Raw genomic sequence first — 43,956 nt, forward strand, 5'->3', positions numbered from 1 at the left:
GACGCCAACGTGCATCCGGCCAAGACCGAGGTGCGGTTTCGCAACGCCGGGCTCGTTCGTGCGCTGATCGTGCATGCGCTCAAGGACGGCCTCGCCCGCGAGGGCCGGCGCACCGCTGCCAATACCGACGGTGCGGCGCTGTCAGCGTTTCGTCCGTCCTTTGCGCCGCGCCCGACCAACTGGGACTGGCGGAGTTCGCCGGCCTACCCGGTCAGGCCTTCGTTCGAAGGCGCGGCGGCAACGGCGCTCGCCGAAGCCGGGCAAGCCGCGTTCGATGTCGGCGCGCCAACCGCTGACGTACGCTTCGAGGCGCAGCCCTCTGCCGACCTGCTCGACCGTCCGCTCGGCGCGGCGCGGACGCAAATCCACGAGACCTATATCGTCTCGCAAACCCGCGACGGCCTCATCGTCGTGGATCAGCATGCCGCCCATGAGCGCATTGTCTACGAGAAGCTGAAGGCGTCGCTGGCGAAGAACGGCGTGCAGCGGCAGATTCTTCTGATCCCCGAGATCGTCGAACTCGATGAGGCCACCGTCGAGAAGCTGCTGGCGCGCGCCGAGGAACTCGCCTCCTTTGGACTTGCGATCGAATCTTTCGGCCCCGGCGCGGTGGCGGTGCGCGAGACGCCGTCGTTGCTCGGCAAGGCGAATGCCGCAGGGTTGCTGCGCGATCTCGCCGAACACATGGCCGAATGGGACGAGGCGCTGCCGCTGGAGCGCCGCCTGATGCATGTCGCGGCCACCATGGCCTGCCATGGCTCAGTCCGCGCCGGGAGACGCCTCAAGCCGGAAGAGATGAACGCACTTCTGCGCGAGATGGAAGACACGCCGAATTCCGGCCAGTGCAACCACGGCCGCCCGACCTATGTGGAATTGAAGTTGAGCGATATCGAGAAGCTGTTCGGAAGACGTTAAGACGATGTGCCGCCATTTTTTCCGCTGTCGTCGCCCGGCTTGACCGGGCGACCCCGTACGCCGCGGCGTTCGAGTAAATCGCTGCCGTCCCGGAGTACTGGATGCCCCGCCTTCGCGGGGCATGACAGGTCAGGATTGGGAAGCAGGGCGCAAAAACACGAACTCCGTATCGTCATACGCGCGTCGCTCTAACTCCTCGAAGCCCTCGGGCACCGCGAACGCTGCAGCCTTCGCCTCCTCCACAACGAGCAGCGCACCGGGAGTCAGCCAGCCGCCATCGCGTAGCGAGGCCAGTGCCTTCTCCGCGAGGCCTTTGCCATAGGGCGGATCGAGGAACACCAGCGAGAACGGCTCGACCGGATGCGCCGGGCCGAGATTGGTGGCGTCGCGGCGATAGACTTTTGTCACGCCGCCGAGCCCCAGCGCCTCGACATTGTTGCGCAACAACGCGCGGGCTTCCGCGCCGTTGTCCACGAACAGCGTGAACGCCGCGCCGCGGGACACCGCCTCGATGCCGAGCGCGCCGGTACCGGCAAACAGGTCGAGCACCCGCGCGCCTTCGATCGGGTTGTCGTAAGCGTGGATCAGGATGTTGAACACGGACTCGCGCAAGCGATCCGCCGTCGGGCGAATGTCCCGCGACGAAGGCGATGCCAGGTTACGGCCCTTCAATCGTCCGCCGACGACACGCATAGCCCAACTACTCGTCCCGCGGCTTGAGGTCGCGCTTGCCGTGATAGCCGCGTCGCGGGCGGCGAGGCGGGCCGTAGCCACTCGCTTCGTCCTCGTTGCGCGCGCGGGCTTCCTCGCTGCCGGTGCGCTGCACCAGCACGCGGCGGCCCTTGCGGTCGGCGATCAGCGCGCTCTTGCCCGCCGGCTTGAACGGCTTCTTGCCACGCGCTGCGTCGTCCTCACTATCGGATTTCTCGCCCGGCATCGGCCGATTGAAATCCGCGCCCGCGAGTACAGCGATCTTCTCGCCGAGCTGCTCGCGCAGCACACGGGTCTTGACCTCCTCGACCTGGCCCTCGGCCAGTTCGCCGAGCTGGAACGGTCCGTAGGAGACGCGGATCAGGCGATTCACCTCGAGGCCGAGATGCGCCATGACGTTGCGGACCTCGCGGTTCTTGCCTTCGCGGATCGCGAACACCAGCCAGACGTTGGCGCCCTGGTCGCGCTCCAGCGTTGCATCGATCGAACCATATTTGACGCCGTCGACCTCGACGCCCTTTTTGAGTTCATCGAGCTGCGCCTGCGTGACCTCGCCGTGGGCGCGCACGCGATAACGCCTGAGCCAGCCGGTGTCGGGCAGTTCGAGCGCACGCGCCAACCCACCGTCGTTGGTCAGCAGCAGCAGCCCCTCGGTATTGAAGTCGAGCCGACCGACCGAGATCAGCCGCGGCAGGCCTTCCGGCAGGTTGTCGAACACGGTCGGCCGCCCCTCGGGATCGGCATGCGTGGTCATCAGCCCGCGCGGCTTGTGATACATGAACAGTCGCGTGCGCTCGCGCGGCGGCAACACCTTGCCGTCGACGGCGATCACGTCATTGGCGGTGACGTCGAGCGCCGGCGAATTGATGACGCGGCCGTTGACGGTGACGCGGCCCTGCGTGATCCATTCCTCGGCATCGCGGCGCGAGGCCAGGCCTGCGCGGGCGACCACCTTGGCGATGCGCTCTCCGGCCTTCTTCGGCTTCGGCTCTGCGCGCGGCGCGCGCTTGTCGAAATCGGTCGGGCGCTCGCGATACGCGCCACGGCCCCCGAAGGCAGGACGCTTTGCAAATATCCTGCTGTCGTCTTCATTGTCGCGACGCGGACGGTCGCGAAAGCGTCCCTCGCTGCGTGGATGCTCCTGCCAATCGGTGCGGCCTGCCGGCCGTCCCCTGTCATGGTCTCGATCTCCGCGCTCGCGCGGACGGTCGAACTTCGGCCGGTCCTCGCGCGAACGCGAAAACCGCTGACGTTCGCCGCCACCACGATCATCACGCCTTTGCCAAGGCTTGTCCTCACCCCGCTCGGGACGATCGCTAGAATCCTTGCGTGGACCGCGCGAAAATCGCTTCTCGCCATCGCGCGGCGGACGATCACCATAGGGCCGATCGCCACGCGGACGGTCGCCGTCCTTCCGGAAACCTTCTCCGCGCGGCGTGTAAGGCCGCTTGTCGCCAAATTTCCTGTCGGAGGAACGCCCAGCGGGACGCGTTTCGTCACGCTCCCTAGGGTCGCCCTTGCGATCCCCAGGGTCGCCCTTGCGATCCCTGCGCGGCGGGCGATCATTGCGATCATAGCTCGGCCGGTCGCCGCGCGGCTTGAACCCGCTCTTCTCGCCATCGCGATCCTCGCGCGGGCGAAAGTCTTTCCGCGGGCCGCGGTCTGGACGGTCGCCACGGGGGCGGTCGTCCCGGCTGAAGCGCTGCGGCCGATCGCCAAAGTCCCGGCGCGGCGGACGATCATCGCCGTCGCGCTTGCCGGCGTAGGGCTTTCCGCCGCCGGCATAAGGCTTTTTGCTAAACGATTTTGCCCCCTCGGACTTCCCGGCATAGGGACGCCGCTCACCGCCGCGCTCGTCGCCATCCCTGGCGCCAAAGCCGCGCTTGGCAAACTTCTTCTCAGGCCCCCGCGCCGCTCCCGAGCGGCCCTTGCCACCGCCGGCGCGGCCCTGGCCGCCCCCGGGACGGTCCCGCCGGCCGCGGGAATCGTTGTTTTTGTTATTATCGCGGGGCATGAATGTTCTCTTGGGTCCGAATAAAATGGCCATCAGGCGGATCAGGATGGGCTGTCATAGCGATAACGCGCGCGCACTTCGCTCAAGGCGCATTCTCACGCAAAACCGGCATCCACGTTTGCTGAAGGCGGCCCTCATAGCAGGTTTATTCCAATGATACGAGGCATGACTGCCCCTTCTTTCATGGATTTGGCACTGAAAACGGCCGAAAACGCCGGAAAGGCCGGCGAAGTTCCGATCGGCTGCGTGATCGTGCGGGATTACGAAGTCATCGCCACCGCCGGCAACCGGACGCTGACCGACCGCGATCCGACCGCGCACGCCGAAATATTGGCGATCCGGCAGGCGGCCGAGGCCATCGGCACCGAGCGGCTGGTCGATTGCGACCTCTACGTCACGCTGGAGCCCTGCACGATGTGCGCCGGCGCGATCTCGTTTGCGCGGATCCGGCGGCTCTATTACGGCGCCGCCGATCCCAAGGGCGGCGCGGTGGATTCCGGCGTGCGCTTCTTCGCACAGCCGACCTGCCATCACGTGCCGGAGGTTTACTCGGCAGTGGGAGAGAGCCAGGCAGCGGCGCTGCTGCGGGATTTTTTCAGGGAACGGCGGTAGGCTCGCGCCCCACACTCCGCTGTCATCATCCGCCACCGGGTCGCGCGAATGCGCGCCCGATGACAGGCTCCGGCGGATGATCCAGTATTCCAGAGACGGTAGTGATTGACCGCGAGGGCTCGGCGTACTGGATACCCGCCTTCGCGGGGATGACGAGCTTGATGTGCGGCGAGAATTTCACCCTGCCGTAAAGAACTCCCGCAACAACTTCGCCGTCGCTTCCGGATTCTCCTCGGTGAGAAAATGCCCCGAATCCACCGGCGCCCCCTTCACGTTCATCGCCCATTTCTTCCACGCATCGAGCGGCGTCGTTGCGGCGGGCGCGACGCCGGCATCGCCCCACAGCGCCAGCATTGGAATCGTGATCTTCTTTCCGGCGTCGAAATCGGCCTTGTCGATTTCATAGTCGGCATAGGCACCGGCGCGGTAGTCCTCGCACATCGCATGCACGCGGGCGGGATCGCGAAACGGCGCGAGATAATGTTCCAGCGCGCGCGGATCGATGGCGTCGAGCGTCTTCGATTTGGTCTGGCTCGCCATCTTGCACTTAAGGAAAAATTCTCCGTTGTTGGCGATCAGCGTTTCCGGCAGCGGATAGGGCTGCGCCAGAAACGCCCAGTGGTAGATCTTCAGCGCCGACAGCCGGTTCAACTTCTCCCAATAGTCATAGGTCGGCGCGATATCGAGCACCGCGAGCTTCGATAGCCGGCCGGGATGATCGAGCGCCAGCCGGTACGACACGCGGCCGCCGCGGTCGTGTCCGGCGAGCGCGAAATGCACATGGCCGAGCTGCTCCATCGCCTCCACCATCGCCTGCGCCATCGCGCGCTTGGTGTAGGGCGTATGGTTCTCATCGCTGCGAGGCATGTCCGACCAGCCATAGCCCGGCAGGTCGGCGATGATCAGCGTGAACTGGTCCGCCAGTTGCGGCGCGACCTGGTGCCACATCACATGCGTCGACGAAAAACCATGCAGCAGCAATAGCGGTGGGCCGTTGCCGCCGACACGGGCGAAGATGCGGCCCGACGAGGTGTTGATCCATTTGGACGCGTATCCGGGAAACAGATCGGCAAGATCGGGCATGGGCACTCCCTCGTAGGCTGCAGCACTTGCTTCAAACTTTGTTTGCCGTTGCCGCTGGCAGACCGCAGGTTTAAGCCATCCCTCAAGTCCGACCAACAGGAACTAGAGGAAACCAGCGATGTCGATCGATTTCGAAATTCCGGCCGAGGCCAAGGCGATCCGCGAAAAAGTCCGCAAATGGGTGCACGAGGAGTGCATCCCCGCGGAGAAGGAACTCGATACCAAGCCGCTTGCTGAAGTACTCGGCCCGCTACGGGCCAAGGCCCGGGCGCGCGGCCTGTGGTGCCCGTGGGTGCCGAAGGAATATGGCGGCATGGGCCTCGGCCCGCTCGCCAACGCGCTTGTGCAGATGGAGCTCGGCGAGAGCATGCTGGGTGCGCTGTCGATGAACACGCAAGGTCCCGACGACGCCTCGATGATGACGATCCTGGCCCACGGCACGGAATATCAGAAGGAGAAGTTCCTTAAACCCCTGCTCAACGGCGACAAGCGCATCTGCTTCTCGATGACCGAGAAGGCTGCCGGCGCCGACGCCACCGGCATGCAGACCACGGCGGTGAAGGACGGCAACGAGAACTACGTCCTGAACGGCGAGAAGTGGTTTTCCTCCTCCGCCAGCGTGGCCGACATGGCGCTGGTGATGGCCAAGACCGATCCGAACGCACCACGGCACAAGCAGTATTCCACCTTCATCGTGGAGTTGCCGAACCCCGGCTACAAGATCAAGCGCAATGTCGCCAACATGGCGATCGAGGGCCCGCATGACGACATCCTGCACGGCGGCCACTCCGAGATCGAGATCAGGGATCTGAAGGTGCCGGCCGACAATCTGCTCGGCGGCGAAGGCAACGGCTTTGCAATGGGCCAGCACCGCCTCGCCTACGGGCGGCTACGGCACGGCATGCACAACGTCGCCAAGGCGCAACGCGCGCTCGACATGGCAGTCGCCCACGTCACCAAGCGCTCGACCTTCGGCAAATTGCTCGCCGACCGGCAGGCGGTGCAGTTCATGCTCGCCGATTGCGCCAGCGAACTCTATATCGGCCGCCTGATGCTGCTGCACATCGCCTACAAGGCGGAAAAAGGCCTCGACATCCAGCAGGAGAACTCGATCGCAAAGATCTTCCACGCGCACATGGTGCACAAGGTGATCGACACCGCGATCCAGCTCCACGGCGCGCTCGGCTTCAGCCAGGATACGCCGCTGGCGAAATGGTACACCCAGGTGCGCTCGCAGCGGCTGGTCGACGGTCCGGATGAAGTTCACAAGTGGAAGATCGGCAAGACCGTCATCAAGGCGTTCCGCGAGCACGGCACCACCGCAAGCGCCGCGGGCGGGGATTTGCTCTAACCCACACCCGTCATTCCGGGGCGGCGCGAAGCGCCGAACTATGGTGCGCAATTGCGCACCTGAGAATCTCGAGGCAAGTGAAGAAGCGCTCACCACATCGAGATTCCGGATCGACGCGCGATGCGCGTCGTCCGGAATGACGTGCTAGCTTCGTTCTTGCTCCACCGCCTGCCACGCGATGTCACGACGGCAAAAACCATCCGGCCATTGGATACGATCGACGGCCTGATAGGCACGCTCTCTCGCCTCGGTGACGGTCTTGCCCATCGCGCAGACGTTCAGCACGCGCCCGCCATTGGCGACGATGCCACCCTCCTTCGCCACCGTCCCGGCATGGAAGATTTCGACGCCCTCGACGCTGGCCGCGTCATCGAGCCCGTCGATGCGCGTGCCCTTGTTGTAGTCGCCGGGATAACCCTTCGCCGCCATCACCACCGTCAGAGCAGGCTCGGGATACCAGCGGAGGTCAAAATTCTTCAACTGCCCGTCGCAGGAGGCCAGAAATGCCGGCACGATGTCCGACATCATTCGGAGCATCAGCACCTGGCATTCGGGGTCGCCGAAGCGAACGTTGTATTCGAACAGCTTTGGCCCCTGCTCCGTCAGCATCACGCCGGCGTAGAGCACGCCGCGAAACGGCATGCCGCGCTTCTTCATGCCGGCTACTGTCGGCAAAATGATCCGCGCCATGATTTGATCGTGCACCTCAGGTGTCACAAACGGCGTCGGCGAATAGGCTCCCATGCCGCCGGTGTTCGGTCCTTCGTCGTGATCGAACACCCGCTTGTGGTCCTGCGCCGAAGCGAGCGGGATCGCGGTGTCGCCGTCGCATAGCGCGAAGAAGCTGATCTCGCGGCCGGCGAGGAATTCCTCGATCACGACTTCCGTTCCCGCCGCGCCGAACGCGCCGTCGAACATCATGGCGATGGCAGCTTCCGCTTCGGCCAACGTTTTGGCCACCACAACGCCCTTGCCGGCGGCCAGCCCATCGGCCTTGACCACGATCGGCGCGCCCTGCGCGCGCACATAGGCCAGTGCATCATCGGCCGTCGTGAAGCGGTTATAGGCGCCAGTCGGAATATCGAATTCGCGGCACAGGTCCTTCGTAAATCCCTTGGAGCCCTCGAGTTGCGCCGCCTGCTTGCTCGGACCGAACGCCTTGATGCCGGCTTTCGCGAGATCGTCGACGATCCCGGCGGCAAGCGGCGTCTCCGGGCCGACCACGACGAGATCCACGGCGTTGGTTTTGCAGAAATCGATCACCGCGCCATGATTCGCAACGTCGAGCGCGACGCATTCAGCTTCGCGCGCGATGCCGGCATTGCCCGGCGCGCACCACAATTTGGTCAGCAGCGGGGAAGCGGCAATCTTCCACGCCAGAGCGTGTTCGCGGCCGCCGGAACCGAGCAGGAGAATGTTCATTCAGAGTGCAGCCAAGTGGAGGGGTTGCCGGCCATTGCGCGACGGTTTAGCACGGCCGGAGCCCGCCGCAACAACGTGTCCATTCCCGTGTGGATATGTGCTCTGGCTCCCCCAACATGGCCTCGGCACCTTGCGGAAGCGCCGGAAAAGGCCGATTCTACGCCCTGATATGCCAGCAGATAACCTGATCAACGCGCCCGAATTCACCGTCTCGGAACTGTCCTCCGCCCTGAAGCGGACGGTCGAGGACCGCTTTGGCCATGTCCGCGTGCGCGGCGAAATCTCCGGTTTCCGCGGGCCGCACTCCTCGGGCCACTGCTATTTCGCGCTGAAGGACGAGAACGCCAAGATCGAGGCGGTGATCTGGAAGTTCGCCCACGCCCGGATGCGGTTCAAGCCGCAGGAAGGGCTCGAGGTCATCGCCACCGGCAAGCTCACGACCTATCCAAACTCCTCGAAATACCAGATCGTCATCGACTCGCTGGAGCCTGCCGGCATCGGCGCCCTGATGGCGCTGATGGAGGAGCGCAAGCGGAAGCTGGCCGCCGAGGGCCTGTTCGACGAGGCGCGCAAGCAATTGCTGCCGTGGCTGCCGGAAGTGATCGGGGTCGTCACCTCGCCGACGGGCGCGGTTATCAGAGACATCCTGCATCGGCTGCAGGACCGTTTTCCCCGCCGCGTGCTGGTGTGGCCGGTGAAGGTGCAGGGCGAAGGGTCCGCCGAGCAGGTTGCGGCGGCCATCCGCGGCTTCAACGCGCTACCCGAGACTGGACGAATCCCGCGGCCCGATCTCCTGATCGTCGCGCGCGGCGGCGGCTCCCTAGAGGATTTGTGGTCGTTCAACGAGGAGATCGTGGTTCGCGCTGCCGCCGACAGCATGATCCCGCTGATCTCGGCCGTCGGCCACGAGACCGATATCACGCTGATCGATTTCGCCGCCGACAAGCGCGCGCCGACACCGACGGCGGCGGCCGAAATGGCCGTTCCCGTGCGCAGCGAATTGTTCGCCGAGGTGGAAAGCCTGGCGCGCCGCACCATGGTGTGCTGGCAGCGCGGCCAGGAGAGCCGCCGCAACGAATTGCGCGCCGCCGCCCGCGCGCTGCCGAGTTTGAGCGAACTGCTCGCGATCCCCAGGCAGCGGCTGGATCACCTCGGTGCCGCCCTGCCCCGCGCATTGAAGGCCAATACGCACGCCCATCACCGCCGCTTTTCGCATCTCAGCGCCGGCCTGACGCTGAAGGTGCTGCGCGGACAGGTCGCGCAGGCCAGCCATCGCCTCACGGTGTCAGGTGAGCGGATCAGGCTGTCCGCTCGCGCCCTGCTGCGCAACCGGCGCGAACGCTTTGCCGGCTTGGAGATCAGGCTCAAGGCCTCAAAATTCTCCAACGCGCAGGCGCAACGCAACGCCATTTTGCGCGACCGTGAACGCGCGCAGCGACTGGCCGAGCGCGCCCGCCGTGCGCTTCTGACCGCCATGCAGCGTCTCGACGCCCGTGTCGCCCATAGCGGGCAATTATTGTCGGCGCTGTCCTATCGCGGTGTGCTCGCACGCGGCTTTGCGCTGGTGCGCGACGAACACGGCCACGCCGTCCATGCCGCCGCCGCGGTCGGGCCGAGCGCACGTCTCTCAGTCGAATTCGCCGACGGCCGCGTGGGCGTCACCGCGGATGCGGACCGGCCGCAGGCGACGGCTCCGGCCTCAAGCGCGCCGAAGGCGGCGCCGCGCGAGCCCAAGCCGGCAGCGCCGAAGCGCGTGCCAAAGCCGGTCGATCAGGGAAGTTTATTTTAGCGCGCCAGCCACTCCGTGACACGCTGTTGCGCATCCTTTCGCGCATCCGCGTCGGTGCCGATATGGCCGTGTTCGGGCAATGCCGCGTCGGCCCCCGCGATCGCCCGCAGCGGAAGGTTGGCGCGGTCGAAATCGTGAGCCGCCCCGGGATAGACCACGATTCGCGCCAGCGCGCTGCGGCCGCGGGCACCCTCCACCATCTGACGGCAGGCCGACGGCGAACTGATGTCGTCCTTCGCGCCAATCAACAGCAGCGTCGGCACCCGCGTGCTCCAGCCGAGGCCGGAGGAGATCCGGCAGTCCGGATAGAACGCGATGGCCGAGCGGAAATCCGGTTTAGTCCCGCGCGAAGATGATTGCGGGCGTACCGCCCACAGCACCGCGCTGGCGCCGTTGGCCCATCCGATCAGGCTCATGCGGTCATGCGCGACCCAGGGCTGCTGTAACAGCCATTGCCGCGACGCGTTGATATCGGCCACCCGCTCGCGGCGGGCAAGCACGGGGCGCTCCTTGACGCGGCATTGCGAATCGAGCTCGCGCGAACCGTAACTGTCCGGCAACAGCACGGCATGGCCGGACTTCAGGAGCTGTTCCGCCCAGTCACGGTAGCGCGGTAGCACCGGCTCGGATTGCCCGCGCAATCCGCCGCAGCCATGCAGCGCGATTACCGTTGGAAACGGGCCGTCACCATCAGGCTTGTAGAGCTGCGCGTGCAGGGTCAGTCCGGTCGCCGGGATATCGACCTGGCGCGGGGCCGGCAACGGCGCGGCACCGGCCGTGGAGGCAGCAGCAAGGAGCGTCAGGAATAGCGTTGCTGACAACAGGCGCATCGGTCTCTGTCGGATCGGTATGACGCTGCGGGCACCATGAAATTCACGCTATCATGCAGGTGGGCACAAAACCATCACAAGTAGGTCAGTTTGCGGGGCGGACAGTACGACCTATTTATGATAGATCGAATTTGGAAAATACACTTGACGCCGGCCCGCGCGGGCCGGCCCTCTCGGAGAGTTTGACGGTGCTCAATAAATTCGGCCCCTCGGGCCATGGCGAAGCGCAGGTGCAATATCTGGACGGCGATTTCCGCGTGATCTCGCCGGGGACCTATGTGCGCTGCGCCGTCACCGACGTGCGGATTCCGCTCGACGAATTGAAGTATTGGAGCGTCGATCTGCAGGAGGCCTATTCGGTTCCGGGCGCGGTGCTGCAGCGGCACTTTCCCGGCGCGCTGAAGACGCAGGGTTAATTGTAGGGTGGGAAGGCGCAACGCGCCGTGCCCACCATCTATCGTCGTGTCTTGAATGGTGGGCACGCGGAGCCTGTCATCGGGCGCGCGTTCGCGCGACCCGTTGGCTTTGCCCACCCTACGGGCTAGCCTTCCTCTCACGCGCCTTGAATAGCCGGTCGGCGACGAATTTTCGCAGGCGCGCAGGATCGTCGAACTCTAGCGTTACCGCGAACGGCACGATGTGCTGCCGATCGCGCAGCCGCGCCAGGTCCTTTTCCGTTGTCACCAATGCCAGCCCGTCGCGCTCGGCCTCGGTAATCAAGCCTTCGATCTCAGTCTGTGAATACGGATGATGATCGGCGAAGGCCTGCTGCCTGACGACATTGATGTCGCTTGAGCGCAGCGTGTTGAAGAATCGCACGGGATCGCCGATGCCGGCAAATGCCAGCACGCGCTTGCCCCGAAGCGCGGCGACCGGCGCGTCATCCGGCTTCAGATGCGCGCGCAGTACCGGCTTGCCCTGTGCGGCAATCTCGGCGGCCACCGGCTCGGCAGCGCTGCCGTTGCCGACAATGATCAGCGCGTCGGTGCGCGCCAGTTGCGGCCGCAGCGGCGCGCGCAGCGGACCGGCGGGAAACACCTTCCCGTTGCCAAGTCCGCGTTCGCTGTCGATCACGATCAGGGATGCGTCCTTGACGATCGACGGATTCTGGAAGCCGTCGTCCATCAGGATCACGGTCGCGCCTTGCGAGCGCGCCAGCGGCACGCCCTCAGCGCGTTTGCGCGACACCACGACCGGCAGATGGCCTGCCAGCATCAGCGGTTCGTCGCCGACATCGGCCGCCGCATGCCGCTCAGGATCGACCCGGACCGGCCCGCGCAATTCGCCGCCATAGCCGCGGCTGAGCACGACCGGCGTCTCGCCGAGGTCGCGCATGAGCGTCGCCAGCGCGAGCACGGTCGGCGTCTTGCCGGCGCCGCCGACGTTGTAATTGCCGACGCAGAGCACCGGGATGCCGGCATTCAATCCCTTGCGCTGCAGGCGCTGTGCGGCGATGGCGCCATAGAGCGCGCCGAGCGGTTTCAACAGATGCGAGTTGAGCGACGACGGGCCGTGCCAGAAGCCCGGCTCACGCATTGCCGGTTCCCATCTCGATCCGCAACTGCAGCAGATACGGCTCGAGCGCAGAGAGCGTTCGCTCCAGCGCGCCGCCGAGCTGACCGACCACGCGCTCGGATGCGGTGAGCACAGCTTCGCGCGCCCTGGGATCGGCGAGCATCTGCCCGAACTGCTTGACCAGCGCCTCCTGCGTATCGGCCTGCCGCGCGCCGCCCGCTGAATCGAGGGCTTCGTAGACGTCGGTGAAGTTGAAGACGTGAGGGCCGTGGACGATCGAGGCGCCGAGCTTGATCGCCTCGATCGGATTCTGCCCGCCATGCTCGACCAGCGATCCGCCCATGAACACGATCGGCGCCAGCCTGTAGAACAGTCCCAGTTCGCCCATGGTGTCGGCGACATAGATGTCGGTCGTGGCGGTAGGCAAGTCCTCATGCGAGCGCAGGGTCGGATTGAGGCCCGAAGCGGAGATCATGCGCGCGATGGCCTCGCCTCGATCGGGGTGCCGCGGCACGATCACCGTCAGCAGCCCCGGGAAGAATCCGGCGAGCGTGCGGTGGGTCGCCGTCACGATTTCTTCTTCGCCGGGATGGGTGGAGGCCGCGACCACCACCGGGCGGCCGCGCGTCATCGACATCAGCATATCCAGCTTGTTGGCGTCGGCCGGCGGCGCCGGAACGTCGAGCTTGAGATTTCCCGTGACCATGACGTTGCGGCTGCCCAGCGCGGCAAAGCGATCCGCATCGGTCTGCGACTGCGCCAGGCAGATGTCGAACTTGTCGAGCAGCGCCGAAATGGTGCCGGCAACCCGGCGCCAGCGCGGAAACGAGCGCTGCGACATCCGTCCATTGATCAGCACCATCGGCAGCCGCCGCGCGGCACTCGACAGGATCAGGTTCGGCCAAAGATCGGACTCGATGAACAGCGCCAGCGACGGACGCCAATGATCGAGGAATCGCGCGACGTATCGCGGCGAGTCATAGGGAACATATTGATGGATGACGTCCGGGGGGAACCGCTTGGCGACGATCGCAGCCGAAGTCACCGTGCCCGACGTCAGCAGGATGCGCAGGTCCAAGGCCCGCAGCCGCTCGATCAGCGCAGCCGCCGCCAGCACTTCGCCGACGCTGGCGCCGTGAATCCACACCAGAGGCCCTGCGGGGCGAAGATCGGCGCTCATGCCGCGGCGTTCGCCGACCCGCGCCGGGTCTTCCTTGCCGAGCTTCAAGCGCCGGTTGATGACGGCAGGCGACAACGGAACCATCACGGAGGACAGTTTCCGGTAGACGCGCAACGTCATCGGCAGTGGATCAGCCAAGAGCTGCCTCCGGACGCCCGACAGCCGCGTAGGCGCGACGAGTCGCTTCGTTCAGCAGAGCTTCTACCTGAAGGCGCAGCTTTTCCATAGTCTCGGAGTCGGCGTCCGGCGGCACGTATATATGTTCAATGCCTACCACGGCACCGCGCCCGAATGGCAAATTGATGGTGGTGGAGTCCCAGTTTTTCAACCGGATGAACCGGCTGGTCACCATCGCAAACGGCATGATCGGCCGGCCAGACTCCCGCGCCAGCATGATAATGCCAAGCCCGACCACCCGCGCGCGCTTCGGCACGTCGGCGGTGGTAGCGACGTTCCATTTGTCTTCCAGCGCCTGCAGCATCTCGCGGAACGCGCCGACGCCGCCCTTGCGGTGGAAGGCGCCACTATGATCGCCGGAGCCCCTGATGGTTCCGATGCCGAGCCGCTCGGCGGCGATGGCGTTGAACTCGCCGTCGCGGTGTCGCGAGATCAGGACCTTGGCGCGGTGGCTCTCCTTGGTCTTGATGAACGGCGTCATGAAATGCTGGCCGTGCCAGAACGCGAAGATCGCCGGCATCTCCGGCTCGACGATGTCGTAGATGTTGGCAGGGTCGTAGCTGAAGCGGTTGGTCAGCCAGACCAGCCGCAGATATTCGGCCGCGAGCACACCCAGCGCGCGCTGAACCCAGGTGCTGCGCAGCAAATCGCGAAGGAGGCGTTTCAACTGCAGGACTTCTTAACTGGAGGACTTCGCGTCTTGACCTGGGTCGAGCAACCGGTGGAGGTGAACCACGAAGTAGCGCATGTGGGCGTTGTCCACGGTCTGCTGCGCCTTCGCCTTCCAGGCCGCGTAAGCGGATGCGTAATTGGGATACACGCCGACGATGTCGACCTGGTCGAGGTCCTTGAACGTGACGTGTTCGAGATCGGTCAACTCGCCGCCGATGACGAGGTGCAGCAATTGCTGCGGGGCACTATCTGGCATGATGGTCCTTCCTAACGAAGTGCCCGGCGAGCAAGATCGATAATGTGAATCGCGGTATGAACGGGATGATTTGTGGCACGGATTTCGACCGATTCAGGGCAACCGACGATCCCGGAAGTGCTCGACAATGCGCGCATGCCGATCGTATCCCGCCGCCACCAGCACCCCGTGCACCACCTCCCGGCGATTATACTCAATCGCATCCCCCGAGAGCGCGGTCATTCTACCATTCGCTTCCTGCACGATCAAATTCGCCGCGGCAAGATCCCAATCGCGGCTCTGGCCGCCTGCAAAAGCGGCATCGAGACTGCCGTCCGCAACCCGGCACAGCCGCAGCGCCAGCGATCCGATTCGCGGATGCAGCGTGATGTCGTCCGGTGACGAGCTCAGCCGCTGCACTAGCGGCTTTGGGCCGGCCATGCGGGAAAAATCGAGCACCGTTCCTGCGGATGCACGGACCCGCTTTTCGTTCAGCATGGTGCCCTTGCCGCGCATTGCGAAGAAGAATTCGTCGCTGGCGGGCGCGAAAACCGCCGCCAGTACCGGCGTTGAACCCGAAACCAGCGCCACGCTCACGCACCAGTCGTCACGATGCGCAAGATAGGCGCGGGTGCCGTCGATCGGATCGACGATCCAGACCAGTTCCTTGCCGAGCCGTGTGTCGTCATCGACGCTTTCCTCGGACAGCCAGCCATAATCCGGCGTCGCCGCGCGCAGCCGCCGTTCGACGAGCTCGTTGACGGCGATATCGGCCTCGGAAACCGGCGAGGAAGCGCCCTTGGTCCAGTTCTTCAATTCGGTGCGAAACAGCGATAGCGCCAGCGCGCCGGCCTCGCGTACGGTGTCCTTCAGCAGCGCGGCATCGCGCGCCCAGATCCGGTCGGCGATATCAGCGTCCGCCAAGCGTCAGTCCCTCGATGCGCAGCGTCGGCGCGTTGACGCCGTAGCGGAATTCCAGGTCGTTGGCGGGAACCAGCGACTTGAACATCGCCAACAGGTGGCCCGCGATCGTCACCTCGCTGACGGGGTAAGTGAGCTCGCCATTCTCGATCCAGAAACCGGAGGCGCCGCGGCTGTAATCGCCGGTCACGCCGTTGACGCCGGAGCCGATCAGGTCGGTGACGTAAAAGCCCTGCTTGATGTCGGAGATCAGTTCCTTCGGCGTCATCGCGCCGGGTTCGAGATGCAGATTGTACGATCCGGGCGACGGCGACGACGAGACGCCGCGATGGGCATGTCCGGTCGTGACCATTCCGAGCTCGCGGGCGGTGGCGCAGTCCAGCAGCCACGTGGTCAGCACGCCCTCGTCAATGAGCGCAAGCTTCTTCACTCTGACGCCCTCGGCGTCAAACGTCTGCGAGCGCAGGCCGCGCACGCGCAAGGGATCATCGATGATGCGGATGTTCTTCGAAAACAACTGCTCGCCGAGCTTGTCCTTGAGGAAGCTGGTCTTGCGGGCAATCGAAGCGCCGTTGATAGCGCCGACGAGATGGCCGACCAGCGACCCCGAGGCCCGGGGATCGTACACGACCGGCACCTTACAGGTCTCGACCTTACGCGGATTGGCGCGCGCCACGGTACGCTCCCCTGCCCGGCGGCCGACGCTTTCGGGCGAATCGAGGTCGGACGCATGCGGAGCTGAGGTGAAGTCGTAATCGCGCTCCATGCTGGTGCCTTCGCCGGAGATCGCGGTCACCGAGATGCCGTGGCTGGAGCGCAAATATGAGCCGTGGAATCCGGTCGAGGTCACCAGCACCATGCCGCCGATGCCGTTCGAGGCAGACGCGCCGCTGGATTTGGTCACGCCCTTGACCGCAAGGGCCGCGGCTTCCGCTTCGACAGCGCGGCGTTCGAGTTCGCTTGTCGTCGGAATATTACGGTCGAGCAGATCGAGCTCGGCGAACTCGCGCGCGAGCAGCGAGGGATCGGCAAGGCCGACATATTTGTCGTCGGGCGCGACGCGAGCCATTGCGACCGCCCGCTCGGCGAGCCTGGCGACGCCGTCGCCGGAAATATCGTTGGTCGAGACCACCGCCTGACGCTGGCCGACCAGCACGCGCAACCCGACGTCGTCGCCTTCGGAACGCTCGGATTCCTCGACCCGGCCATCGCGCACCTCGACGCCTTGCGAAACCCCGCGCACCGCGACCGCGTCTGCGGCATCCGCGCCGGCACGCTTGGCGGCCTCGACCAACCGCTGCGCCAGCGTCGAGAGCGCCGATTGATCGAACAGGTCGGAAGTTGCAGGGGTCTTCGAAAGCGGCGAAGCCGTGGATGGTGAAGAGTTCACAAACAAAATCCCTGACATTGAAGGGGGTCGGACGCCGGCCGGCAAGGCCCTCAGATGTGCCCGATTCACAGGGATTTCAAGCATTTTGCGACGCCAAATACCAAACATTTTCGGCATCTGCGCAAGGTCTCGTCAATCATGTGAGCCAAGGTCTTGTCAATCATGCTGGCGGGTGACTTTGGATTAACCAGGCTTTTTAAGGCGAAACGGAAATCGCTCGGCTAAGGTCTCGCGTATCGACCGGGAACATAATCCCGGCGGGGAGATGAGAGCCGTGAGGCGTCAAACAGCAATAAGCGGGATCAATCCCGCCGGGTCGAGCCGTTCACTGCGGCTCGACCCTCTTTCTCTGCCGCTCAGCTTCCATGCGCACGACACCCGTGCGGACGGCGGCGTGCGCAGGGTCGAACTTCACCGCGAGCGCGTCGTGCTGCACCGTGCCGTCCAGGGCATGCGGATGGCGATCAACGTCCGCGTCAGCGATTTTCTCGGCGTCGCGCTGCGTGGTCTCGACGACGATGCACAGATGCTGGTGCTGGCGCATCGCGACCCGTCTTTGAACATTCCCTTGTGCGTGAGCTCCGACGACGAGGAGATCGCCTCCGCCTGGCAGATGTGGAGCGACATCTTCGCGCTGCCGCTGTTGGCGGAAGATGATCACCGCGAACCGGCCGCCCGCCGCCGCCGCCACAACGCCATCCGCGCCCGCCGCGCGAAATTCCTGGTGCGGCGCCGGGACGGCAATCTCGCCAACAGCGAGACCGTTCATCGGGACGAACGCGAGATCATCGCGCGGGATTAACCTCGTCATTGCGAGCCACCGGGGCGGCCCTTCGCGCCGACCCGGTGGCTCGCAATGACGTTGAAGTACCGAAGTCCCGCAAGCTGTCATACCGCGCGAAGGCGGGGTATCCAGTACGCTGCGCTAGCGCGCCTTTGCCCACCCTGCAAGATTTACGAACTAAGCGCGCATCACCGCGTCAATCAACAGTCCCGCAAACAGCAACAGCCCTGCATCGCGGTTCGACTTGAACAGGCGCAGGCACAGCGCGGGATCGCCTATGTTCAACCGCCCGATCTGCCAGGCCAGATGCGCAGCGAACGCAATCAGCCCGATCCAGGCCGGCCAGCGCGCGCCGCCCAGCATCAGTGCGACGCCGATCAGGATCACGGCGAGCGAATAAAGCACCGAGAGTGCCCGATGGGTGCGCGCGCCGAACAGGCGCGCGGTCGACTTGATGCCGATCAGCGCGTCGTCCTCGGTGTCCTGATGGGCGTAGATCGTGTCGTAGCCGATCACCCAACTGATCGAGCCGGCGTAGAGCACGAGCGCAGTGAGATCGATCCGTCCGAGCGTGACCGCAAATCCCATCAGCGCGCCCCAGGAGAACGCCAGCCCCAGCACCACCTGCGGCCACCAGGTGATGCGCTTCATGAAAGGATAGACCGCGACGATGACGAGCGAGGTGATGCCGGTCAGGATCGCAAAGCTGTTGAACTGCAAGAGCACCGCGAGCCCGATCAGCGCCTGCAGGACCAAAAAGGCGAACGCCTGCGTCACGCTGATCTGACCAGCGGGCAGCGGCCGCGACCGCGTGCGCTCGACGCTGGCGTCGAGGTCGCGGTCGGTGATGTCGTTCCAGGCGCAGCCGGCGCCGCGCATCACAAAGGCGCCGATGAAGAACAGCACGATCACGAGCGGTAATTGCGAAATGTCACGCGCGACGCCGGCGGCCAGCGCCGCCGACCACCAACACGGCATCAGCAACAGCCACGAGCCGATCGGACGGTCGTAACGGGAAAGCCGCAAGTAAGGCTGCGACCAGGACGGCGCACGCGTATCGACCCAGTTGCCGGTCGCATCGGCAACCCGGGTAGACGCGTCGCTCATCGGATCGTGGTCATCGCGCGAGAACGTTGCCGTTCAGCGTATCGAAGGTGCTGCCACCCTTCCTGACCGTCTGCGCTTCGGGGAGCGCCGCGGAGGACCCGAGCACCTCGCTCAGGCTCGGGCCGGCCGGCCGCTGCGTCCGCGCCTGTTCCGCCACCCCGCAAACCTGCTTCTGCATTTTCTCGGTGTTCTTGTGGCCGTTCTTGAGCTGATCGGCGATCTGCGGCGGAATTCCGCACTTGGCCGAGTTGGTCTGGACATACTCGATCATCTTCAATTCGGCCTTGCCGAAATTTCCGATCAGCTTGCAGGCTTCATCCGGCGGCGCCTTGCGGTCGCTCGCAGCCTTGATCAGCTTGCCGCGCCGCTCGGCTTCCTCACGCAGGGGAACGAAGCCCTGCATGCAGGCGTCCGCCGCACCGCTGGCCTGTGGCGGCGGGCCGCTGAATCCTCTGGAAACCGGGGCAGCGCCCTGCGACGGGAACGGCGACGGGGCGCCGACCGAGGCCGATGGTGCCGCGCCATTCACCGGCGGAAATGGCGAATTCGCGGGTGCGGCGCTCTGGTTCGGCAACGGCGCCGGAAACGCACCTTGCGCAAACACGTCGCCCGCATGAACGGTCACGACGACAGCGGTCAGCGGCACAATCAGGCGGCGGATCATCAAGGGCGTATCTCCGGCGAGGTCCAGGCAGCTCCAACGTCTTCGAAAACGAAGCGGATTTGCGGTAGGCACTTTTACGATTCCTGCCGACGCTTAACAACCCGTTGATTGGGGCAGCAGCGCGGCGCAAGGGCGCCCCGGAAGTTAAAAATAGCGTCCGGATTCTAGCGCTTTAGGCTAAAAGCAGCGCGGAAACGGAATATTACGGATGCCTGAGCTCGATTTTCGCGCCCCGCGCCTGTTCGTCGACGCCCCCTTGCGGGAGGGCGAAAGAATCGCGCTGGAGCGCAACCAGAGCAATTATCTGGGCAATGTGCTGCGGCTCGCGGCCGGCGAAACCATTTTGGTGTTCAACGGCCGCGACGGCGAGTGGCAGGCTGCGATCGAGGGCCGCAAGCGGCCCGACGGCTTGAGCATCGTCGCGCAGACGCGGCCGCAGGACCGCCTGCCCGACATCGCCTATGTGTTTGCGCCGCTGAAACACGCGCGCCTCGACTACATGGTGCAGAAGGCGGTCGAGATGGGCGCCTCAAGCCTGCAGCCGGTGTTGACGCGGCACACCCAGGTCTCGCGGGTGAACGGCGAGCGGATGCGCGCCAACGTCATCGAGGCCGCCGAGCAATGCGGAATCCTGAGCCTTGCAGACGTTGCCGAGCCGATCGCGCTGAACCGCTTTCTCGACAAGCGCGAAGCCAGCCGCCTGCTGGTGTTCTGCGACGAGGCGAGCGACGTCGCCGGTCCGGTGCAAGCGCTGCAAGCGGTGCAGGCCGCGGGCTCCGGCATCGACGTATTGATCGGCCCCGAGGGCGGCTTTGCCGGCGAGGAGCGCGAGCTTCTGTTGCGCCAGCCGAGCATCCTCAGGCTGTCATTGGGCCCACGGATTCTGCGGGCCGATACGGCAGCCGTGGCCGCCCTGGCGCTGGTGCAGGCGGCGCTGGGTGATTGGCGGAATAGTCAGGGACGCACTGACGGAAGGGTTCCCTCCCCCCTTGCGGGGGAGGGTTAGGGAGAGGGGTGCCGCTTGCTCCGCTGCCCGACGGGAGTGCGACACCGGGCTCTCAGCGCGGGCGTGGCGGGCGCAATGGATTTGTTGCAGTTGAGCCCGATCTCTTCCGTTTGAGTGCGCGGCTTACCCCTCTCCCCAACCCTCCCCCGCAAGGGGGGAGGGAGCCTGGCGAGCGTGCTCACCTCACGTTACGGCCTCAGCTCGCATCCAATTCATTGCCGACCCCGCTTGGCCCTGCCACCCCCCATTAATTCAGTTGGCCAATCCCTGTCGAAACGCAGCCCGGGCCGTGCTAAGGCCTGCGCCAACAGGCCCCGGAACCCGGGGAGCCTCAAACGAACCCGGATTTTTCCGGATATTTGGACGTAAGATGACCGCGACCGCTGCCGTCAGAGGTGCTGCCGGGTCCGCCGCCTGGGCGGACGCGCTGCTATTGTCGTTTGCACAAGGCGGCTACGTCCAAGCTCACCCGGACATCCTGCAGCCGGCCGAGCCGTTCCTCGACCTTTCCGGCGAGGACATCCGCAAGAGCCTGTACCTGACCACCGATCCCTCCGGCGAGGAACTCTGCCTGCGCCCCGACCTCACCATTCCGGTGGCGCGGGACTATCTCGCCTCAAGACGCGCCGGAAAGCCGGCGGGCTTCAGCTATCTCGGGCCGGTGTTCCGCTATCGCGGCGGCCGTCCCAGCGAATTTTTGCAGGCCGGCATCGAGTCCTTCGGCCGGCAGGACCGCGCCGCGGCGGATGCCGAAATGCTGGCGCTGGCGCTGCAAGCGACCTCGGCGTTCGGATTGAAGGATGTCGAAATCCGCACCGGGGACGTCGCGCTGTTCAATGCGCTGATCGACGCGCTCGCGCTCTATCCCGTCTGGCGGCGGCGGCTGATCAAGGATTTCAACCGCAAGGTCAGCCTGGCGCAGGACATTGAGCGGCTGACGCTTGCGACCGCGCCGGGCCATAGTGAATATGAGGGCGTGCTGGCGGCGCTCGCCGGCTCCGACCGCAAGGCAGCGCTGGCGCTGGTCACCGATTTGATGTCGATCGCCGGCACCACCAATGTCGGCGGACGCACGGTCGACGAAATCGCCGATCGCTTCCTCGAACAATCGACGCTGAAGGGCGGTGCACTGCCGCGCGACGCCCTCGATACCATCAAGCGCTTCCTGGCGATTGCGGGCGATCCCGATGAATCGGTTAAGCAATTGCGCGCGCTGGCATCAGATGCCAAGCTCGATCTGACCGCGGCGATCGACCAGCTCGAAAGCCGCGTCGGCTTCATGGCCGCGCGCGGCATCGACACCAAGCGGACGCGCTTCTCCACCTCGTTCGGCCGCGGGCTCGACTATTACACCGGGTTCGAGTTCGAACTGCATGCGAAAGGCAACGACGTCGAGCCGCTGGTGGGGGGCGGACGCTATGATGGCCTGATGACGCAACTCGGCTCGCCGACGCCGATTCCGGCGGTCGGATTCTCGGTGTGGATCGAGGCCTTGATTCAGCACGGCAAGCCCGCTTCGCAAGGGAGCGCCGCATGAGCGCCCCTTTCGTCCTCGCCGTTCCCTCCAAGGGCCGCTTGCAGGAAAACACCGAGGCGTTTTTCACGCGCGCGGGGCTTGCCCTGGCAAAACCGCGCGGCGCGCGCGACTATCGCGGCACCATTGCAGGCCTCGACAATGTCGAGATCGCCTATCTCTCGGCGAGCGAAATCGCTTCCCAACTGGCGCGCGGCATGGTGCATCTCGGCGTCACCGGCGAGGATCTGTTGCGCGAAAGCATTCCCGATGCCGACAAGCGCGTGCTGTTGATCGACAGTCTCGGCTTCGGCAGCGCCAATGTCGTCGTCGCGGTGCCGCAGGCCTGGATCGACGTCCGCACCATGGCCGATCTCGACGACGTCACAACCGGCTTCCGCGCCCAGCATAACCGGCGGATGCGAGTCGCGACCAAATACATCAACCTGACGCGCAACTTCTTCGCCGCCCATGGCGTGGTCGACTATCGCATCGTCGAAAGCGCCGGCGCCACCGAAGGCGCGCCCGCCGTCGGCACCGCCGAGATGATCGTCGACATCACGACGACCGGCGCGACGCTCGCCGCCAACGGGCTGAAGGTGCTCGACGACGGCGTGATTTTGCGCAGCCAGGCCAACCTCGTGGCCTCCCGCGATGCCGACTGGTCGGCTGAAGCCCGCGAGACCGCGCGCGTCATCCTCGATCACATCGCAGCTCGAGCCCGGGCCAGCAAATATCGCGAGGTGCGCACCCGTTTCGCCGGCTGCAACGAGGCGTTGCTTAACGAGGCGCATAACCGCTTTGGTGTGGTGGCGCCGTTCGGCGGGCCGACCTCGTCCGGCATGCTCACGCTGCACTGCCCGCCGATGCATCTTTACGCGCTCGGCAGTTTCCTGCGCGAGCACGGCGCCGACACGGTTTCGATTGCCTCGCTCGACTATGTGCTCGACCGCGAAAACCCGCTATTTGCCAGGCTCGAGACGTTCCTGCGGCAATGATGCTGCCGTTTCGTTCATCGTTGCGACAGCTTCTCGCAGGTAGCATATACGGTTGGATAATCTGGGACCTGATCGATGACGCTCGGCTCTGACGTTTCCCGCCTGACGACGACCGCAGCCAGCGCGGCGGCGAAAGGCTTGTCGATTGTCGTGCCGCTGTACAATGAGGCGGCAGGACTCGCTTTGTTGCACGAGCGGTTGATCGGGCTCGTCAAGACGCTGAAGGCGCGCTACGGCCTCGTCTGCGAAGTGGTCTATGTCGACGACGGCAGCGCCGACAACACGCTGGCGATCGCGCGTTCGCTTGCCGCCGATGCGCTCGACGTGCAGATCGTCTCGCTGTCGCGCAATTTCGGCAAGGAGGCAGCCCTGATGGCAGGGCTCGACCATGCCCGCCGCGGCGCTATCCTGTTCATGGACGGCGATGGCCAGCATCCGCCGAGCCTGGTAGAAGAGCTCGTCGCGCACTGGATCGATGACGGCTACGACGTCGTCTATACCGCGAAGGCGCATCGCGACAATGAATCGTTCCTGCGCCGCCAGGCCGTGCACGGCTTCTACGCGCTGATCAATTGGGGCGCGCGGCAGAAGATCCCCGAGGACGCCGGCGATTTCCGCCTGCTGTCGCCACGCGCGGCGGCCGCGCTGCGGCAGTTGCCAGAGCGCAACCGCTTCTTCAAAGGCCTGTCGAACTGGATCGGCTTCCGCCAGATCCGCGTCGATTACGAGCCGGCGCCGCGCGCGCACGGCGTCACCACGTTCAGCCCGGGCCGGCTGATCGGCCTGTCGATCGAGGGATTGACCTCGTTCTCGGTCGCGCCGCTGCGCTTTGCCAGCCTGCTCGGCGTGCTGCTCGCCATCAGCGCCTTCCTGTTCGGCCTCACCATTCTCTGGGAAGTCTGGACCACCGGCAAGCAGGTCCCCGGCTATCCCTCGCTGATGATCGGCATGATGACGATAGGCGGCGTGCAGCTCATCATGATCGGCATTGTCGGCGAATATATCGGCAAGATCCTCTCCGAGTTGAAGGCACGTCCGATCTACTTCGTCGCCGAGCACAACGAGAAGCGTGCCGATGGCGAGACGGCGGCCAGCGCCAGCGAACGGACCGCCGCCGAATGAACGATGCCGCGCCGCCGCGCCGGATCTGGCTATGCGCCGACGATTACGGGCTGGCCGAAGGCGTCAACCGCGCCATCCGCGATTTGATCGGCCGCGGCCGTCTCAATGCCACCTCGGTGATGGTGGTCGGCGCCGCGATCGGGCGCGCCGAAGTCGCCGCGTTGCAGGAAGTTGCGGCGGCGAGCCCACGCTGCGCGATCGGGCTGCATGCGACGCTGACTGCGCCGTTTCGTCCGCTGACGATGCACTTCAGGCCGGTCGACGGCGGCTTGTTCCTGCCGTTTCCGAAGCTGCTGCGCGCGGGCCTGCTGCGGCGGCTCGATTCCGAGATGATCGAAGACGAACTCGCAGCCCAGCTCGCAGCCTTCAAGGACCTGTTCGGCCGCGCGCCCGATTTCGTCGACGGCCACCAGCACGTGCAACTCTTCCCCGGGGTGCGCGACGCTTTTCTGCGCGCGGTCAAGGAGGCGGCCCCGAGCGCCTGGGTTCGCCAGGGCGGACGCCTCAAGCCGTCGCTCGGCGCGCCCAAAGCTTTGGTGCTCGACATTCTCAGCGCGCAATTCCGCAAGCGCGCCGCCCATGCAAAAATCGCGTTCAACCCCGCCTTCGCCGGCGCCTATGATTTTTCGAAAGAGCCCGATTTCGGCGTGCTTATGGGACAGTTTCTCGAAGGGCAGCCGGAAGGTGGACTCGTGATGTGCCACCCCGGCTTTGTCGACGAAACGCTCGAGGGCCTCGATCCCCTGACCACCCAGCGCGAGGCGGAACACGCATTTCTGGCAAGCGATCGATTCCCGACATTGCTGGCGGCGAATAAAGTCACATTGAGTTGACAGCTATCTGCGAAAGTCGCCTGGCGTTTTGTCGCATACCAAAATTTAATTCGGCCGCCCACTACTTGCGACACAAAGCCTTCCTTACATCTTTGGGCGCGTCGATCACGATTCGACGCGAGGGAGAGGGCCATGACACCGCAAGAACGCCAACTGATTGACGATCTTTTCGACCGGCTCGCCAGGCTGGAGAGCGCCAAGCGCGATCCGGAGGCCATGTCCGCAATCATGGAGGGCCTGCGCAACGCACCCAACGCGGTCTATGCGCTGGTGCAAACCGCGCTCGTGCAGGACGAGGCACTGAAGCGCGCCGACATGCGCATCCAGGAATTGGAAGCGGCGGCGGGCCAGCAAACCCAATCCGGCGGCTTCCTCGATTCGATGCGCGACGCGATCTTCGGGCAGAATCAGCAGTACGGCCAAAACCAGGGCTCCGTGCCCAACGTACGCGCGCCAGACATGGGCGGCCGCCCGACCTGGAACAGCGGCCAGGTGCTGCAGCAGACGCAGCCGCCCGGACAACATAACCAGCCGGCCTACGGCCAGCCCTATGGCGCGCAGCAGCAGCCGCAGCAGCAAGGCGGTGGTGGTGGCGGCTCTTTCCTCGGCACGGCGGCGGCAGCCGCAGCCGGCGTGGTCGGCGGATCGCTGCTGCTCAACAGCATTCGAGGGATGATGGGTGGCGGCAATCATCAAGCGTTCGGCGACACGGCGAACCACAGCGGCGGCGTCGAAGACCGCAGGCCGTGGGGCGACCAGTCCGGCGGCGATCTCGCACGCGAGGCCGGAATCAACGACATCGGGTCGTCGAGCCGACGCGCCGACAACAATGATGACAGTGGTTCGCGGCAGGGATTCTTTGATTCTGCCTCGCACGACGAAGACGACGACATGGATCACGATTCCGATGGTTTTGACGGCGGCGATGGCGATTACGCCTGACGCGCATCGGCGATGAAAACGAAACGGCCGCCCGATAGGGCGGCCGTTTTTTTGCTTCGTAGCCCGGGCTACCCGAGATCAGATCACCACCACTTTCGCGCCGACGCCGACGCGGCCGTAGAGATCGATCACGTCCTCATTGCGCATGCGGATGCAGCCGGACGAGACATTGGTGCCGATGGTCCAGGGCTCGTTGGAGCCGTGGATGCGATAGAGCGACGATCCCAGATACATCGCGCGCGCGCCGAGCGGATTTTGCGGACCGCCTTCCATGTGCCGCGGCAGATCGGGGCGGCGCGCCAGCATTTCCGGTGGTGGCGTCCAGGCCGGCCATTCCTTCTTCGCCGAGATCGTCTTGACGCCCGACCAGGTGAAGCCGGGACGGCCGACGCCAACGCCGTAGCGCAGCGCCTTGCCGTCGCCCTGCACCAGGAACAGGAACTTGTTCGGGGTGTCGATCACGATGGTGCCCGGGCTTTCCCTGCCGTGATATTCGACCACCTGCTTTTCATATTTCGGATCGAGCCTGTGCTGCGCGGGGTCGAATGCGTCCTCCTCCTCGCGCCGCATCGACTGCTGCGGATCCATCGGCGGCAGCAGCGCGCGCCGCCCGCCATAGCCGTAATCCGGCTGCTGCTGATAAGCCGGCGCTCGTTGATAGCGCCCGCCCTGCGGCGCATCGCCGAACAGGAATTCGATGAAGCCGCCGCCCATGTTGGAGCGTTCGGCAGAAGCCATGCGCACCGGCGCCGGTTGGCGGGCGTAGATCACGGTGGGTTCAGTTGATGAGGAAGCGTCGATCGCTGCAGCCTCACCGGCGAAGCAAAGGCAAGATACGCTCGCGAGGAGCGCAACAAGGATTTTTCCGGACATCGACGTACTCTGTACTGTTCGTCACTGCGGGGGCGGCTGGGCAACGGCGCGATGAACGCCGCGGCGCGCGATCAATACAAATCAAAACCTAATCGGTTTGGTAAACAGAAGCCGCGTTTCGATTCACCACGTCGGCAAGCGCGCCCGGATTTGTCCGGTAGCGTTTATTTTGCGTGAACGTGGGCCCCTCATGGTTAATCGGTGGTGTGCGGCAGCGGGCAAAGCGCCAACGCGCGATATTGCGCCGTGAACCTGACGTTAAATCGCCATGGTTTAAAACACGCGGGCAATAAAGGGGTGGGAAAAACTCATGTCGGTAAATCGCAAACGTTTTCGTATCGAAGCCATTCTGGGCGATGCGCCAATTGTCATGCCTACAGAAGGCGGCGAGATCGGCCCGATGCATCGCGAGATCATGGCCGAGCTGCGCGCGATCCGGTCACAGATGGCCGGCTTCGGCCACGCCCGCGCCGCTTCGACCGAGAGCGCGGACATTATCCGCGAAGTCGCCGAGTCCCACGCGCTTCTGGAAACCTATCGCGCGCAGATCGAGCAGTGCGAGAAGCTGAAGGTCGAGCTTGACCTCATTCACGACGCCATCAACCGCACCAAGCGCGAAATCGCCACCCTGCACGGCAAGAGCTTTGACGGCCAGGAAATGGCCAAGGTCAACGGCGAACTCGGCGCCGTCGTCGGCGGTACCGAACAGGCCACCCAGCAGATTCTGGAAGCCACCGAAGCGATCGACCAGGCGGCGACCGCGCTTTCCAAGAACATTTCTCCGGACCAGCAGAAGCTGCTCAGCGAGGATATCCAGGAACGCGTCGTTTCGATCTTCGAGGCCTGCAATTTCCAGGACCTCACCGGCCAGCGCATCAGCAAGGTGATGAACACGATGAAGTTCATCGAACAGCACATCGTCGAGATGATGGAAATCTGGGGCGGCGTCGATGCCATCAAGGCGCACGCACCCCCGATCGTCGATACCCGCGAAGGCGATGCCAAGCTGCTCAACGGCCCGAAGATGGACGGCGACGACGGTCACGCCTCGCAGAACGACATCGACGCCCTGTTCGATTGATCGGGCTGGTTAACGCGGGCTAAACAAAACGCCGGCAGCGATGCCGGCGTTTTTTTGTTTTGCACTGTCATTCCGGGATGGTGCGTCAGCACCAGACCCGGAATCTCGAGATTCCGGATTCGATGCTTCGCATCGCCCCGGAATGACGCCGCCTAATCCACGCCTCACGCCCGCGGCGCGCAGCGGACATAGACCATGTTGCCGTAACGGACCGCGGCATCCTTTTCGATGAAGCGAGTGACCATGACGCGGCCGTCGAACGAGACGATCTCGCGGTCCTGGTCGCCGCCGGCCGGACCGGGCGGGCCGATATAGTTCTTGCCGCTCGGACTGCCTTTGAGGCGCAGTTCCTGCGGCGTCGCCTGATCGGCCAGATGCATGACCACGCCGCCATTGGCGCCGGCGCCGATCACGTAGGGCTGCTTGCACTGGCCGCGCGCCGCGGCCTCGGTGCGGGCGCGGTCATTGGGATTCTGGAACGAGGCGAGGCCCCAGCGGCCGACGATCTCGTCGGCGCGGACGGTTGCCGGCATTTCCGGCGCGACTTCGGGCTCGGGCGGCGGACTGGACGACAGCGACGGCAGGCTCGTGCTGCACGCCGCCAGCAAGATCGAAAGCGCCGACGCGATCGCCAGATTGGCAACCGTACGCGCATTACGTGAGCTGATCATCGCATTCCCCCGAGCAATCACTTGGCCGCTCCCGTCAAGCAGCCGATAAACAGCCAAGCGCAAAAAGCCTGCCGGAGCAATGACGTCGGTTAAAATGACGCCGCTGCACCGATTTGGTTTCCGAAGCATCATCCTATATTGGCCTCACCAAGGCTTTAATCTCCTTGTTTGCTTGACAGGATCGGCGCCAAGACATATTCCCCGGCCCCACGTTTAGCACTCAAATACAACGATTGCTAAGGGTTGTGCTGCCCCGCCCCGGGGCGGCGTCGAATACCGGCATTCCCAGCCATTTTCGAGTGGTACAGACCCGAAACCCCAGGCCTTCCAGAGGAACTTCAAGAGGAGACGTCATGGCTAAAACCAAATTCCGTCCACTGCACGACCGCGTCGTGGTCAAGCGCATCGATGCCGAAGAGAAGACCAAGGGTGGCATCATCATTCCCGACAGCGCCAAGGAAAAGCCGTCGCAGGGCGAAGTCACCGCCGTGGGCCCGGGCGGCCGCGACGAGGCCGGCAAGCTGATTCCGATCGATGTCAAGGTCGGCGACCGTGTGCTGTTCGGCAAATGGTCGGGCACCGAGGTCAAGCTCGACGGCGAGGAACTCCTGATCATGAAGGAGTCCGACATCATGGGCGTGCTGACGTAAGTCGACAGATCCGAGCGCTTGCCGCGCTCTCAGGTGTCATGCCCGGACTTGATCCGGGCATCCATCATTCTTCGAAGCGGATGGATTGCCGGGTCAAGCCCGGCAATGACGAGTGAAAACCGGCGAGCGCATCAATTCAATTATTGAGGAGTCCAGAACATGGCTGCCAAAGACGTTAAATTTTCCGGCGACGCCCGCGACCGCATGCTTCGCGGCGTCGACGTTCTCGCCAACGCGGTGAAGGTGACGCTCGGTCCGAAGGGCCGCAACGTCGTGATCGAGAAGAGCTTCGGCGCTCCGCGCATCACCAAGGACGGTGTCACCGTCGCCAAGGAAATCGAGCTCGAGGACAAGTTCGAGAACATGGGCGCGCAGATGCTGCGCGAAGTCGCTTCCAAGACCAACGACACCGCGGGCGACGGCACCACCACCGCCACCGTGCTGGCGCAGGCGATCGTGCGCGAGGGCGGCAAGGCGGTCGCCGCCGGCATGAACCCGATGGACCTGAAGCGCGGCATCGACATCGCGGTTCACGCCGTGGTCAAGGACCTCGAGAAGCGCTCCAAGCCGGTCGCCGCCTCCTCCGAGGTCGCCCAGATCGGTACCATCTCGGCCAATGGCGACACCGCGATCGGCAAGATGATCGCGCAGGCGATGCAGAAGGTCGGCAATGAAGGCGTGATCACGGTCGAGGAAAACAAGTCGCTCGAGACCGAGGTCGACATCGTCGAGGGCATGAAGTTCGACCGCGGCTACCTGTCGCCCTACTTCATCACCAACGCCGAGAAGATGACCGCCGAGTTGGAAGACGTCTACGTGCTCTTGCACGAGAAGAAGCTGTCCGGCCTGCAGTCGATGCTGCCGGTGCTGGAGGCCGTGGTGCAGTCCGGTCGTCCGCTCCTGATCATCGCCGAGGACGTCGAGGGCGAGGCGCTGGCGACGCTGGTGGTCAACCGCCTGCGCGGCGGACTGAAGGTCGCCGCCGTCAAGGCGCCGGGTTTTGGCGATCGCCGCAAGGCGATGCTGGAAGACATCGCGATCCTGACCGGCGGTCAGCTCATTTCCGATGAACTCGGCATGAAGCTCGAAAGCGTCACCATCAACATGCTCGGCCGCGCCGGCAAGGTGGTGATCGACAAGGAAAACACCACGATCGTCAAGGGCGCCGGCAAGAAGAAGGACATCGAGGCCCGCGTCACCCAGATCAAGGCGCAGATCGAGGAGACCACCTCGGACTACGACCGCGAGAAGCTGCAGGAGCGCCTTGCAAAGCTCGCCGGCGGCGTCGCGGTGATCAAGGTCGGCGGCGCGACCGAGGTCGAGGTCAAGGAGAAGAAGGACCGCGTCGAGGACGCCCTCAACGCGACCCGCGCGGCCGTTCAGGAAGGCATCGTGCCGGGCGGCGGCGTGGCGCTGCTCCGCGCCAAGAAGGCTGTCGGCCGCATCAACAACGACAATTCCGACGTTCAGGCCGGTATCAACATCGTGCTGAAGGCGCTGGAAGCCCCGGTTCGCCAGATCTCGGAAAACGCCGGCGTCGAAGGCTCGATCGTGGTCGGCAAGATCCTGGAGAACAAGTCGGAGACTTTCGGCTTCGACGCCCAGACCGAGGAATATGTCGACATGGTCGACAAGGGCATCATCGATCCGGCCAAGGTGGTGCGCACCGCGCTGCAGGACGCTTCGTCGGTGGCCGGCCTTTTGGTGACCACCGAGGCCATGGTCGCCGAACTGCCGAAGGAGCCCGCCCCGGCGATGCCCGGCGGTGGCGGCGGCATGGGTGGAATGGGCGGCATGGGCTTCTAAGCCCCGCCCCTTCTCACGCCAACCAATCGAAGGCCGCCTCCGGGCGGCCTTCTTTTTTGGCTCACGACACGAGAGCGAACGAAACAGGCCGGCCACCACGGCGTAAGAGACAAGCTGCAATCTCACGTTATGCGGGCAAGCTGGCAGGGCTCCCTCCCCCCTTGCGGGGTCCTTGCGGGGGAGGGTTGGGGAGAGGGGTAAGCCGAGCACTCGAACGAAGAGATCGGGCGAGCATGCGCCAAACTATTAACCCCGCGACCAATTCTAGTGTCACGCGTTCGTCGCACAGCGGACCAAGCGGCACCCCTCTCCCTAACCCTCCCCCGCAAGGGGGGAGGGAACCCTTCCGCCGGTGCGTACCTCACTAATGCTGGCGAGCAGCCGTAATGCAATGTGGCGAGCACGCTCGTCAGGCTCGCTCTGCGCGCGCAAGTCTCCTCACGGCCTTCTTTTTGGCCGAAGCTACTGAGGTTTGCTACCTAGGCGTCTTCCGATTCTGTGGTCTCAGGGAATTTCACATGCGCGCGCTCCCTCTTCTCCTGCTCGGTCTGGTGATGGTCTCCCCGAATTTCGCTATCGCCCAGATGAAACTCCCCAGCAAGACGGCGCCGGGCGCGACCGAGACGCGCTATTTCACCGCGATCGACGGGCTGATGGACGGCAATGCCGATGTCATTCTGAAGGAAACCCGCCAGGGCAAGAACGTCACCGCTGCTACCCTCGACGTCTGCTACCCCGCAGCGAAGGGCGCCGACCGCAAGGACCGCTTCGTCGCCAACCTCGCCGTCAACGGCCAGAACCTGACCGGCACCACGCAGAGTCTCGGTGACAAGCTGCCCGTTACCGTCAAGCTGGTGCGCAAGCCTGTCGGCGACACCTTCGAATTCCGCGGCCAGATCAGCATCGGCCAGACCGTGACCGAAGTGACCTCGACCGACAATTCCGATCTCAGCGAGAAGGAATTTCTGGACAACCAGACCAGCGACGACGGCATCACGCCGGCGCCGAAGGATTTTACCGACGTCTCGCCGGAAGCGATCGGCGTGCGGGTCAAGCTCGACGCCGCGCTGGATTTCCTCAAGAGCCTGAAGGGCGAGGCCGTCGAGGTCGGGCTTTCCAGCCTTTCGGTCTCCTGCGATGCGCTGCGCGCCGGCGAGCAGACCATCAACCTCACTACCGATCCGGAGCGCGCCACAGCGCTGATCGCGAAGACGAAGTCGACGCCAGGCGTGGTCGCCGCGGGATGGACCAGCGGCATCATCGAAATGGACCGCACCATCCGTTTTGCAGCGGCCGATTGGCGCGACGGCGACAAGATCAACAGGGACAAGATCGCGTCCGCCATTTCAGGCGTGCTCGCGAAAACGCTTGCCGCCAAGGCCGCCGGCGCCGAGTGGGACGCCAACACCGGAAAACTGACGCTGAGCTTCAAGCGGCCGAGCCCGATTTATCCCGCGCTCGCGCTGACCGAAACTGTCGAGGTCACCGCGCTGGTCTCGCCGGATAAACCGGGCGCCACCGATCGGTTGATGCTGTGGATCTCGAGCCCGGTGATCACGACCGCGGATGAAGGTGCCGGCCCACAACTGCATTTGTCGGAAGAATCCACGGGCGACGAGGAAGGCGGCGAGCCGAAGGACGACAATGGTTCGGTCGAGGCGCTCGCGAAAGAGTTCAAGGGCCAGCACTGGGACGCCGACAAGTCGGTGTGGAAGTAGAATATGATAGCCGAGCGCGCCACAGAGCCCGATCGTTAAGATTCGATTCAGTTTAAAGGAACATCATCGGTAGCTGAACCTGGGTCACACCATGCAAGACCGCGAGCCGAGTACCTTTGATAGCATCTGGTCGGGGAATGTGGTTGGCGGCCGAGGGCCGGAGCAGCCGGCGAGTTCGTGGGATTTTCTCAGGCCCGATCGCGATGACGTACTGGTGGTGCGGGAGTCATTTCGCGACCGGACGCGCAACGCGCTGCTGGTCACCGTGGCCGTGGCGGCAAGCTTTGGGTTGGGATGGGCCGGCGGCCTGAGCTGGCCCGAGCTGGCAGGCACGCTCGGCCTTGAAACTGTTGCGCAAGCGCCCGCGCCGCGCATTGCTGAAGCACGGTCGAGCGGCAAGATCGAAGGCGCCCGGAAGACCGCATCCACCTCGGACTCGCCCGCCATTGTCGGAAGCATTCCTAAGCCGTCCGCCGTGTTGTCGGCCGGTGCACGCCCGTCTGCGGGTCCGGTCTCCCAGGCAAATGCGAGCCCCTCGCCGATTGCGCTGCGGCCGCAGCCTTTGGTGGCGGCGCCGGAAACGAAGCCGACCACCATTTCCGGCTGGACGGTTGTCGATGTTCGGGATGGCACCGCCGTTCTCGAAGGTCCCGACGGCATCAGGATGGCCGCGCGCGGCGACACCATTCCCGGAATCGGACGCGTGGAGTCCATCGTGCGCTGGGGCGGACGCTGGGTCGTCGCCACCGCCGGCGGCTTGATCGCGACGCCCTGACTGAACGTTCGACCTAGTTCGTGTTGATGCGGAAGCGCAGCGTTTTCGCGCCGACGAACGACACGAAATCGCCCTGCCGCTTCCAGGTGCCCGCCTCGGCCAGCGCCGCGATCAATTCATCATCCTGCTGCCCGCGATCCGGTGGACAGGGCCGGTTCTCCATCGCGCCGGGAACGAAGATCACCGTGTTGCCAGCCACCGAAAACTGGCCCTTGCCGCCCTTGCACCAGAGTTCGAGCACCACCTCGCCCTTGTCGCCAATCTCCAGGTTAGGAATCCGCTTCGAGCCGCGTTGACGGTCCACGTCGAGTGTCATTTCCGCGCCGAACGGAAAGCCGTCATCGGCGCGCGCCGGGCTGAAATGCAGTGTGGTGGCCGTCAGCAAGAGCGAAGCGGCGCCTGCACGGGCCGTACGTACGAATGAAACCATGTACCCTCTCGAAAATACCCGACCTACCGCGCCGCGCCGTTCTATTGAACGGCGAAGTGATTGGCTAGGGCGTGTGAGGCGAGCACGCCGGTCAGGCTCCCTCCCCCGCAAGGGGGGAGGGAACCCTTCCGCCGGTGCGTCCCTGACCATGTGAGGCGAGCACATTGGTGCGGTTGCTCACCTCACGTTGCTCACGACCTCGCGTTACATTGCGTCACGGCCGCCTCGCGCCTATTCAGCACCAACATCGTGAACGGATAGACTGCGATCAAAAGCGGGGTTGGGCAGCCTTGGCATGGGCTACCTTGGCACCGCCAACGCTCACAACCTCGCGAAGTTCGATGGCCGCCGCCCCTCGCCCGCACAGCCATGCTAGGGTCTAGCCGAGAGTGCGACAAGCCGCCGCAGGCAGGCGAAATCCATAACCTAGCAGCAGGCCATAATTCCCACATCCTTTCAGTGCGTTAGACCCAATTTTCCGGAGACGGTGATCTGTGAACAATATCCGCTCGACGCTCGCCACGGTATGGCGCATTGCCGCCCCCTATTTCAGCTCCGAGGACAAATGGGCCGGCCGCGCGCTGCTCGCCGCCGTGATCGCGATCGAGCTTGCGATCGTCGGCATCAACGTCCTGATCAATCAGTGGAACCTTCGTTTCTACAACGCGCTGCAAGAACGAAACTGGGACAACTTCGTTTCCGAGATCATCTACTTCAGCGTCCTGGCCGGCATTTTCATCGTGCTGGCGGTCTACCAGCTCTATCTCAATCAATGGCTCCAGATCCGCTGGCGCCGCTGGATGACCGCGCAATATCTCGGTGACTGGCTGCATCACGCCAACCACTACCGGATGCAGCTTCAGGGCGACGCCGCTGACAACCCCGATCAGCGCATGACCGACGACGTCAAGCTATTCGTCGATCGCACCCTCAACATCGGCGTCGGCCTGTTGAGCTCGATCGTCACGATAGCGTCCTTCGTCACGATCCTGTGGGGGCTTTCCAATGCGGCGCCGCTGCACATGTTCGGGCAGGACATCGCCATCCCCGGTTACCTCGTCTGGGGCGCGTTGATCTATTCAGTGCTCGGCACCATCCTGACCCATCTGATCGGCTGGCCACTGGTCGGCATCGATTTCAGGCAGCAGCAGTACGAAGCGGATTTCCGCTTCAACCTGGTGCGCGTGCGGGAAAACTCCGAACAGATCGCGCTGCTGCACGGCGAGCAGGCGGAGCGCGAGCGCCTTCTGGTTCGCTTCGGACGCGTGGTCGAGAACTGGCTCGCCATCATGAACCGGACCAAGAAGATAACGGCGTTCACGGCCAGCTATAATCAGGCGTCGGTGATTTTTCCCTATGTCCTGGTGGCGCCGGCCTACTTCGCGGAAAAGATCCAGCTCGGCGGCATGATGCAGACCGCATCGGCGTTTTCGAACGTTCAGGGCGCGCTTTCGTTCTTCATCACCATCTATCGCCAGTTGGCGGAGTGGCAGGCCGTGGTCAACCGCCTCGACGGATTCGAGGCTGGGATCGTAGCGGCAAGAGAACTTGCAACGCGCACTGATCGGATTCACATCGCTGCCACGCAGGGCGACGGCGCCATCAGCCTGAAGGATCTGGTGCTACGGCTGCCCAACGGAACGCCGCTGGTGAACGCGGACCGGTTCAGCTTCCGCAAGGGCGAGCGCACGCTGATGACGGGCCCCTCGGGCTCCGGCAAATCGACGCTGTTCCGCGCCATCGCCGGCATCTGGCCGTTTGGCTCCGGCGCCGTCACCGTTCCTGCGGGTGCAACATTGATGCTGCTGCCGCAGCGGCCGTATTTCCCAACGGGAACGCTACGGGCGGCGGTCGAATATCCGGCCAAGGAAGGCGCGTTCGCGCCTGCGCAGATCAGCCAGACGCTCGAATTGGTCGGGCTGCCGAAGCTCGCGTCGCAACTCGATGAACACGGGCACTGGAATCGGACGCTGTCGCTCGGTGAGCAGCAGCGACTTGGATTGGCACGCGCGCTGTTGCATGTGCCGCAATACCTGTTCCTCGACGAGGCGACGGCGTCGCTCGACGAACCTTCGGAGGCGGCGCTGTATCGCCTGCTCGACGCCAAATTGCCGGCGACCACGATCATCTCGATCGGCCATCGTTCGACGCTCGATGACTTCCATGATCGCAATGTCGTGCTTGCCCGAGCGGGAGATGGATTCGCGCTTCAGGACAGCAAGAGCGCCGCTGCGTCGTAGCCATCCGGGCTACGATTCTCCTACAGCCAGCGCCGCGGCCATGGCTGGCGGCGCACCCAGCGGTGCCAGAGATAACAGAAGGCGGTCAATAGCAGCGCGCCGGCCAGCACCGGCGCGAGCAGGAACGTCCAGGGCAGATTGCCTGAGACCACCAGCAGCGGATTGATGCCTGCCGGCGGGTGAAAGGTTCCGGTGACGTACATCGCCAGAATCGAAAGGCCGACGGCTGCGGCCGCTGCCCACGCCTGCGGTCCCGTCAGCTTCAGCACGATCAGGCCGACCAGGGCCGACACCACGTGACCGCCGATCAGGGCGCGCGGCTGCGCCGGCGCCACGTCAGGCGATCCGATCACCAGCACGATCGAGGTGGCGAACGGAATCACCGCGAGCGGATAATGAAGCGCGAGCGAGAACCACTCCATGACGCCGATCGCAATCGCGCCGCCGAGGCCTGCGACCGCGCCGGCCAGAACGTTGCGGTGATCGTTGCGCGAGATCGCCTTACGCGCCGCGCTGCGCCAATCTCGTTTCATCAGGTGCCGCCACTAAAACAAAAGGGGCGGCAGATCGCTCTGCCGCCCCTTCGTCTCCGACAGGAAGATCTTACTTCAGGTTGGTCATCGCGGTCAGGTCAGCCGAGAGCTTGACGATGCCGGCGGCGCCGCACCACTTGGAGCCGACGCCACTCGGATTGATTGGCGTGAAGCTGCCGTTGAACGTCGCGGTAAAGTCGCTCGTGAAGGCGTTACAATCACCCTGCGACAGGTTGGTGTCGGAGTAACGGAAGTCCAGCGTGAAGACCTTGTAGGTGAAGCCGATGCCGATGTTCCAGGTGTTGTAATCGGCATAGTCGATGCCGTTCGGGAACGCGGGCACGCCGTAGAAGGAGTCCGAGGTACCGAGCCACTGACGGCCGAACTCACCCGACACATACATGCCGATGCCGCTGGCGCCGAACCAGGCGCTCGGCGCGATCACCTTGCCGACGATCGACGCATAGGTGCCTTCGGCACCGGTGTTCAGGAAGCTCGGCGTATAATAGACATTGCCGCCCAGCGAGAAGTTGTCGTTGAAGGTATAATTAACCTTGCCATAGACTTCGAAGAAGTTGAGGTCCTTCTTGATGACGTTGCCGTTGAGCAGAGCATTCTGCAGACATTCGGCGCTAAGCGGATTGCCCGCGAAATCGGTCGGAGGAACAACGGGGCCGTAATGGCAGGTGCCGCCCGGATACATGTAGCCCCAGGCACCGACGTCGAAGGCGAAGGCACCAAACGTCGCGCGGACACCGCCGTAAGCGTCGACTTCAGCCGCGGCACGGTTGGGGAAGGAGATGCTGGCGGCAGCCAGGCCGACATAGAGCTGAACGTCCTTGTTGACGTTGTAGCGCGGCTCGAAATAGGCGTTGACCGACGGCTTGTGGTTGGACTGGGTGATGCCGCGGAAGATGTAATCGTTGGTGATCCCGGCGCCGAAGGCGATATCCCAGGGATCGAACGCAACCGGCGGCGGCGCCTTGACGGCCTTCACCCGCATATCCGCGGCGACAGCCGAACCGGACACCATTGCCAGCGCCGTTGCTAACAAAGCCACTTTCTTCATATCGATCCCCATCACCCTTCTTGACAGTCCAGCTCCGGCGCCCCCCGGGGCAAGCGATAACCGACTGCGGCCAAATGTCTTAACGTGGTCACAGAGTGGGCCGCGGCGTCATGGTCGTGAAGCAAAAAAGTCAAGCACGTGCCGCCTTTTTAGGCGTTTAGGCCATTTCCAGAAATGTTCTGGGCGTGTGTTGCATTCTCACAACAATTTTACGGTTTCCTGATTGCCCGGCGGCGTACCGAACGGGAAAAACGCGGCACCGGTGACACACCGGAGAGCGGCTCTTCCGAATCAACCTCCCCGTGAAAATACCGCTCCGGTCGCTTCGCCACTCCTTTCGACCAGTCCCAACAAAAAGGCCGCAGCGGGTGGGACGCTGCGGCCTCTCGAAATATCCGGTCTCGGCGAACGACCTAGTGCTGCTGATCGCCGCCGTTGGAGGAGCCCGATCCCCATGACGGGTTGGACGGCTCCGGTGAAGCCCAGCTCGGCGCAGGCGCCGGTTCGGGCTCCGTCATCGCCGGCTCCGGCTGGGGAGCGGCGGGCTTGGCAGCCGCCTTCCTTTTCTTGGCCGGGCTCTTCTTTGCAGCCTTCTTCGGCGCGGCGGCCTTTGACTTCTTAGCGGCCTTCTTGGCGGATTTCTTCGCCGACTTCTTGGCGCCCTTCTTCGCTGATTTCTTGGCAGCCTTCTTCGCCGACTTCTTGGCGGACTTCTTCTTCGCCGCTACGGCCTTCTTGGCCTTCTTGGCCTTTTTAGCCTTCTTCGCCTTCTTACTCTTCTTCGCCATCGTGGTCCTCCTGTTGCGCTTGTCCATGCTGTCGAGCGCTTCGATAATCCGCAGGCTAGACCGGGGCGACACTTCTTCGAAGTGCCCTCCCGCTCCATCCTTGTCTGGGCATGATCTCCGGGCGAGACGCTTGGCGCGCGCCCGTCCCGAGGAAAACCGGATGCCGATCCGCTGTCGAGGCGCGGCGCAGGCTTTCCGGATCATGCCAAGGGCCGATCGATCAATTCAATCCTGGCCTGGGACCTCCCGTCGCCCAATCGAGAAGCTCAATCGTGTGCACCACAGGAACTGACGTACCGCCGGCAATTTGCACCATGCACCCAATATTGCCTGCAGCGATCATGTCCGGTTTGACTGTCGCAATGTTGGCGACCTTTCGATCGCGCAACCTGCTCGCAATGTCGGGCTGGAGAATGTTGTAGGTCCCCGCCGAACCGCAACACAAATGGCTCTCAGGTACATCTTTCACCACGAATCCATTCTTGGAAAGCAATTCTTTCGGAAGGCCTGTGATTTTCTGTCCATGCTGCAGCGAACAGGCCGAGTGATAGGCCACCGTTACGTCGCCTTTCTGGCTCGATGGCGTGAGCGCAATGCCGGCGAGATACTCGGTGATATCCTTTGCCAGCGCAGAGATTTGCGCTGCGGGGCCAGCGAAATCGCGATCCTCGCGCAGCATGAAACCATAGTCCTTGATGACCGTGCCGCAGCCCGACGCCGTGATCAGGATGGCGTCGAGGCCGCCTTGTTCCGCTTCCTTTTTCCACACCTTGATGTTGGCGCGAGCCCGCGCCAGCGCGTCACCGTCCTGCCCGAGGTGGTGGGTGAGCGCGCCGCAGCATTGCTCGTCCCTGACCAGGACGACCTCGATGCCGTGGCGCGTCAGGAGATTGACGGCGGCCTGGTTGATGCGCGGCGCCAGCACCTGCTGGGCACAGCCCTGCAATAGTGCGACCCGCCCGCGCTTCTCGCCCTGGGCCGGAAACACGCTGCCGCCCGAGGGGCCCGGCGGCGGAAGGCTTTTCGGCGCGAGCGCCAGCATCGCCTTGACCCGCCGCATCAGCCCGGGGATCGCGGCCGCCTTCGCCGGCAGCAGGGCCGCGAACGGGCGGGCAAGCCGCGCCATGATCATGCTGGCGCGAAACAGCTCTGGCCGCGGCAGCACGAGCGCCAGCACCGCGCGCAAGGCCCGCTCTGTCAACGGCCGCGAATAGTCGCGCTCGATTCGGACCCGCGCCTGATCGACCAGGTGCATGTAATGCACGCCGGACGGACAGGTAGTCATGCAGGCCAGGCAGGAAAGGCAGCGGTCGATATGCTTGACCACCTCCGCCGTCGGCGGGCGGTCCTTTTCCAGCATCTCCTTGATCAGGTAGATGCGCCCGCGCGGGCTATCGAGTTCGTCTCCGAGCAGGACGTAAGTCGGACAGGTCGCGGTGCAGAAGCCGCAATGCACGCAGGCGCGCAGGATCTTGTCGGCTTCGGCGATATCGGGATCGGCGAGCTGGGCCAGTGAGAATTCGGTTTTCATGACGCAGATACCCTCACCATCCGGCCGCGGTTGAGGATGATCTTCGGATCGAAACTGTGACGCACGCGCTCGCTCAGCGCGGCGATGCCGCCGGATTGCGGATGGAAGACGTCGACATTTCGCCTGGTCTCTTCGGACGCGCGGATCAGCGATGCGTGGCCGCCGGCCGCCTCGACGCGTTGACGCACCATCGCGGCCTGCGCGTCCGGCTTGGGCGGCAACGCCGCCCAGATCATGCCGCCGCCCCAATCATAGATCACGTCGCCCCCGGTCTCGCGCGCCAGCGCCTGCCCGAGCGCGCCGCCGGATGCCGGCGGACAAACGATCCGCCACACCGGCCAGGCGCCGAGCGCGCCGCTTGCGGCGAAAGGCTCGACGTCGCGGATCGCGCTCCAGAGCGTTGCCGAGGCAGCGTCCTCAAGCATTTCCACTGACCCGAACGGCGCAAGCGCTTTGCCCAGCGAAGCGGCGCGATCCGCGACCGAAGCCGCTATGCCTTCGAGCCGCAATAGCGTGACCGCCCGCCCCTGAGATGAAAAATCCGCAAGCGCGCCGGTCGCAGGGCGGAACGCCGAATTCGGCAGGTGCGCTGCGCCCGAGACGTCAAACGGCGAGCCGAGTGCTGTGGTCATCGCCCGGTTCGCCGCCACATCGTCGAGGCCTGCGAGCACCAGCGTGCGCTCGCTCTCGGGCTTCGGCATCACCTTCAGCGTGACTTCGGTCATGACCGCCAGCGTGCCCCACGACCCCGTCAGGAGCTTGCAGAGATCGTAGCCGGTGACGTTCTTCACCACCCGTCCGCCGGTCTTGAAGCTGTCGCCGAAGCCGGACACCGCATGCGCGCCCAGCAGGTGATCGCGGGCGCCGCCGGCCTTGATGCGACGCGGACCGGCGAGACCCGAGCCGATCATGCCGCCGATGGTGCCGTTGCCGGATACGCCCGTCAGCGCGGACGTATCGATCGGCTCGAAGGCGAATTGCTGGTTCTTGGAATCGATCAGCGACTGCACGTCGGCAAGGGGCGCACCGGCCTGCACCGTGATGATCAGCTCGTTCGGCTCATAGGCGCTGACGGCGTTCAGCGCCGACACATCGAGCACGGCATTGGTCGCCATCGGCTGGCCGATGCCGCGCTTGGTGCCATGGCCGACGATCTCAAGCGGCTGCTCGCCGGCGATCGCCGCCCGCACGACCTCCTCGACGTCCTTGGCGTCACGGACTCTCAAGGTGTCCACGGCGCACCCGAATTGCATACGGCATTCGCTGCGTGGCAGGTAACGCAATCAATCGCGCCGATCGTTTCGCCAGGTGTGCTGATAGGTAGTTGCCGTATCTCTTGTGTCAGCGCCCGAGGCTCACCCCTCTCCCCAACCCTCCCCCGCAAGGGGGGAGGGAGCCCATCCGCCGGTGCGTTCCTGACGAATTGCCATTCTCCTACTGGTTCGCGAGACGCTGGAGCTGTGAGTCGAAGCGAGGCGAGCACGCTCATCAGGCTCCCTCCCCCCTTGCGGGGCAGGGTTGGGGAGAGGGGTAAGCCGCACGAGAGGTGCTCATGAGACCCCCCGTCACGTCTGCAACTATCTTTGAAGTTCATCACTAAAATCTCGGCAAATCCGGAAACGCGAGCTTGCCGCCATGCACATGCATGCGGCCGAGTTCGGCGCAGCGATGCAGCGTCGGGAACACTTTTCCGGGGTTGAGCAGACCCTGCGCGTCGAAGGCGCATTTCAGGCGCTGCTGCTGGTTGAGGTCTACTTCCGAAAACATCTCGCCCATCAAATCGCGCTTCTCGATGCCGACGCCATGTTCGCCGGTGAGCACGCCGCCGAATTCGACGCAGGCCCGCAGGATGTCGGCACCGAAGGCTTCCGCCCGCTCGATCTCGCCAGGCTTGTTGGCGTCGTAGAGGATCAAGGGGTGCAGATTGCCGTCGCCGGCGTGGAACACATTGGCGACGCGCAGATCGTATTTCGCCGAGAGGTCGCGGATGCGCGCGAGCGCCTTCGGCAGCGCGCCGCGCGGAATCGTGCCGTCCATGCAGAGATAGTCGGGCGATATCCGCCCCACCGCAGGAAACGCCGCCTTGCGGCCGGCCCAGAACAGATTGCGCTCGGCTTCCGACGTTGAAATCTGGCAACTCGTCGAGCCGCAACCTTGCGCGATCGCCTCGACCCGCTTGATCAGTTCGTCGACCTCCACGCCCGGACCATCGAGCTCGATGATCAGAAGCGCCTCGACATCGAGCGGATAGCCGGCGTGAACAAAAGCTTCGGCGGCGTGGATCGCCGGCTTGTCCATCATCTCCATGCCGCCGGGAATGATGCCCGCGCCGATGATGTCAGCGACGCATTCGCCGGCGGCCTCGACCTCGGCGAAGCCGACCATTAGCGCCCGGGCCGTCTCCGGTTTCTGCAGGATTCGCACCGTGATCTCGGTGATGACGCCGAGCAGGCCCTCCGAGCCGGTGATGATGCCCATCAAATCGTAGCCGGAATTTTCGGCGGCCTTGCCGCCGATGCGCAGGATCTCGCCGGACATCAGCACGATCTCGCAAGCGAGCACGTTGTTGGTGGTCATGCCGTATTTCAGGCAATGCACGCCGCCGGAATTCTCCGCCACATTGCCGCCGATCGAGCAGGCTATCTGCGAGGAGGGATCGGGCGCGTAATAGAAACCGGCATGCGCCACCGCCTGGCTGATGGCGAGGTTGGTGACGCCAGGTTCGGTGACCACCACGCGGTTGTCGAAATCGATCTCGCGGATGCGCTTGAACTTGCCCAAGCCCAGCAGCACGCCGTCCACGAGCGGCAGCGCGCCGCCTGACAGTGACGTGCCGGAGCCGCGCGGCACCACCTTGATGCCATGTTCGAAGCAGTATTTGAGAACTCTGGATACCTGCTCCGTGGTATCGGGCAGCACCACGACCATCGGCGGCTGCCGATAGGCGGTGAGTCCATCGGACTCATAGGCCAGCATCTCGGCCGCGCTGTCGATCACGCCTTCGCCCGGCACGATCGCGCGAAGAGCGGCAACGATGGCATCCCGGCGTTCCAGAACCGCCTGATCGGAAGCCGGCATCATGATGGCCATGCGAATCCTCCAGGCCCGGCGAATAACGATTTGTGGTGGTAAATCAAGCACGTCTGCCAAGGTTTGGGTAGGCTATCCGAAGGTCGGATTGCCACGCTTCAACCGATCAGTTCTCTCTGGGACAAGTCGGCAATGGTGAAACCTGTCAAAGTTTCGTGGCTTGTCCAATCCAAGCGGGCCTGCCACAAGAAATCCGCCTCTCTGGGAAGAAACAAAGAGCACCACATGAAAATATCGACTTTGAGCGCGCTGGTCGTCGTTACCTCTTTGGCCGCATCATCGGGCGCGCTGGCGCAGGATGCCGCCGCCGGCAAAACCTCGTTCAACAAATGCCTGGCCTGCCACGCCATCGGCGAGGGCGCCAAGAACAAGGTCGGTCCGGTGCTGAACGGGCTCGACGGCCGCAAGTCCGGCACCATCGAGGGCTATTCCTATTCGGACGCCAACAAGAATTCCGGCATCACCTGGGGCAAGGATGTGTTCCTCGAATACATCAAGGACCCCAGGGCAAAGATTCCCGGAACCAAGATGATCTTCGCCGGCATCAAGAACGAGAAAGAAGCCGGCGATCTCTGGGCCTATGTCGCCTCGTTCGACAAGGACGGGAAGCAGAAGTGAGAGCACCCTCCCCTGGAGGGCCCCTGGAGGGGGAGGGTCGGCTCACATGGAGCGCAGCGGAATGTGAGACGGGGTGGGGTGATCTCTCAACACGGGCACTGTTGGATGTGGAGAGACCGTCACCCCACCCCGCCGCTCATTGCATGAGCGTCGACCCTCCCCCTCAAGGACTACGGGATCCCCGAAAGTGATTCCCCGGATTTTGTGAATGTGATTCAAGGCCTTTCGACCTATTTTGGCGGGAGGCATGCGATGTCTTTTGGCGATATTCGGGTTGCTGAGCGTGCTGATTGGCTG

41 protein-coding genes (1 of these 41 only partly in view) are annotated in these 43,956 nt (G+C 64.3%); 19 read left to right on the forward strand and 22 right to left on the reverse strand.

Features of this window, described 5'->3' with window-relative positions:
• Positions 1-915 carry the 3' portion of a DNA mismatch repair endonuclease MutL gene (mutL, locus tag LMTR3_RS02960; RefSeq protein ID WP_065743577.1) on the forward strand. 891 nt of this gene lie to the left of the window's left edge, so the window shows 915 of its 1,806 coding nt (coding positions 892-1,806); the start codon falls outside the window, past its left edge; the stop codon is at positions 913-915.
• 129 nt (positions 916-1,044) lie between these two features.
• On the opposite strand, the gene rsmD is transcribed toward mutL, so the two are convergent.
• A complete protein-coding gene (gene rsmD / locus LMTR3_RS02965) occupies positions 1,045-1,608 on the reverse strand; it encodes a 16S rRNA (guanine(966)-N(2))-methyltransferase RsmD (protein WP_065743578.1) in 564 nt (187 codons plus the stop codon).
• Between the two features lie 7 nt (positions 1,609-1,615).
• On the reverse strand, positions 1,616-3,640 hold the full coding sequence (locus LMTR3_RS02970; protein ID WP_065743579.1) for a pseudouridine synthase: 2,025 nt from the start codon (positions 3,638-3,640) through the stop codon (positions 1,616-1,618).
• Between the two features lie 153 nt (positions 3,641-3,793).
• Between LMTR3_RS02970 and LMTR3_RS02975 the strand changes: the two genes are divergently transcribed.
• On the forward strand, positions 3,794-4,252 hold the full coding sequence (locus tag LMTR3_RS02975; RefSeq protein WP_035728043.1) for a nucleoside deaminase: 459 nt from the start codon (positions 3,794-3,796) through the stop codon (positions 4,250-4,252).
• Between the two features lie 177 nt (positions 4,253-4,429).
• On the opposite strand, the gene LMTR3_RS02980 is transcribed toward LMTR3_RS02975, so the two are convergent.
• A complete protein-coding gene (locus LMTR3_RS02980) occupies positions 4,430-5,335 on the reverse strand; it encodes an alpha/beta fold hydrolase (RefSeq protein ID WP_065743580.1) in 906 nt (301 codons plus the stop codon).
• A gap of 118 nt (positions 5,336-5,453) precedes the next feature.
• On the opposite strand from LMTR3_RS02980, the gene LMTR3_RS02985 reads away from it, so the two are divergent.
• Positions 5,454-6,686: an acyl-CoA dehydrogenase family protein gene (locus LMTR3_RS02985; protein WP_065743581.1), complete on the forward strand. Its 1,233-nt coding sequence runs from the start codon at positions 5,454-5,456 to the stop codon at positions 6,684-6,686.
• Between the two features lie 144 nt (positions 6,687-6,830).
• On the opposite strand, the gene purD is transcribed toward LMTR3_RS02985, so the two are convergent.
• Entirely contained in the window at positions 6,831-8,108 is a 1,278-nt protein-coding gene (purD, locus tag LMTR3_RS02990; protein ID WP_065743582.1) for a phosphoribosylamine--glycine ligase, read from the reverse strand.
• A 169-nt stretch (positions 8,109-8,277) separates the two neighbouring features.
• Here purD and xseA point away from each other — a divergent pair, with 169 nt between their 5' ends.
• Entirely contained in the window at positions 8,278-9,897 is a 1,620-nt protein-coding gene (gene xseA / locus LMTR3_RS02995; protein WP_065743583.1) for an exodeoxyribonuclease VII large subunit, read from the forward strand.
• Here xseA and LMTR3_RS03000 read toward each other — a convergent pair.
• Positions 9,894-10,727, reverse strand: a complete 834-nt coding sequence (locus tag LMTR3_RS03000; protein WP_065743584.1) for a dienelactone hydrolase family protein — start codon at positions 10,725-10,727, stop codon at positions 9,894-9,896. The genes xseA and LMTR3_RS03000 overlap by 4 nt on opposite strands.
• 188 nt (positions 10,728-10,915) lie before the next feature.
• On the opposite strand from LMTR3_RS03000, the gene LMTR3_RS03005 reads away from it, so the two are divergent.
• A complete protein-coding gene (locus tag LMTR3_RS03005; protein WP_057842324.1) occupies positions 10,916-11,143 on the forward strand; it encodes a DUF2093 domain-containing protein in 228 nt (75 codons plus the stop codon).
• A 118-nt stretch (positions 11,144-11,261) separates the two neighbouring features.
• On the opposite strand, the gene lpxK is transcribed toward LMTR3_RS03005, so the two are convergent.
• The 6 genes from lpxK to LMTR3_RS03035 form a co-directional block, all read right to left on the reverse strand.
• Positions 11,262-12,263, reverse strand: a complete 1,002-nt coding sequence (gene lpxK, locus LMTR3_RS03010; RefSeq protein WP_065743585.1) for a tetraacyldisaccharide 4'-kinase — start codon at positions 12,261-12,263, stop codon at positions 11,262-11,264.
• Positions 12,256-13,560, reverse strand: a complete 1,305-nt coding sequence (locus LMTR3_RS03015) for a 3-deoxy-D-manno-octulosonic acid transferase (protein WP_065743586.1) — start codon at positions 13,558-13,560, stop codon at positions 12,256-12,258. Before LMTR3_RS03015 ends, lpxK begins: the two co-directional genes overlap by 8 nt.
• The gene (locus LMTR3_RS03020; protein ID WP_065743587.1) at positions 13,553-14,266 is read right to left on the reverse strand and encodes a lysophospholipid acyltransferase family protein; all 714 of its coding nucleotides are present in this window, start codon (positions 14,264-14,266) and stop codon (positions 13,553-13,555) included. Before LMTR3_RS03020 ends, LMTR3_RS03015 begins: the two co-directional genes overlap by 8 nt.
• A gap of 12 nt (positions 14,267-14,278) precedes the next feature.
• Positions 14,279-14,527, reverse strand: coding sequence for a DUF4170 domain-containing protein (locus LMTR3_RS03025; RefSeq protein ID WP_065743588.1), 249 nt, complete (start codon positions 14,525-14,527; stop codon positions 14,279-14,281).
• 93 nt (positions 14,528-14,620) lie between these two features.
• Complete coding sequence (locus LMTR3_RS03030) at positions 14,621-15,430, reverse strand: inositol monophosphatase family protein (protein WP_065743589.1); 810 nt, start codon at positions 15,428-15,430, stop codon at positions 14,621-14,623.
• A complete protein-coding gene (locus LMTR3_RS03035; protein ID WP_065743649.1) occupies positions 15,417-16,817 on the reverse strand; it encodes a TldD/PmbA family protein in 1,401 nt (466 codons plus the stop codon). Before LMTR3_RS03035 ends, LMTR3_RS03030 begins: the two co-directional genes overlap by 14 nt.
• 274 nt (positions 16,818-17,091) lie before the next feature.
• Here LMTR3_RS03035 and LMTR3_RS03040 point away from each other — a divergent pair, with 274 nt between their 5' ends.
• Positions 17,092-17,619, forward strand: coding sequence for a DUF6101 family protein (locus LMTR3_RS03040; RefSeq protein ID WP_065743650.1), 528 nt, complete (start codon positions 17,092-17,094; stop codon positions 17,617-17,619).
• Positions 17,620-17,778: 159 nt separating this feature from the next.
• Here LMTR3_RS03040 and ubiA read toward each other — a convergent pair whose 3' ends face one another.
• Both ubiA and LMTR3_RS03050 read right to left on the reverse strand, forming a co-directional pair.
• Positions 17,779-18,708: a 4-hydroxybenzoate octaprenyltransferase gene (gene ubiA, locus LMTR3_RS03045; RefSeq protein WP_065743590.1), complete on the reverse strand. Its 930-nt coding sequence runs from the start codon at positions 18,706-18,708 to the stop codon at positions 17,779-17,781.
• A 10-nt stretch (positions 18,709-18,718) separates the two neighbouring features.
• The gene (locus tag LMTR3_RS03050) at positions 18,719-19,372 is read right to left on the reverse strand and encodes a hypothetical protein (RefSeq protein ID WP_065743591.1); all 654 of its coding nucleotides are present in this window, start codon (positions 19,370-19,372) and stop codon (positions 18,719-18,721) included.
• Between the two features lie 208 nt (positions 19,373-19,580).
• On the opposite strand from LMTR3_RS03050, the gene LMTR3_RS03055 reads away from it, so the two are divergent.
• From LMTR3_RS03055 to LMTR3_RS03080, 6 genes are all read left to right on the forward strand, one after another.
• Positions 19,581-20,378 carry a 16S rRNA (uracil(1498)-N(3))-methyltransferase gene (locus LMTR3_RS03055; RefSeq protein ID WP_065743592.1) on the forward strand — a complete coding sequence of 266 codons (798 nt, stop codon included), beginning with the start codon at positions 19,581-19,583 and terminating at the stop codon, positions 20,376-20,378.
• A gap of 370 nt (positions 20,379-20,748) precedes the next feature.
• A complete protein-coding gene (locus tag LMTR3_RS03060) occupies positions 20,749-21,915 on the forward strand; it encodes an ATP phosphoribosyltransferase regulatory subunit (protein ID WP_065743593.1) in 1,167 nt (388 codons plus the stop codon).
• Complete coding sequence (gene hisG, locus LMTR3_RS03065; protein WP_065743594.1) at positions 21,912-22,889, forward strand: ATP phosphoribosyltransferase; 978 nt, start codon at positions 21,912-21,914, stop codon at positions 22,887-22,889. Before LMTR3_RS03060 ends, hisG begins: the two co-directional genes overlap by 4 nt.
• Before the next feature lie 75 nt (positions 22,890-22,964).
• Entirely contained in the window at positions 22,965-24,011 is a 1,047-nt protein-coding gene (locus tag LMTR3_RS03070) for a glycosyltransferase family 2 protein (RefSeq protein WP_065743595.1), read from the forward strand.
• Entirely contained in the window at positions 24,008-24,844 is an 837-nt protein-coding gene (locus LMTR3_RS03075; protein WP_065743596.1) for a ChbG/HpnK family deacetylase, read from the forward strand. Before LMTR3_RS03070 ends, LMTR3_RS03075 begins: the two co-directional genes overlap by 4 nt.
• Positions 24,845-24,976: 132 nt before the next feature.
• Positions 24,977-25,786, forward strand: a complete 810-nt coding sequence (locus LMTR3_RS03080; protein ID WP_065743597.1) for a DUF2076 domain-containing protein — start codon at positions 24,977-24,979, stop codon at positions 25,784-25,786.
• Between the two features lie 78 nt (positions 25,787-25,864).
• Here the strand turns inward: LMTR3_RS03080 and LMTR3_RS03085 are convergent, their stop codons facing one another.
• Positions 25,865-26,659 carry a L,D-transpeptidase gene (locus LMTR3_RS03085; RefSeq protein ID WP_065743598.1) on the reverse strand — a complete coding sequence of 265 codons (795 nt, stop codon included), beginning with the start codon at positions 26,657-26,659 and terminating at the stop codon, positions 25,865-25,867.
• 310 nt (positions 26,660-26,969) lie between these two features.
• Between LMTR3_RS03085 and LMTR3_RS03090 the strand changes: the two genes are divergently transcribed.
• Entirely contained in the window at positions 26,970-27,740 is a 771-nt protein-coding gene (locus LMTR3_RS03090) for a protein phosphatase CheZ (protein ID WP_065743599.1), read from the forward strand.
• Positions 27,741-27,904: 164 nt separating this feature from the next.
• Here the strand turns inward: LMTR3_RS03090 and LMTR3_RS03095 are convergent, their stop codons facing one another.
• The gene (locus tag LMTR3_RS03095; RefSeq protein ID WP_028351508.1) at positions 27,905-28,411 is read right to left on the reverse strand and encodes a hypothetical protein; all 507 of its coding nucleotides are present in this window, start codon (positions 28,409-28,411) and stop codon (positions 27,905-27,907) included.
• Positions 28,412-28,764: 353 nt separating this feature from the next.
• Here LMTR3_RS03095 and LMTR3_RS03100 point away from each other — a divergent pair, with 353 nt between their 5' ends.
• The 4 genes from LMTR3_RS03100 (at position 28,765) to LMTR3_RS03115 (ending at position 33,360) form a co-directional block, all read left to right on the forward strand.
• Positions 28,765-29,061 carry a co-chaperone GroES gene (locus LMTR3_RS03100; RefSeq protein ID WP_065731467.1) on the forward strand — a complete coding sequence of 99 codons (297 nt, stop codon included), beginning with the start codon at positions 28,765-28,767 and terminating at the stop codon, positions 29,059-29,061.
• Positions 29,062-29,220: 159 nt separating this feature from the next.
• On the forward strand, positions 29,221-30,867 hold the full coding sequence (gene groL / locus LMTR3_RS03105; RefSeq protein WP_028351510.1) for a chaperonin GroEL: 1,647 nt from the start codon (positions 29,221-29,223) through the stop codon (positions 30,865-30,867).
• Positions 30,868-31,385: 518 nt separating this feature from the next.
• On the forward strand, positions 31,386-32,585 hold the full coding sequence (locus LMTR3_RS03110; RefSeq protein ID WP_065743600.1) for a hypothetical protein: 1,200 nt from the start codon (positions 31,386-31,388) through the stop codon (positions 32,583-32,585).
• 91 nt (positions 32,586-32,676) lie between these two features.
• On the forward strand, positions 32,677-33,360 hold the full coding sequence (locus tag LMTR3_RS03115; protein WP_065743601.1) for a hypothetical protein: 684 nt from the start codon (positions 32,677-32,679) through the stop codon (positions 33,358-33,360).
• 13 nt (positions 33,361-33,373) lie between these two features.
• Here LMTR3_RS03115 and LMTR3_RS03120 read toward each other — a convergent pair whose 3' ends face one another.
• A complete protein-coding gene (locus LMTR3_RS03120) occupies positions 33,374-33,790 on the reverse strand; it encodes an META domain-containing protein (RefSeq protein ID WP_065743602.1) in 417 nt (138 codons plus the stop codon).
• Positions 33,791-34,284: 494 nt separating this feature from the next.
• Here LMTR3_RS03120 and LMTR3_RS03125 point away from each other — a divergent pair, with 494 nt between their 5' ends.
• Entirely contained in the window at positions 34,285-36,030 is a 1,746-nt protein-coding gene (locus LMTR3_RS03125) for an ABC transporter ATP-binding protein/permease (RefSeq protein ID WP_065743603.1), read from the forward strand.
• Between the two features lie 20 nt (positions 36,031-36,050).
• On the opposite strand, the gene LMTR3_RS03130 is transcribed toward LMTR3_RS03125, so the two are convergent.
• The 6 genes from LMTR3_RS03130 to LMTR3_RS03155 form a co-directional block, all read right to left on the reverse strand.
• Positions 36,051-36,563 carry an HPP family protein gene (locus LMTR3_RS03130; RefSeq protein WP_065743604.1) on the reverse strand — a complete coding sequence of 171 codons (513 nt, stop codon included), beginning with the start codon at positions 36,561-36,563 and terminating at the stop codon, positions 36,051-36,053.
• A 70-nt stretch (positions 36,564-36,633) separates the two neighbouring features.
• On the reverse strand, positions 36,634-37,632 hold the full coding sequence (locus LMTR3_RS03135) for a TorF family putative porin (protein ID WP_065743605.1): 999 nt from the start codon (positions 37,630-37,632) through the stop codon (positions 36,634-36,636).
• Positions 37,633-38,045: 413 nt separating this feature from the next.
• Positions 38,046-38,420, reverse strand: a complete 375-nt coding sequence (locus LMTR3_RS03140; protein ID WP_065743651.1) for a histone — start codon at positions 38,418-38,420, stop codon at positions 38,046-38,048.
• A gap of 220 nt (positions 38,421-38,640) precedes the next feature.
• On the reverse strand, positions 38,641-39,951 hold the full coding sequence (gene glcF / locus LMTR3_RS03145; RefSeq protein ID WP_065743606.1) for a glycolate oxidase subunit GlcF: 1,311 nt from the start codon (positions 39,949-39,951) through the stop codon (positions 38,641-38,643).
• Positions 39,948-41,186, reverse strand: coding sequence for an FAD-binding protein (locus tag LMTR3_RS03150; protein WP_065743652.1), 1,239 nt, complete (start codon positions 41,184-41,186; stop codon positions 39,948-39,950). Before LMTR3_RS03150 ends, glcF begins: the two co-directional genes overlap by 4 nt.
• Positions 41,187-41,547: 361 nt before the next feature.
• Positions 41,548-43,041: an FAD-linked oxidase C-terminal domain-containing protein gene (locus tag LMTR3_RS03155; protein ID WP_065743607.1), complete on the reverse strand. Its 1,494-nt coding sequence runs from the start codon at positions 43,039-43,041 to the stop codon at positions 41,548-41,550.
• A 225-nt stretch (positions 43,042-43,266) separates the two neighbouring features.
• On the opposite strand from LMTR3_RS03155, the gene cycA reads away from it, so the two are divergent.
• Positions 43,267-43,659: a cytochrome c-550 CycA gene (gene cycA / locus LMTR3_RS03160; protein WP_065743608.1), complete on the forward strand. Its 393-nt coding sequence runs from the start codon at positions 43,267-43,269 to the stop codon at positions 43,657-43,659.
• Positions 43,660-43,956: the final 297 nt, after the last annotated feature.

The sequence above is a fragment of the Bradyrhizobium sp. LMTR 3 genome (assembly GCF_001693485.1).
Lineage (GTDB): Bacteria > Pseudomonadota > Alphaproteobacteria > Rhizobiales > Xanthobacteraceae > Bradyrhizobium.

What these genes read in the sequence shown, in the direction of transcription:
- rsmD (WP_065743578.1), bottom strand. Translation starts at nt 1,608, where the DNA reads ATGCGTGTCGTCGGCGGACGATTGAAGGGCCGTAACCTGGCATCGCCT.
- LMTR3_RS02970 (WP_065743579.1), bottom strand. Translation starts at nt 3,640, where the DNA reads ATGCCCCGCGATAATAACAAAAACAACGATTCCCGCGGCCGGCGGGAC.
- LMTR3_RS02975 (WP_035728043.1), top strand. Translation starts at nt 3,794, where the DNA reads ATGATACGAGGCATGACTGCCCCTTCTTTCATGGATTTGGCACTGAAA.
- LMTR3_RS02980 (WP_065743580.1), bottom strand. Translation starts at nt 5,335, where the DNA reads ATGCCCGATCTTGCCGATCTGTTTCCCGGATACGCGTCCAAATGGATC.
- LMTR3_RS02985 (WP_065743581.1), top strand. Translation starts at nt 5,454, where the DNA reads ATGTCGATCGATTTCGAAATTCCGGCCGAGGCCAAGGCGATCCGCGAA.
- purD (WP_065743582.1), bottom strand. Translation starts at nt 8,108, where the DNA reads ATGAACATTCTCCTGCTCGGTTCCGGCGGCCGCGAACACGCTCTGGCG.
- xseA (WP_065743583.1), top strand. Translation starts at nt 8,278, where the DNA reads ATGCCAGCAGATAACCTGATCAACGCGCCCGAATTCACCGTCTCGGAA.
- LMTR3_RS03000 (WP_065743584.1), bottom strand. Translation starts at nt 10,727, where the DNA reads ATGCGCCTGTTGTCAGCAACGCTATTCCTGACGCTCCTTGCTGCTGCC.
- lpxK (WP_065743585.1), bottom strand. Translation starts at nt 12,263, where the DNA reads ATGCGTGAGCCGGGCTTCTGGCACGGCCCGTCGTCGCTCAACTCGCAT.
- LMTR3_RS03025 (WP_065743588.1), bottom strand. Translation starts at nt 14,527, where the DNA reads ATGCCAGATAGTGCCCCGCAGCAATTGCTGCACCTCGTCATCGGCGGC.
- ubiA (WP_065743590.1), bottom strand. Translation starts at nt 18,708, where the DNA reads ATGAGCGACGCGTCTACCCGGGTTGCCGATGCGACCGGCAACTGGGTC.
- LMTR3_RS03050 (WP_065743591.1), bottom strand. Translation starts at nt 19,372, where the DNA reads ATGATCCGCCGCCTGATTGTGCCGCTGACCGCTGTCGTCGTGACCGTT.
- LMTR3_RS03055 (WP_065743592.1), top strand. Translation starts at nt 19,581, where the DNA reads ATGCCTGAGCTCGATTTTCGCGCCCCGCGCCTGTTCGTCGACGCCCCC.
- LMTR3_RS03060 (WP_065743593.1), top strand. Translation starts at nt 20,749, where the DNA reads ATGACCGCGACCGCTGCCGTCAGAGGTGCTGCCGGGTCCGCCGCCTGG.
- hisG (WP_065743594.1), top strand. Translation starts at nt 21,912, where the DNA reads ATGAGCGCCCCTTTCGTCCTCGCCGTTCCCTCCAAGGGCCGCTTGCAG.
- LMTR3_RS03070 (WP_065743595.1), top strand. Translation starts at nt 22,965, where the DNA reads ATGACGCTCGGCTCTGACGTTTCCCGCCTGACGACGACCGCAGCCAGC.
- LMTR3_RS03075 (WP_065743596.1), top strand. Translation starts at nt 24,008, where the DNA reads ATGAACGATGCCGCGCCGCCGCGCCGGATCTGGCTATGCGCCGACGAT.
- LMTR3_RS03080 (WP_065743597.1), top strand. Translation starts at nt 24,977, where the DNA reads ATGACACCGCAAGAACGCCAACTGATTGACGATCTTTTCGACCGGCTC.
- LMTR3_RS03085 (WP_065743598.1), bottom strand. Translation starts at nt 26,659, where the DNA reads ATGTCCGGAAAAATCCTTGTTGCGCTCCTCGCGAGCGTATCTTGCCTT.
- LMTR3_RS03090 (WP_065743599.1), top strand. Translation starts at nt 26,970, where the DNA reads ATGTCGGTAAATCGCAAACGTTTTCGTATCGAAGCCATTCTGGGCGAT.
- LMTR3_RS03095 (WP_028351508.1), bottom strand. Translation starts at nt 28,411, where the DNA reads ATGATCAGCTCACGTAATGCGCGTACGGTTGCCAATCTGGCGATCGCG.
- LMTR3_RS03100 (WP_065731467.1), top strand. Translation starts at nt 28,765, where the DNA reads ATGGCTAAAACCAAATTCCGTCCACTGCACGACCGCGTCGTGGTCAAG.
- groL (WP_028351510.1), top strand. Translation starts at nt 29,221, where the DNA reads ATGGCTGCCAAAGACGTTAAATTTTCCGGCGACGCCCGCGACCGCATG.
- LMTR3_RS03110 (WP_065743600.1), top strand. Translation starts at nt 31,386, where the DNA reads ATGCGCGCGCTCCCTCTTCTCCTGCTCGGTCTGGTGATGGTCTCCCCG.
- LMTR3_RS03115 (WP_065743601.1), top strand. Translation starts at nt 32,677, where the DNA reads ATGCAAGACCGCGAGCCGAGTACCTTTGATAGCATCTGGTCGGGGAAT.
- LMTR3_RS03120 (WP_065743602.1), bottom strand. Translation starts at nt 33,790, where the DNA reads ATGGTTTCATTCGTACGTACGGCCCGTGCAGGCGCCGCTTCGCTCTTG.
- LMTR3_RS03130 (WP_065743604.1), bottom strand. Translation starts at nt 36,563, where the DNA reads ATGAAACGAGATTGGCGCAGCGCGGCGCGTAAGGCGATCTCGCGCAAC.
- LMTR3_RS03135 (WP_065743605.1), bottom strand. Translation starts at nt 37,632, where the DNA reads ATGAAGAAAGTGGCTTTGTTAGCAACGGCGCTGGCAATGGTGTCCGGT.
- LMTR3_RS03140 (WP_065743651.1), bottom strand. Translation starts at nt 38,420, where the DNA reads ATGGCGAAGAAGAGTAAGAAGGCGAAGAAGGCTAAAAAGGCCAAGAAG.
- glcF (WP_065743606.1), bottom strand. Translation starts at nt 39,951, where the DNA reads ATGAAAACCGAATTCTCACTGGCCCAGCTCGCCGATCCCGATATCGCC.
- LMTR3_RS03155 (WP_065743607.1), bottom strand. Translation starts at nt 43,041, where the DNA reads ATGGCCATCATGATGCCGGCTTCCGATCAGGCGGTTCTGGAACGCCGG.
- cycA (WP_065743608.1), top strand. Translation starts at nt 43,267, where the DNA reads ATGAAAATATCGACTTTGAGCGCGCTGGTCGTCGTTACCTCTTTGGCC.